This is a genomic window from Streptomyces sp. NPDC002926, from assembly GCF_053591755.1.
Window position 1 is genome coordinate 172,755 of record NZ_JBSFUK010000006.1, and the last position, 57,671, is coordinate 230,425.

The 57,671-nt window shown below is 69.5% G+C and carries 49 protein-coding genes and 1 pseudogene (2 of these 50 cut by a window edge); 38 read left to right on the top strand and 12 right to left on the bottom strand.

Annotation, left to right across the window (positions count from 1 at the left end; all coding sequences use genetic code 11):
* The 5 genes from ACWDZ6_RS14370 to ACWDZ6_RS14390 form a co-directional block, all read right to left on the bottom strand.
* On the bottom strand, positions 1–24 hold the beginning of the coding sequence (locus ACWDZ6_RS14370) for a Wzz/FepE/Etk N-terminal domain-containing protein (protein WP_451503072.1). 1,374 nt of this gene lie to the left of the window's left edge; the window shows 24 of its 1,398 coding nt (coding positions 1–24); it begins with the start codon at positions 22–24; its stop codon lies off the left edge, out of view.
* On the bottom strand, positions 21–1,286 hold the full coding sequence (locus ACWDZ6_RS14375; RefSeq protein WP_451503073.1) for a glycosyltransferase family 4 protein: 1,266 nt from the start codon (positions 1,284–1,286) through the stop codon (positions 21–23). Before ACWDZ6_RS14375 ends, ACWDZ6_RS14370 begins: the two co-directional genes overlap by 4 nt.
* The gene (locus ACWDZ6_RS14380) at positions 1,276–2,592 is read right to left on the bottom strand and encodes a nucleotide sugar dehydrogenase (protein ID WP_451503074.1); all 1,317 of its coding nucleotides are present in this window, start codon (positions 2,590–2,592) and stop codon (positions 1,276–1,278) included. The genes ACWDZ6_RS14375 and ACWDZ6_RS14380 overlap by 11 nt, the downstream gene beginning before the upstream one ends.
* A 73-nt stretch (positions 2,593–2,665) precedes the next feature.
* Positions 2,666–4,144: a sugar transferase gene (locus ACWDZ6_RS14385; RefSeq protein ID WP_451503075.1), complete on the bottom strand. Its 1,479-nt coding sequence runs from the start codon at positions 4,142–4,144 to the stop codon at positions 2,666–2,668.
* 823 nt (positions 4,145–4,967) lie between these two features.
* A complete protein-coding gene (locus ACWDZ6_RS14390) occupies positions 4,968–5,942 on the bottom strand; it encodes a helix-turn-helix transcriptional regulator (protein ID WP_451503076.1) in 975 nt (324 codons plus the stop codon).
* Positions 5,943–6,110: 168 nt separating this feature from the next.
* Between ACWDZ6_RS14390 and ACWDZ6_RS14395 the strand changes: the two genes are divergently transcribed.
* Both ACWDZ6_RS14395 and ACWDZ6_RS14400 read left to right on the top strand, forming a co-directional pair.
* Positions 6,111–7,400 carry an ATP-grasp domain-containing protein gene (locus tag ACWDZ6_RS14395; RefSeq protein ID WP_451503077.1) on the top strand — a complete coding sequence of 430 codons (1,290 nt, stop codon included), beginning with the start codon at positions 6,111–6,113 and terminating at the stop codon, positions 7,398–7,400.
* Positions 7,397–8,641: an MDR family MFS transporter gene (locus ACWDZ6_RS14400; protein WP_451503078.1), complete on the top strand. Its 1,245-nt coding sequence runs from the start codon at positions 7,397–7,399 to the stop codon at positions 8,639–8,641. The genes ACWDZ6_RS14395 and ACWDZ6_RS14400 overlap by 4 nt, the downstream gene beginning before the upstream one ends.
* A 353-nt stretch (positions 8,642–8,994) precedes the next feature.
* Here the strand turns inward: ACWDZ6_RS14400 and ACWDZ6_RS14405 are convergent, their stop codons facing one another.
* The 6 genes from ACWDZ6_RS14405 to ACWDZ6_RS14430 all read right to left on the bottom strand — a co-directional run bounded on the left by ACWDZ6_RS14405 (position 8,995) and on the right by ACWDZ6_RS14430 (position 15,604).
* Positions 8,995–10,104, bottom strand: a complete 1,110-nt coding sequence (locus tag ACWDZ6_RS14405) for an ABC transporter ATP-binding protein (RefSeq protein WP_451503079.1) — start codon at positions 10,102–10,104, stop codon at positions 8,995–8,997.
* Entirely contained in the window at positions 10,076–11,164 is a 1,089-nt protein-coding gene (locus ACWDZ6_RS14410; protein WP_451503080.1) for an ABC transporter ATP-binding protein, read from the bottom strand. Before ACWDZ6_RS14410 ends, ACWDZ6_RS14405 begins: the two co-directional genes overlap by 29 nt.
* A complete protein-coding gene (locus ACWDZ6_RS14415) occupies positions 11,161–12,006 on the bottom strand; it encodes a carbohydrate ABC transporter permease (protein ID WP_366730366.1) in 846 nt (281 codons plus the stop codon). The genes ACWDZ6_RS14410 and ACWDZ6_RS14415 overlap by 4 nt, the downstream gene beginning before the upstream one ends.
* The gene (locus ACWDZ6_RS14420) at positions 12,003–12,881 is read right to left on the bottom strand and encodes a carbohydrate ABC transporter permease (protein ID WP_351447149.1); all 879 of its coding nucleotides are present in this window, start codon (positions 12,879–12,881) and stop codon (positions 12,003–12,005) included. The genes ACWDZ6_RS14415 and ACWDZ6_RS14420 overlap by 4 nt, the downstream gene beginning before the upstream one ends.
* A gap of 81 nt (positions 12,882–12,962) precedes the next feature.
* The gene (locus ACWDZ6_RS14425) at positions 12,963–14,561 is read right to left on the bottom strand and encodes an extracellular solute-binding protein (protein WP_451503081.1); all 1,599 of its coding nucleotides are present in this window, start codon (positions 14,559–14,561) and stop codon (positions 12,963–12,965) included.
* 17 nt (positions 14,562–14,578) lie between these two features.
* Positions 14,579–15,604, bottom strand: a complete 1,026-nt coding sequence (locus ACWDZ6_RS14430; RefSeq protein ID WP_451503082.1) for an NAD(P)-dependent alcohol dehydrogenase — start codon at positions 15,602–15,604, stop codon at positions 14,579–14,581.
* A 180-nt stretch (positions 15,605–15,784) separates the two neighbouring features.
* Between ACWDZ6_RS14430 and ACWDZ6_RS14435 the strand changes: the two genes are divergently transcribed.
* The 35 genes and pseudogenes from ACWDZ6_RS14435 (at position 15,785) to ACWDZ6_RS14605 (ending at position 55,577) form a co-directional block, all read left to right on the top strand.
* Positions 15,785–17,569: a sigma-54-dependent Fis family transcriptional regulator gene (locus ACWDZ6_RS14435; protein ID WP_451503083.1), complete on the top strand. Its 1,785-nt coding sequence runs from the start codon at positions 15,785–15,787 to the stop codon at positions 17,567–17,569.
* A gap of 473 nt (positions 17,570–18,042) precedes the next feature.
* Entirely contained in the window at positions 18,043–18,942 is a 900-nt protein-coding gene (locus ACWDZ6_RS14440) for a hypothetical protein (protein ID WP_451503084.1), read from the top strand.
* A 498-nt stretch (positions 18,943–19,440) separates the two neighbouring features.
* Positions 19,441–19,740, top strand: coding sequence for an aromatic-ring hydroxylase C-terminal domain-containing protein (locus ACWDZ6_RS14445; RefSeq protein ID WP_451503085.1), 300 nt, complete (start codon positions 19,441–19,443; stop codon positions 19,738–19,740).
* Between the two features lie 10 nt (positions 19,741–19,750).
* Entirely contained in the window at positions 19,751–20,077 is a 327-nt protein-coding gene (locus ACWDZ6_RS14450; protein WP_451503086.1) for a TcmI family type II polyketide cyclase, read from the top strand.
* A complete protein-coding gene (locus ACWDZ6_RS14455) occupies positions 20,074–21,354 on the top strand; it encodes a beta-ketoacyl-[acyl-carrier-protein] synthase family protein (protein WP_451503087.1) in 1,281 nt (426 codons plus the stop codon). Before ACWDZ6_RS14450 ends, ACWDZ6_RS14455 begins: the two co-directional genes overlap by 4 nt.
* Positions 21,351–22,574: a ketosynthase chain-length factor gene (locus ACWDZ6_RS14460; protein WP_451503088.1), complete on the top strand. Its 1,224-nt coding sequence runs from the start codon at positions 21,351–21,353 to the stop codon at positions 22,572–22,574. Before ACWDZ6_RS14455 ends, ACWDZ6_RS14460 begins: the two co-directional genes overlap by 4 nt.
* Positions 22,575–22,623: 49 nt before the next feature.
* Complete coding sequence (locus tag ACWDZ6_RS14465; protein ID WP_451503089.1) at positions 22,624–22,893, top strand: acyl carrier protein; 270 nt, start codon at positions 22,624–22,626, stop codon at positions 22,891–22,893.
* Positions 22,894–23,040: 147 nt separating this feature from the next.
* On the top strand, positions 23,041–23,826 hold the full coding sequence (gene fabG, locus ACWDZ6_RS14470; RefSeq protein ID WP_451503090.1) for a 3-oxoacyl-ACP reductase FabG: 786 nt from the start codon (positions 23,041–23,043) through the stop codon (positions 23,824–23,826).
* A gap of 21 nt (positions 23,827–23,847) precedes the next feature.
* The gene (locus tag ACWDZ6_RS14475; RefSeq protein ID WP_451503091.1) at positions 23,848–24,783 is read left to right on the top strand and encodes an aromatase/cyclase; all 936 of its coding nucleotides are present in this window, start codon (positions 23,848–23,850) and stop codon (positions 24,781–24,783) included.
* A pseudogene (locus ACWDZ6_RS14480) lies at positions 24,726–26,360 on the top strand (FAD-dependent monooxygenase); the annotation flags it as partial. The gene ACWDZ6_RS14475 and the pseudogene ACWDZ6_RS14480, both read left to right, overlap by 58 nt.
* Positions 26,361–26,751: 391 nt before the next feature.
* Positions 26,752–28,248: an FAD-dependent monooxygenase gene (locus ACWDZ6_RS14485; RefSeq protein WP_451503092.1), complete on the top strand. Its 1,497-nt coding sequence runs from the start codon at positions 26,752–26,754 to the stop codon at positions 28,246–28,248.
* 18 nt (positions 28,249–28,266) lie between these two features.
* Positions 28,267–28,779, top strand: coding sequence for a nuclear transport factor 2 family protein (locus ACWDZ6_RS14490; protein ID WP_451503093.1), 513 nt, complete (start codon positions 28,267–28,269; stop codon positions 28,777–28,779).
* An 11-nt stretch (positions 28,780–28,790) separates the two neighbouring features.
* Entirely contained in the window at positions 28,791–30,062 is a 1,272-nt protein-coding gene (locus ACWDZ6_RS14495) for a nucleotide disphospho-sugar-binding domain-containing protein (RefSeq protein ID WP_451503094.1), read from the top strand.
* Between the two features lie 7 nt (positions 30,063–30,069).
* Positions 30,070–30,645, top strand: coding sequence for a dTDP-4-dehydrorhamnose 3,5-epimerase family protein (locus tag ACWDZ6_RS14500; protein WP_451503095.1), 576 nt, complete (start codon positions 30,070–30,072; stop codon positions 30,643–30,645).
* Positions 30,646–30,814: 169 nt separating this feature from the next.
* Positions 30,815–32,404: an MFS transporter gene (locus ACWDZ6_RS14505; protein WP_451503096.1), complete on the top strand. Its 1,590-nt coding sequence runs from the start codon at positions 30,815–30,817 to the stop codon at positions 32,402–32,404.
* A gap of 1 nt (position 32,405) precedes the next feature.
* A complete protein-coding gene (locus ACWDZ6_RS14510) occupies positions 32,406–34,178 on the top strand; it encodes an FAD-binding oxidoreductase (RefSeq protein ID WP_451503097.1) in 1,773 nt (590 codons plus the stop codon).
* A 17-nt stretch (positions 34,179–34,195) separates the two neighbouring features.
* Complete coding sequence (locus tag ACWDZ6_RS14515) at positions 34,196–35,320, top strand: acyl-CoA dehydrogenase family protein (protein WP_451503098.1); 1,125 nt, start codon at positions 34,196–34,198, stop codon at positions 35,318–35,320.
* A gap of 11 nt (positions 35,321–35,331) precedes the next feature.
* Complete coding sequence (locus tag ACWDZ6_RS14520; RefSeq protein ID WP_451503099.1) at positions 35,332–36,162, top strand: NAD(P)H-binding protein; 831 nt, start codon at positions 35,332–35,334, stop codon at positions 36,160–36,162.
* Positions 36,159–36,983, top strand: coding sequence for an SDR family oxidoreductase (locus ACWDZ6_RS14525; RefSeq protein WP_451503100.1), 825 nt, complete (start codon positions 36,159–36,161; stop codon positions 36,981–36,983). The genes ACWDZ6_RS14520 and ACWDZ6_RS14525 overlap by 4 nt, the downstream gene beginning before the upstream one ends.
* Before the next feature lie 22 nt (positions 36,984–37,005).
* Positions 37,006–37,494 (top strand): flavin reductase family protein, encoded by a 489-nt coding sequence (locus ACWDZ6_RS14530; RefSeq protein WP_451503101.1) that lies wholly within the window; start codon positions 37,006–37,008, stop codon positions 37,492–37,494.
* A 45-nt stretch (positions 37,495–37,539) separates the two neighbouring features.
* Positions 37,540–38,379 carry an SDR family oxidoreductase gene (locus ACWDZ6_RS14535; RefSeq protein WP_451503102.1) on the top strand — a complete coding sequence of 280 codons (840 nt, stop codon included), beginning with the start codon at positions 37,540–37,542 and terminating at the stop codon, positions 38,377–38,379.
* 118 nt (positions 38,380–38,497) lie between these two features.
* Positions 38,498–40,021, top strand: a complete 1,524-nt coding sequence (locus ACWDZ6_RS14540) for an FAD-dependent monooxygenase (RefSeq protein WP_451503103.1) — start codon at positions 38,498–38,500, stop codon at positions 40,019–40,021.
* A gap of 39 nt (positions 40,022–40,060) precedes the next feature.
* Positions 40,061–41,119, top strand: coding sequence for a methyltransferase (locus ACWDZ6_RS14545; RefSeq protein WP_451503104.1), 1,059 nt, complete (start codon positions 40,061–40,063; stop codon positions 41,117–41,119).
* Positions 41,120–41,469: 350 nt separating this feature from the next.
* Positions 41,470–42,516, top strand: a complete 1,047-nt coding sequence (locus tag ACWDZ6_RS14550; RefSeq protein WP_451503105.1) for a methyltransferase — start codon at positions 41,470–41,472, stop codon at positions 42,514–42,516.
* A gap of 259 nt (positions 42,517–42,775) precedes the next feature.
* A complete protein-coding gene (locus ACWDZ6_RS14555) occupies positions 42,776–44,164 on the top strand; it encodes an FAD-binding oxidoreductase (RefSeq protein ID WP_451503106.1) in 1,389 nt (462 codons plus the stop codon).
* A gap of 232 nt (positions 44,165–44,396) precedes the next feature.
* Positions 44,397–45,557 carry an acyltransferase family protein gene (locus tag ACWDZ6_RS14560; protein ID WP_451503107.1) on the top strand — a complete coding sequence of 387 codons (1,161 nt, stop codon included), beginning with the start codon at positions 44,397–44,399 and terminating at the stop codon, positions 45,555–45,557.
* Between the two features lie 92 nt (positions 45,558–45,649).
* Complete coding sequence (locus ACWDZ6_RS14565; protein WP_451503108.1) at positions 45,650–46,717, top strand: glucose-1-phosphate thymidylyltransferase; 1,068 nt, start codon at positions 45,650–45,652, stop codon at positions 46,715–46,717.
* On the top strand, positions 46,714–47,697 hold the full coding sequence (rfbB, locus tag ACWDZ6_RS14570) for a dTDP-glucose 4,6-dehydratase (protein ID WP_451503109.1): 984 nt from the start codon (positions 46,714–46,716) through the stop codon (positions 47,695–47,697). Before ACWDZ6_RS14565 ends, rfbB begins: the two co-directional genes overlap by 4 nt.
* Positions 47,687–48,724 carry an NAD-dependent epimerase/dehydratase family protein gene (locus tag ACWDZ6_RS14575; RefSeq protein WP_451503110.1) on the top strand — a complete coding sequence of 346 codons (1,038 nt, stop codon included), beginning with the start codon at positions 47,687–47,689 and terminating at the stop codon, positions 48,722–48,724. Before rfbB ends, ACWDZ6_RS14575 begins: the two co-directional genes overlap by 11 nt.
* Positions 48,721–50,025 (top strand): lipopolysaccharide biosynthesis protein RfbH, encoded by a 1,305-nt coding sequence (gene rfbH, locus ACWDZ6_RS14580; protein ID WP_451503111.1) that lies wholly within the window; start codon positions 48,721–48,723, stop codon positions 50,023–50,025. The genes ACWDZ6_RS14575 and rfbH overlap by 4 nt, the downstream gene beginning before the upstream one ends.
* Before the next feature lie 42 nt (positions 50,026–50,067).
* The gene (locus ACWDZ6_RS14585) at positions 50,068–50,367 is read left to right on the top strand and encodes a hypothetical protein (protein WP_451503112.1); all 300 of its coding nucleotides are present in this window, start codon (positions 50,068–50,070) and stop codon (positions 50,365–50,367) included.
* Positions 50,368–50,825: 458 nt separating this feature from the next.
* On the top strand, positions 50,826–52,235 hold the full coding sequence (locus tag ACWDZ6_RS14590) for an NDP-hexose 2,3-dehydratase family protein (protein WP_451503113.1): 1,410 nt from the start codon (positions 50,826–50,828) through the stop codon (positions 52,233–52,235).
* Positions 52,232–53,191, top strand: a complete 960-nt coding sequence (locus ACWDZ6_RS14595) for a Gfo/Idh/MocA family protein (protein ID WP_451503145.1) — start codon at positions 52,232–52,234, stop codon at positions 53,189–53,191. Before ACWDZ6_RS14590 ends, ACWDZ6_RS14595 begins: the two co-directional genes overlap by 4 nt.
* Positions 53,188–53,988, top strand: a complete 801-nt coding sequence (locus ACWDZ6_RS14600; RefSeq protein ID WP_451503114.1) for a 4'-phosphopantetheinyl transferase family protein — start codon at positions 53,188–53,190, stop codon at positions 53,986–53,988. Before ACWDZ6_RS14595 ends, ACWDZ6_RS14600 begins: the two co-directional genes overlap by 4 nt.
* A complete protein-coding gene (locus tag ACWDZ6_RS14605) occupies positions 53,985–55,577 on the top strand; it encodes an acyl-CoA carboxylase subunit beta (RefSeq protein WP_451503115.1) in 1,593 nt (530 codons plus the stop codon). The genes ACWDZ6_RS14600 and ACWDZ6_RS14605 overlap by 4 nt, the downstream gene beginning before the upstream one ends.
* Before the next feature lie 435 nt (positions 55,578–56,012).
* Here ACWDZ6_RS14605 and ACWDZ6_RS14610 read toward each other — a convergent pair whose 3' ends face one another.
* Positions 56,013–56,855 (bottom strand): response regulator transcription factor, encoded by an 843-nt coding sequence (locus ACWDZ6_RS14610; protein ID WP_451503116.1) that lies wholly within the window; start codon positions 56,853–56,855, stop codon positions 56,013–56,015.
* 414 nt (positions 56,856–57,269) lie between these two features.
* Between ACWDZ6_RS14610 and ACWDZ6_RS14615 the strand changes: the two genes are divergently transcribed.
* Positions 57,270–57,671: the 5' portion of a transposase gene (locus ACWDZ6_RS14615; RefSeq protein WP_451503146.1), read on the top strand. It continues 225 nt past the right edge of the window; only the first 402 of its 627 coding nucleotides appear in the window; the start codon lies at positions 57,270–57,272; its stop codon lies beyond the right edge, outside the window.

Genomic DNA, 57,671 nt, shown 5'->3' on the forward strand with positions numbered 1-57,671 from the left:
CAGGCGTATCGTGTCATCGCTCAACGGCGCTGCCTCTTCCCTGCCCGGTCCGGGTGGCCCGCCGATACCGGAGCGTGGTCCCGGCAGGCAGCGGCGTAGGCGGCAAGCAGCGATTGCTGGGAGTTCCGCCAGGCGAGCGGCCCGTTGATCCGTTCCTCGCCGATCTTGCCCATGCGGGCCCGCTTCTCCGGGTCGTCCAGGAGCAGCGCGATGAGCTTGGCGAACTCGGCCTCGTCGTTGGCGGGTGCGTAGACGGCGGCGTCGCCGGCGGAGACCCGCGCCTCCCGGAGGTCGAACGAGACGATCGGCCGTCCCATCACCATGTACTCCAGGACCTTGTTCATGGTCGACACGTCGTTGAGCGGATTGTGCGGGTCGGGGGAGAGGCACACGTCCGCGGTGGACAGGTAGCGCGCCAGGTCGGCGTCCGGGATACGCCCGGTGAACTGCACCTGCTCCGAGAGCCCGAGCCGCCGGGACAGCTCGACCATCGCGTCGAAGGTGTCGCCGCCGCCGACGAACACCGCATGCCAGTCGGTCCGCCCGAACTCGTCGCGCAGCTTCGCGAGGGCCCGCAAGGCGTAGTCGACGCCGTCCTGGGGGCCCATGACGCCGAGGTAGCACAGCAGATGAGGCTTGCCGCGCTTCAGCTCCGGCTCGGGCGGTACCGGCTGGAACCGGTTGGTGTCGGGCGCGCTGCGCACCACGAAGACGTCCTGTGGCCGCTGCCCGCCACGGCGCAGCGCGACGTCCCGGTAGCTCTCGTTCGTGGCGAGCACGACGTCCGCGGCCCGGTAGGTCCGCCGTTCCAGCGCGCACACGGCGCGGTAGAGCAGATCCTCGCCGCGGTCGAACCGGGAGAGGTACAGCTCGGGTACCAGGTCGTGCTGGTCGAAGACGAACCGCGCCCCGCGCCGCTTCAGCCACAGCGCCGGCAGGAACAGCAGGTCCGGCGGATTGCAGGCGTGCACCACGTCGACCGGGCCGACCTTGCGGGCCAGCCGGAGCGTGTGCCACAACGCCGATCCGTACTCCCGCAGGTAGCCGGCCGGCCCTCCGGTGGCCGCGCGCAACGGGTAGCGGTGGATGCGCACCCCGTCGATCTCCGCCTCCGGCTCCGTGTCCCGCTTCTCCCCCCGGGGACAGATGACGTGCACCGTCCAGCCCGCGTCGCGCAGTGTCGTGCACTCCTGCCACACCCGCCGGTCGAACGGCACCGACAGGTTCTCCACCAGAATCAGCGCGCGCCGGGCGGGCCCGGCGCCGCTGGTCTTGTCACCAAGCAAGGCCCACGTATCCCGGTTCGGTCCGGCGCGCCTCGGCGTCGGGAAGGTGGACGAGGTCGACGATCACCGTGCCGTCGCCATGGGGCAGCGCCGACAGGACGGCCGGATCCTTGGTCCCGACCAGGCATACCTCGGCATGCTCGAGGACCTCGTCGACGGACTCCGCGAGCAGCTGCGCGAGGTGCGGCAGCCGGGTCTCGATGTACTCGCGGTTCGCGCCGAGCAGCCGGGAGAGGTTCACGTTGGGGTCGTAGATCCGCAGGTCGTACCCCTTGCCGAAGAGCCTCTCCGCCAGCTCGACGAGCGGGCTTTCGCGGAGGTCGTCGGTGCCGGGTTTGAAGGACAGCCCGAACATGCCCACCCGACGCTTGCCGGTGCGCTCGACCAACTCCACCGCGCGCTGCAGATGTTCGGCGTTGGAGGGCAGCACGTGGGCGAGGATGGGCACCGAGACGTCGGCCCGCCGCGCCGCGTGGACCAGGCTGCGCAGGTCCTTGGGCAGGCAGGAGCCACCGAAGGCGAAGCCGGGCCGCAGGTACGCGGGGCTGATGTTCAGCTTGCGGTCGGCCAGGAACACGTCGATCACCTGGTGCGAGTCCACCCCGAGCGCCCGGCACACCGCGCCCAGCTCGTTCGCGAAGCCGATCTTGAGGCCGTGGAACGCGTTGTCCGCGTATTTGATCGCCTCGGCTGTCGGGATGGGCACCCGGAACACCTCGCCGGGCAAGCCGTCGTACAGCGCCGCCACCACGTCGCCGCTTGCCGGGTCGAGCTCGCCGACGACGGTCTTGGGCGGGTCGAAGAAGTCCCGCACGCTCGTGCCCTCGCGCAGGAACTCCGGGTTGACCGCGACCCCGAAGTCCACCCCGGCCGTGCCACCGACGTACTTCTCCAGGATCGGTACGAGCAGGTTCAGGCAGGTGCCCGGGAGCATGGTGCTGCGGAACACGACGGTCTGCCGCCCACCCCGTTCGGCCACCGCGGCACCGATCTCCTCGGTGACCCGCTCCAGATATGTGGTGCACAGGCTGCCGTTGGGCTCCGACGGCGTGCCCACGCAGATCAGCGACACCTCGCTGTCCATGATCGCCTCGCGGACGTCGCCGGTGGCGCGTAACGCTCCGGTCCGCACGACCTCGGCTATGAGCTCGCCGATCCGCTCCTCGACCACCGGGGCTCTGCCGTCGTTGACCAGGTCGACCTTCACCTGGTTCACGTCCACCCCGATGACCTCGTGACCGAGGCTGGCCAGGCACGCGGCCGACACGCAGCCCACGTAGCCGAGCCCGAAAACGCTGACCTTCATGACCCGTTCCTCCCCCCAGGCAGGCCCTCTTGGCCTGCCATCCGCGCGCCGACCGGACGACGCCCCCCGCGCATCAGTAGGCCCCCTGCCCATGGAGCACCGCACGCAGCGTCTTCCACAAGATCACTGTGTCCAGGGCGAGCGACCAGTCCTCCACGTACCGCAGGTCGAGCCGGACCGCCTCGTCCCACGGCAGGTCGCTGCGTCCGCTGATCTGCCACAGCCCGGTGAGCCCGGGCTTGACCAGCAGCCGCCGCCGGATGTCCGGGCCGTACGCGGCGGACTCCTCCGGTAACGGAGGCCGCGGGCCGACGAGCGACATCGATCCGCTGAGTACGTTGAAGAGCTGCGGGAGCTCGTCGATCGAGTACCGGCGCAGCACTGCTCCCACCCGGGTCACCCGCGGATCCCGGCGGAGCTTGAACAGCAGGCCGGCGCCCTCGTTGCGGTCGGCCAGCCCGGCACGTGCCCCGTCAGCCCCGGCGACCATGGTGCGGAACTTGAGAATGGTGAACTCGCGGCAGTCCTTGCCGACTCTGCGCTGGCGGTAGAACGCCCCGCCCCGACTGTCCACCAGCACGAGCAGCCCGACGAGCACCATCAGCGGCGCGAACAGCATCAGCAGGATCGCAGCGCCCATCCGATCGACGACCTCTTTGATCGCCCGGTGACCCCCGGTGAAGGTCGGCATACTGACCCGCAGCAGCGGGATCCCGAGCACCGCGTCGACGTGCAGCCGCGGACCGGCCACCTCCATCAGCACGGGGGCCACGACCATCTCGGCATCACTGCCTTCGAGGTTCCAGGCCAGCCGCTGCAGCCGCTCCGGTGACCAGTGCGGGTCCGGTGTGACCGCGACGACACGGTAGCCGTCGCGGCGGACGTGGCCCGCGACGTCCGACAGTCGGCCGACGACCGGCACTCCGTCCAGTTGGTCACCGTCGAGCCCGAGACCGTCCGTCGTGCACACCGCGTCCACCCGCCAGCCGAGGTGCGGGAACTTGCGGGTCCGGGTGATCAGGTCGCGCACGGTGGCCAGGCTCCCGGCAGCGAGCACCGGTCTCAGGCACTGTCCTTCGTTCCGCTGTTTGTGCAGCCCGAGGCGGAGCAGATACCGCGCGGTCATGGTGACGAGCGCGATCGCGGGGATCGCGACGAATATCCAGAGCTTGATGTTGCGCGAGGTCAGGGCGATCCCGCCGAGCGCCAGTACGACGGTAGCCGTGAACAGTGAGCGTCCGAGCCGGCGGAATTCCTCGGCGCCCTGGCCGAGCACGGCCGGAGCCCACGACCGGCTCACCGCAAGCGCTCCCAGCACCAGCAGCTCGGTGCCGAATGCGAGAATTCCCCACTTCTCGTGCCAGTTGGCCGCGTCTCGGGCCCCGAAGAAGTTGCCGATCGCCGCCACCACCAAGGCGGTGGCCACGGTATCGCTGGTGATCACGGTACGGCGGTACCGCTGCTCCCAGTCGTTCACAGGCCGGCTGATTGCCCCATTCGCCAGACGCCCGCGCGTCGACGGAAAAGGGCCGACTAATCCCCCCTGCCGCACAGAACCCCCCCGGTCCCCAGTGGTACGACGTGTTCGCCCGACACTGTTCCTCCCCCCGGGAGGCCCCCGCCCCCCGCACGCTTCCACCCCTCGGGAGGCCCCTCGCCCCCCGCGCCGCGCTGTTCCTCCCTGCGGGAGGCCCCGCCCCCCGCGCATGACATCCCGGCTACTTCAGCGCTACTTCAACAACCCGCCCTGGCGGCAGCGGACTTGCATGTCCTGTCAGGCTCTCGAGGTGCGCCCGGGAACCCGTCGAAACCTCGGGTGCTCCCCGCACCCGAAGCCCCCCTCTCGGGCTCCAAGAATTGATCACCCCACGTCTGGCACGGGGGACGCGACTGCTGGCTTTCCGTAGTGCCGGACTTATGGATCGCTATTGGTCGCCTCGTGCCCGAGCAGTTGAAGCACGGTCAATCTAGACCAACGGGGCGGATCTGTAGAGGGGATGTGTGTAATTTGTGCTCAAGCTTTGAGGCCGGCCCCACCGACCGGTGCCTTGACGCCATCGCGCTCCAGAGGCGCACGACTTGAGCGTGTCGGTGTTCGGCGGCATGTTCAAGGGCGCAAAACCGCCTCAAGGTCCGGGTGCGGGCCGCGCTGGCGGCCCAGGCGCCGATGCCCGCCCGCGGCACGGCGCTACGGGATCGGCATGTTTCCTGGTGTCCGCCGAAGGGCGGCGTGCTCGGCGGGGTCCTTCGCAAGCGCAAGGCGGGCACCGCTGCACGCGGAGCCTCCAAGACTCTCGGCCGGCGCGCTCGCCGAGCCCCACAACGTCATTGCGGCATAAGGGAGTTGATGCGAAAGCATCGGCGAGAAGGACAGGTCAGTGAGCCGGATCGGGTGACCGGGCGGCCGCCTGCCCGAGGCGGTCGGCCAGCCGGCGGGCGGCATGCCGCAGTTCGACAGGGCCGATGATGCGGAACGGCGCCTCGATCGCCGTGAGTCGTCGGACGTACCAGTCGGGGTCGTCGGTGGATCCGAGGAGGCGGGTACGGTCCGGGGCGAGGGGCTCCAGTCGGCCGAGGCTGCGCGGGATCCACTCGGCGGCGGCCGCCGCGGGCGCCTCGATGACGACCTCTGCCTGGTGCTTCCAGTCTTCGGAGAGGTGCTCTTCGAGGGTGCTTACGGGGTCGAGGTCGAGCGGCGGGGTGAAGGTGTCCGCCTGGACGTCGACGGTGAGCACCCGGTCGATACGCAGGAGGCGCCGGGCGTCGACCGTGTGCGACCAGCACAGCAGGAACCAGCGGCCGTGGTGGACGACGACCGCCCACGGGTCGACCTCCATGGCGCGGTCGCGGCCGGGGCCCGGACGGTAGGCGAGGCGCAGCCGTTGCCGTGCGGCACTGGCCTGGACGAGGAGTGCCGTCGTCTCCGGGTCCGGGGTCGAGGCGTCGCGGTCGCGGGGCAGGGCGCGGATCTGCCGAACGGCGTCGGCGGGGCCGGCGACCGGCGCCGGCAGCACTCGGACGATCTTCGCGAGTGCGCTGCCCGCCGGGTCGTCCGGGTCGCCGGCCGCATGGTGCCCTTCCAGTACGGCCATGACGAGGCCGAGCGCCTCGGAGTCGGTGAACATCAGCGGCGGCAACCGGTGCCCGCGTCCGACGCGGTAGCCGCCGTACGGGCCGCGGGTCGCGTCGATCGGCACGTCGGCCTCGCGCAGGATGCCGACGTACCGGCGGACCGCCCGTTCGGAGACCGCCAGCCTGCGGGCCAGCCGCTCCGCGGTGATCCCCGGGCTGTTCTGGATCAGTTCAAGGGTGAGGAGCGCGCGGGCGGTGGGGCTCGCGTCGTCGTGCACGGCCGGCCTCCCCTTATTTCCGGAAGTAAATCGTCCTGAATGCAGGCTAGCGTCGGATCCGTGAGCCGCCGACCGCATCGATTCGGATGTGGACAGACATGAGGCCGCTGAGCCTCCGTGCGGCGCACCGCGCGGCGGTGGCGAACTGATCCGCCTGGAGGGGTCACGTTGACCGACCATGTCGTACCCACTGGCCAATGGTCCTCGGCGGTCGCCACAGGACGGCCTCGCGTCCTGGTGATCGGAGGCAAGGTCGAGCATGTGCGCAAGGCCTGGGAGCTCGGCCTGGACGTGGTTCACGCCCAGTTCCCCGACGAGTACGACCGCGGCCACTGGCCCTATGTCGATCAGGCGTTGCTGCTCGACTACGGCGACATCGACCAACTCCTGCCGCTGGTCCGGGTGTTGCACGAGGCGTACCCGTTCCAGGCGGCCGTATCGCTGTTCGAGCTTGGGCTGCTGCCGACGGCGCGGGTCAACGAGGCGCTCGGTCTCGGCGGCGAGTCCGTCGTCACCGTGGAACTGCTGCTGGACAAGTGGCGGATGCGCCGGCACCTGGCCGCGAAGGGCATCAGCCCGGTGGCCTCCGCGGTCGGCCGCTGCGCGCAGGACGTTCGGGAGTTCGTATCGGCGCACGGGCTCCCGATCATCGTCAAGCCGGTCCGCGAATCGGGCAGCCTGGGGGTGTTCTGCGTCCGCGACCGAGCCGACGTGGACATCGTCGCCGAACGGTTCCGATCCCTTGACGACGGGCCTTGGGCCGCCAGGGACCTGTCCTGTGCCGGTTCCTTCGACGAGTTCCTCATGGAGGAGTTCCTGGACGGCCCGGAGATCAGCGTGGAGACCCTGACCTTCGACGGCCGGCATGTGGTCGTCGCGGTGACCGACAAGGAGTGCGTCGGTTCCGGTTTCGTAGAGATCGGACATTCGCAGCCCAGCGGCTGCTCGGCCGAGACGCTGCGCGAGGTCACGCGGTTGGTGACGGACTTCCTCGACGCGGTTGGGCTGCGCAACGGTCCAGGGCACACCGAGGTCAAACTGACCTCGCGCGGCCCGCGGATCATCGAGTCGCACAACCGCATCGGCGGTGACCGGATCAACGAACTGGCCGGGATCGCCTACGGCGTCGACATGGAGCGCTACGCGCTGGGCGCCAGGTTCGGCATGGTGGAGCCGCTGACCATGTCGCCCGAGCCTCGGGGCGGAGCGGCCGTCCGGTTCCTCACGCCGGAGCCCGGACGGGTCCTGGAGGTGACCGGCGTCGACGCCGTGCGCGCGGACCCGGCGTTCGTCGACCTCCAGTTGGAGGTACGGCCGGGCGACGAGGTACCACCGCTGACCTGGAACGAGGACAAGGTCGGTCACGTCATCGCCCGCGGCGCCACCGCCACCGAAGCGATCGCCCACGGCAGGCGGCTGGCCGCGGCGATACACGTGCGCACCGAGCCCGTCGCGTGAGCACCGCGCCGCCGGACCAGTCGAAGCTCGACCAGCCGCGATTCCGCGACGCGCTGCGCGGCCTGCCCGGCCGGGTGTGGATCATCAGTCTCGGCATCCTGGTCAACCAGGTCGGCAACTTCCTGCCCGTGTTCATCGTGCTCTACCTGACCGAGCGCGGCTACTCCGCCGGTGCCGCGGGGTTGGTGCTGGGCGTGTCCGGGGTGGGCAAGGTGCTCGGCAACGCCGTCGGCGGTCACCTCGCCGACAAGATCGGCCGGCGATGGACCATCGTGCTGTCCGCGGTGACCACCGCCGGGCTGACGGCGGTCGTGCCGTCCCTCGGGCCGCTCCCGCTCATCGTCGCGGTGGTCGGTCTCATCGGCGTGACGTCGCAGATCTACCGGCCGGCCGCCGCCGCCGTGCTGCTCGACGCCGTGGATACCAACCAGCAACGGCTGGCCGCCTTCGGGGTGTTCCGGTTCGCGATGAACCTCGGCGCCGCCCTGGGCGGCGTCATCGGCGGTGTGCTGGCCAGCACCTCCTACACGGAGCTCTTCCTGGGCAATGCCGCCGCGTGCCTGCTGTTCGGCGTGGTCGTGGCGATGCTGCTGCGGGATGCGCCCCAGCCGCGGTCCGGCCAGGACGACACGGACACAAAGGCGGACCGGGCGGTGGGATACCGGCAGGCGCTCGCCGACCGCACCCTCGTGCGATTCCTGCTCATGACCGTGGTCGCCGAGTTCGTCTACATCCAGTCCACCGTCGGCCTGCCCCTGCACGTCAGCGACGTGGGTCTGAGCGAACGCGACTTCGGTCTCCTCATCGGGTTCAACGGTCTGCTGGTGTTGGCCCTTGAGCTGCCCATCACCGGCGCGGTCTCCCGGTACCGGCCGGAGTACGTACTGGCCATCGGCAACCTGATCACCGGTGTCGGTCTCGCGCTGACCGGGTTCACGGCCAGCATGGTCCTGCTGGCGGCGACGGTGCTGATATGGACGCTCGGCGAGATGATGACCAGCTCAGTCGCCATGGCCTACCTGGGAAGTCTGACTCCGCCGCACATGGTCGGGCGCTACCAGGGGTTGTACGGCGCCGCGTACACGACCGGTACGGGCGCCGGACCGCTCATCGGCGGCGCCGTGTATGCGATCGGCCCATGGGCGCTGTGGGCCCTGATCGGCGCGGCCGGGCTGCTGGCCGCCCGGCTCTGTCTGCCGCGCCGCCGCGCGGCGTCCACAGTGGGCGAAACGGATTCCTGACCTGGGGTGGAGGCTCAAGCAGGCGGGCGGCAATCCGGCGGCAACCGGCGCGCCGAGTGGGACGTCGACTGCCGCTTCGGATCCCCGAATCCCAGAACACTGCTGAGAAGCGGCGGACGGCCCGGCCGGCGCACCATGAAGGCATGGACGGCGCCGCCTGATCCGTGCCGCAGTCCGCCGACCATTGGTGCGGTTCGGAAAGACCTCCGCAAGTCCGGTCGTTCGCGCGTGTACGACCGGCCCGGCGGTCCGCTGCGGATGATGCCGACCACGCCGGTGTGAGAGCCGGCAGCGACAGCGGGGCGTGCTGTTTCCCCCCACTGCAACTGGCCTCCCGTCGGCAACCGCCCGCTCTACGACTGGAGAACCAGGTGACCGTCCGAATAGGGGAGCGCCTTCGCGCGCGGTAGATGCACCAGGAATTCCTCGATCGCAGGAACCCCGTCCTCCCGCGGCACCTTCGCCTTCATGGGCTGGCCGGCCACGTCGATCTCGAGCACGCGCTGAGGGCCGTGATCCTGGACGCCGCGAAGCCTGGCGGCAAAGGTGTTCGGCCCGGGTTCCGTGACGACCTTGACGTACTCGGGCCGGATTCCCACCTGGACCGCGCCGGTGCTCCCCGGGATGTCCCACGCCACGGCCAGGGTCCGGCCTCCGAGGGTGAACTCCTGGTGCGCCCGGTCCAGGGTGAGGAAGTTCATGGCCGGTGAGCCGATGAAGTAGCCGACGTATGTTGATGAGGGTGCCTCGAAGAGCTGCTCCGGAGTGCCCTGCTGCATGGCCTGGCCGTCCCTCATGACCAGCACTTCCTGCGCAATGCTCATGGCTTCGTACTGGTCGTGGGTAACGTAGATGACCGTGGGCTGGAACTGCTCGGTGATCTCACGGATCTTCCGCCTCAACGAGTGCTTCAGCTGCGGATCGATGACGGTCAGGGGCTCGTCCATCAGCACGGCCGCCACGTCGTCACGGACAAGGCCGCGGCCGAGCGAGATCAGCTGCTTGTCGTCCGCGGTGAGCCGCCGGGCGGGCTGCCCCAGCCGGTCGTCCAGGTCCAGCGCCTCGGCCACCTGATGGACCTTGGCATCGATCCTCGCCTTGGCCCACCGGCGGCACTGCAGTGGGAAGGCGAGGTTCTCGTACACCGTCATCGAGTGGTAGATGACGGGGAACTGGAAGACCTGGGCGATGTTGCGCGCCTTCGTCGGCAGAGCCGTGACGTCGACGCCGTCGAACAGGACCTGGCCCTGCGACGGTTTGACCAGCCCGGACAGGATGTTCAGCAGCGTCGTCTTGCCGCAGCCCGACGGCCCCACCAGTGCGTACGTCTTGCTGGCCTCGAAGGTCAGCCTCAGTGGCCTGAGGGCCCACTGCTTCTCTTCGGCGCCGGGCGTGTAGCTGTGCCCGACGTCGACAATGTCCAACTGCGCCATCTCAACGCCCTCCCACTGAAACAAGATCATACGAAGGTGTCCGCACGAGCGAGCCCTTCTCGTCGAAGGCGTACAGCCGCTCGGGGCGTAGCCGGAGTTTCACAAGGTCGCCGAGAGCGACGTCATGGATGCCCTCGATCTGTATGACGAACGGAGTCTTGCCGACAGCCGCGTGAACGAAGGTCTCGGAGCCGGAGATCTCCACGAAGGTGACCGCGCCCTCGACACCGGCGGAGGCCAGGCTGACATCCGTTGCCCGCAGGCCGAACTGGTAGGCGCCGTCGGGCAGGTCGGCGAGATGCGCGGATACGTGCGTGGCCTGGAAGCCGGCCACCGTGACCTGACCGCCCTCGATCCGGCCGGGGAAAATGTTCATGGGCGGGTCGTTGATGATGGATGCAACGGTGGTCGTCGCCGGGCGCTCGAAGACCTCCTGCGGGGGGCCGACCTGGAGGATCCGCCCCTCGTGCATGACCAGCACCACGTCACCGAGCATCATCGCCTCGGCGGGCTCGGTCGTCGTATAGACCACTATCGTGTCGCCCTGGTCCGAGAAGAGGGTCTTGAACTCTTCGCGCAGCTGTTCGCGCAGTTTGTAGTCGAGGTTGGCCAGTGGCTCGTCGAGCAGGAGAATTCCCGTGCCGCGTGCGAGGGCGCGCGCCACGGCGACGCGCTGCTGCTGTCCGCCGGAGAGCTGCGACGGCTTGCGCCGCTCGAAGCCGGTCAGGCCGACAAGCGCCAGGCTTTTGCCGACCCGTCGTTGGATCTCGTCCCGTGACAGCCCCTGGCGCCGGAGCGGGAAGGCCACGTTGCCGAACACGCTGAGATGTGGGTAGTTGATGAACTGCTGGTAGACCATGGCGGTGTCGCGCCGCCAGACCGGCGTTCTCAGGAGGTCGGCTCCGTCCCTGGTCAGGGAGCCGGAGTCCACCACCTGCAGGCCGGCCAGGGCCCGCAGCAGCGTCGTCTTTCCCGCCATGGTCCGGCCGATGACAGTGTGGAGCCGTCCCGGTTCGAAGATTGCGGTCACGCTCTTGAGATGGTCGACGCCATCGACGGTCAGGCTCAGATCAGTGGCACTCAGGGTCATCGGACTGCTCCCGACAGGTTGCCTTTTGACAGATAGCGCTCCACCCAGATGGCGAGCAGGACCAGCGGCGCCACACCGAAAAGGGCAGCCGCGGACAGGGTCCACCAGGGCGGGATGGAGGAGTTGAGGGCGACGACCGCCTGGGGCAGGGTCTGGACCTCGGTGAAGGTCAGCCTGAAGGCGAAGAAGAAGTCGTTCCAGCCGAACACCGCGCAGAACATCGCGGCCACGGTCAGCCCGGGCAGGGAGTTCGGCAGGATCGCCCGGACGAAGGTCTGCAACGGCCCGCATCCGTCGAGCATGGCCATCTCGTCGATCTCACGCGGAATGCCGTTGAAGAAGTCCACCATCACCCACACCGCGATCGGCAGCAGCAGGGCGACCGTCACGATGACCAGTCCCGCGATGCTGTCCAGGAGGCCCGCCCACTGCAGCAGGTAGAAGAATGGGATCACCAGGACGACGGGCGGCATGATCCGTTGTGACACGAAGAAGAAGACGATGTCGCTGTTCTTGATGAAGCCGATCCTGAACCGGTAGCGGGACAACGCGTAGGCGGCCAGGGATCCGAGAACGAGGCTGATGGCCGAGGCGGCGATGGTGACGATGGCACTGTTGAGGAAGGGCTGGATCACATCGATGCCACCGGCTCCGCCGAAGATGTTGCGCCAGCCGGTGGCGGTGGGCTGGTACTGGATCCAGGGAAGGTATGTGGCGCCGCCCTGCACTGCGTTGGCGTCCTTGAAACTGGTCGTCATGGCCCAGAAGAACGGTCCCGCGACGAAGCAGGCCCACAGGGCGATCACGGTGTACTTGAATACGGGGTAAAGGCGCGGCCTCATGAGTGCCCCTTCAGCTTGAGGGCCCTGGTGAGCAAGGCGGCTACCACGGTGAGCGTGACGATCATCAGGACCAGGTAGGTCAGGGACATCGCCCCGCTGTAGCCGGTCTGCTGATCCCGCAGTCCCTGGATGTAGAGGTAGTAGCCCGGAGTCTCCGTGGAGGAGCCCGGTCCACCGGAGGTCAGCACGTAGACGCTGTCGGAGAGCTTCGAGGCCTCGATCAGCCGGATGATGACCGCCGCGACCGACACCGGCGCCATGAGCGGGAAGGTGACCTTCCAAAAGGTGCGCCACACGTCGGCGCCGTCGATCGCGGCGGCCATGAACGGTTCCTTGGGAAGGCTCAGCAGGCCGGCCAGCAGCAGCAGGAACATGAACGGGGTCCACTGCCAGACCTCGACGGTCATCAGCGCGACCAGCGCCGGCCCGGACTCGGTGAGCCAGGCGACCTTGGTCAGGCCCAGCATCCCGAGTAGATCGTTCAGCGGCCCCAGCGACTCGTGGAAGATCATCTGCCAGATGGCGGCCATCACGACGGGAGTGGTCATCATGGGGACGAGGAACAGCACCCGCCAGAACCTGCGGCCGCGTACGTCGCGCCAGACGAGCAGGGCCATGCCGAATCCGATGACGTACTGGATCAGAACGGTGCCGCCCGCCAGCAGGATCAGGCGCATGATCGCGGACCAGAAGCGGCTGTCGTGCAGCATCGTGGCGTAGTTGGCCCCTGCGATGAAGTCCATCCGAGGGCTGCTGACGTTCCAGCCGGAGAAGCTGACGCGGATGGTGAACAGAAGAGGGAAGATGATGATCAGTAGGAGTGTGAGCAGTCCTGGGAGCAGGAACATGCTCTTGTGCCGGCGCAGGCCGTACATGGTGCTCCTTGTGGAAAGGGGCGGTCGCCCCCGGGTGGCCGGCCGGAGCCGGCCGGTCACCCGGGGCGTCCTGTGGTCGGGTCAGCGGTAGTCCTCGAGTGCGACCACGTTGCGATAGGCGTCGTGGACCGTGTCCTTGCCGATCTGCTCGGTGATCTTGGCCCACTCCCGGGCCGCCTCGTCCAGTGCCTGCTGCGGCGCCTTCTGCCCCGCCAAAGCCGCGGCGACGCCGTTGGCCAGCGCGGACATGTACTGGTTGACACCGGGGACACGCAGGTCGAAGACGCGGTTGGTGCTCTTTTCCATGCCGGAGAGCGTCTGCACGTACGACTTCGCTACGTCCTTGTCCCAGCCCTGCTTCTCCCAGAACGCCGCATCGAAGTGGGCGTTGCGGTAGGGATTGACGCCGAAGCGGCCGATGGTCAGGTCGAGGGCGGTATTGGCCTCGTTGCTGAAGAAGCACAGATAGTCGAAGGCCATCTTCTGGTGGGCCGAGGCCTTGGACACCGCCGAGGTCCACCCCCAGGTGAAGTAGGGAGCCTGGTTCGGCTTCTTGTCCCACGCCTTTGTGGTGCGGTTGTAGACCTCGGTGGAACCGGGCAGCGGCGCCGCTTCGATCTTGTTGCGTATCTTGCTGTCCGGTTGCTGGGCCTGGATGAACGCGTCGTCCCATGAGTAGGACATCAGTGTCTGGCCGCCCCCGAAGGAGAAGATCTCGTCGCCCAGACCGAAGTTGGCGCCACCCGGTGCCCAGGTCGACTTGGCTTTCACCATGTCGTCGAGAGCGCGTACGAAGCCGGGGGTGTTGATCAGAGGCTTCATGGTGTCCAGGTCGAAGAAGAGGCCCCCCTTGACGTTCGGGTTCTTCACATAGGGCGCCGCACGGCTGATGAAGGCGGAGAACGTCAGGTCGTCACGCTTGGTGACCTCGGCACTGCCGAAGTTGGGCTTGCCGTCATCGTCGACGTCCTTGCCGCTGAAGAACGCGGCGACCTCCTGGTATTCGGCCCAGGTTGTGGGCGTGCGCAGGTCCTTGCCCGTGGCCGCCTTGTACGCCGCCTGGCGCTTCGGGTCCTTCAGTACGTCCGTGCGGACCTTGAGGTAATGCCGGTCACCGTCCACGGGGTACTGCACGACCTGCCCGTTCCAGGTGGCCACGTCCATATAGGCCTTCGTGACGTCCTTCATGCCGGGGGTGTCCAGGTACTCCTGCGGCACCGGGGCCAGATACGGGGCCATGTCGCCTATCCACAAGGAGGGGTAGAACATGACGTCGTACGCCGGCTGATTCGCTTGCAGGGGCGTGAGGATCTTCTGGTGCAGCTCCCCGAACGGGACGTTGACCACCTCCACCTTCGCCCCGGTGATCTCCTCGAACTGTCTGGCGTGCAGCTTGGTCGGCTCGCCGATGACGGGGACGGCATGGCTGATGATCTTCAGCGTCTGCCCGGAGTAGTCCTTACGGCTGATCGACTCGTAACTGCAGGAACCCGGTACGTCCTTGACCTTCGTGGCCGGGTAGTCCTCGCCGTACTTTCTGTAGCTGATGTCCGAACCCTGCTTGAACAGCGCCGGCTTGTCGGGCTTGCTCTCCGCCTTGTCCTGGCCGGTACATCCTGTGGCGGTGAGGGCCACGACGGCCGCGGCGGCGATCATGCCCTTGTACGAGTTGTTGCGCATGGGTCTGCTCCTTCGACTCACGGGATCAAGATCGCTCGGCCGCGGACGGCACCGGCGGACAAGTCGTCGAGGGCGTCACGGAAGGACGCCAGGGGGTACCGCTGGGTGTGCAGGCTGACCTTGCCCTGGGCTGCCAGGACCATCAGCTCGGAGAGGTCGTTGTAGGACCCCACGAGGTTGCCGATGAAGTTGATCTCGGTGGAGATGACGTCGATCGTCGGAACGTCGAGACGGCCGCCGTAGCCGATGACGTAGTAGTTGCCGTTGCGGCGCAGACAGGCCACGCCGGTCTCGACGGCACCGCCCTCGCCCACGAAGTCCAGAACCGCCTCGGCCCCGTGCCCGCCGGTGAGTTCCAGGACGCGTCCGCTCTCACTCCCGTCCGCGACCAGCGTGTGTTCGGCGCCCAGTTCCTTGGCGAGGGCAAGAGCGTCCGGGCTTCGGTCGATCACGATCATCTCGACCGGCGACAGGGCCCGGAGCACTTGGATGCCGATGTGCCCGAGACCTCCGGCGCCGATCACCACGGCCCGATCGCCCGGTCGCAGGACCCGGGCCGCCTTGGCGACAGCGTGGTACGCCGTGAGCCCGGCATCGGCCAGGGCGGCAACCGAGGCCGGCTCAAGGGACGGATCGAGTGCCACCACTGAGCGGGCGGTGGTCTTCAGGTACTCCGCATAGCCCCCGTCGGTGTCGATGCCGGGGAAGGCCGAGTTCATACAGTGCACGTCGTCGCCGGCCCGGCAGGCACGGCACAGACCGCAGGTCACGAGCGGGTGCAGGATGACCGGGTCGCCGACCTTGACGTTGGTGACAGCCTGTCCCACCTCCTGCACCCAGCCGGCATTCTCATGACCGATGGTGTAGGGCAGGACAACCCCGCTCTTGTCGCTCCACTGTCCTTCGAGAATGTGCAGATCGGTGCGGCAGACCCCCGCGCCCCCGACTTTCACGATCACATCCAGCGGACCGGTTATCTGCGGGTCCGGCACATCCACGAGCACTGGCGGCTCGTCGTACTCGATGACCTGCACGGCTTTCATGGCGCTCCCTGCGAATCGGCGGGGTGGATGGTGCGCCGATTACACAGCCCGCCGTGCGCAGGCCGATGTCTCAGAAGCGGTCCGCGGATGTATCAATGTGATACAGGCCATAGGCGCGGCGTCATCGAGCTGCTCCAATCACTCCACCGAGGGATGACGCGTGCGATACGGGAGTGTTAAATGCCCCGACATCAACCTGGCAGCTCTCTGACAGCAGCCAGAGAGCTTTACCAGGAGATCACCAAGGATCCGAGCGCCCGCCCGCTCGTGGTCGCCTCCTGGCAGCGCTCGATCGAGTACCAGGTGAAGTCGGGCTGCATCGACGCTCCCTACCTCGAGAACCCCAATCTGGACAGCCCGCTCGCCAAAGCGGCGCTACCGATCCTGAACGCGCTGCACGAGCAACTGGCCGACGACCCGGTGTCCACGATGGTCACCGACCGCAACGGCGTGGTGCTGTCCCGCATGGTCTCCCACCAGGCTCTGACGACGCGGCTGAACCGAGTGCAGCTGGCCCCGGGCCACGTGTTCGCCGAGCGCTACGTGGGCACCAACGGCATCGGGACCGCACTGGCCAGCGGCCGCCCGGTCATGATCGCCGGAAGTCAGCACTACGTCGAGGCGCTGCGGGACTTCTACTGCGCGGCCGTGCCGATCCTGCATCCCACCCGGCGCACCCTGCTGGGAGCCTTCAATCTGACCACGGCCCGTCAGGGCTCGGCCGGCATGCTCATGGCCCTGGCCCGCTCTGTCGCGGGCCAGATCGAAAGTGAGATCGCCGCGATCAGCTCGCGACGGGAACGGGCCCTGTTCCAGGACTACATGGACGCGTGCTCCTCGGTGCGTCCCGGACCTGTTCTGGCCATCAGTCGCGATGTCGTCATGATGAACGAGCTGCTGAGATCGGCCGTTACAGGGACGGATCACTACGCGCTGCTCGACCACGCACGTGAGATCGCCGACGACCTCCGGTACGAAGGTACCCGGAGCATCGCACTCCCCTCCGGACGCATCGCCGAGCTCCGGGTGAGCCGTAGCCGACGCGAGGACAGCGACGCGGGCACCATCTTCCGGGTCCGGGTCATCGGGCGTCCCCAGTCCGGACCGGTCGCTTCCGCTGGATCCACACGATCGGGCCTGGGCCTGGTGGGCTCCTCCCCGCGATGGCTGAGCGCGGTCGCCGAAACCGAAGCGGCGTTCGTCGCCGGGTCGTGGCTTCATCTTGTGGGAGAGGCCGGGGCCGGGAAGCGGACGCTGATCGAAGCCCTCCACCGAGCCAGAGGTGCCGGGCGCCGGCTGGAGAGGGTGGAAGCGCCGCTGTCGGAGTCGACGCACGCCACCGAGCAATGGCTGCGCAACGTCCGCGAGCTGCTGGCCGAGCCGTCGAACGTGGTCGTCCTGGGCGATGTCCACCTTCTTGCCGCCCACGTGCGCCAGGAGCTGCGAAGCCTCCTGACACACCTGGACACGACCGCCACCGGGCAACTGATCATGACCAGCCAGCCGTCCATGGTCACGACCGACGACGTGCTCGACCGTCTGTGCGACGCCTCGGTAGAGGTGCCGCCCCTCCGTCATCGCTACGGAGACATCGAGCACCTGGTCCGGTTCTTCCTGCTCAAATACAGGCCGAGCGGAGAGAGCAGCTGCTCCCCGGATGCGCTGACGATGCTGCAGCGCTGCCCCTGGCCGGAGAATGTCCGGCAGCTCGAGTCGGTGATCCGCGGCCTGGCGCGGCGGCAGTCCGTCCGGATCCTGCGAGTGGAGGATCTCCCGCCGGAGTGCCGGGTGTCCTCGCACAAAGTCCTGACCACCATCGAAGCGCTGGAACGGGACGCCATTCTCCGCGGGCTGATGGACCGCAGCTCCAACGTCCAGCGCACCGCACAGGATCTCGGCATCTCCCGCGCCACCATGTACCGCAAGATGCGCCGTTACGGGATCGTCCCGTCGAGCCTCACCTAGGACTCCCGCAGGCCTTCCCCAGTGGCGTACACATTCAGCACCGTCACCTCCTGTGTGCGGGGCGCCCGTCGACTCGGAGATCGGCCTGAACCAGCCGCTGTGGGCGAGAGGGTGGTCCAGTCATGGGGAAGCGCGCTCCGAACCGGTCCCGCAGACGGGCCGGCTGATGAAGACCGGCCGTTACCCGATGTACGAGCGCGACCTTCGGAGAGGCCGCCCGCAAGGACGATCCGCAATGGCGGTTCGAAATTGGCCCGAACTCGGTCCTTGACGGTATCGTCGCTCGGCTGAAAATCGATCACGCACCGTCCGAAATGTGACGGACGTCGATCGGTTCCAGCCGATCGACATATACAGGACAGCTCCATCAGGTAAATGAAAGGCCCGCTACAGAGGTTTGACATAGAGCGGGCCTTTCCTTGCCCGTCGTTGAATCCGCGAAATATATTCGCCCCACTTGAGACGGGGGCAACATGACACGCGAATTCAATGACACGACACGAGCGCCCTACGCGGTGGCGGATCTCGCTGAATGCGAGGGCATCGCATGCCGCGGCAAAAGTGAGGCAGCGGAGCGTCCCCGAGACCTCACCGTGGCCGGAACCCGGCTCTGCTCGGCCTGCGTCCTCCACCTGACCAGCGGTCTGACGCGGCTGCCCCGCCTGTACGACGAGTGCGGACTGCTCCTCGGGGGCACCGACCGGCCGCGCGAACGTACGTCCGGCGGCGGCTCGTCGCCCGGGCTCCCCTTCAACACCGCGGCGGCCGAGGCCCGCTCCGTGATCCTCGGCGTACTGCGTTCCTGGGCCGGGCTGGTCGTCGGGGAGCGGGTCGTCGCCGCGCCCCGGGACACGGTGGCCGGCGTCGTCGAGTTCCTGATCCGGCACGCCGGATGGCTGGCCGCCCACGAAGCCGCGGGTGAGCTGTCCGAGGAGGTGGCGCGAGCGGTACGCCGGGCGCGGTATGTGATCGACCCGTCCCCCGGCCGAGGCATGCAGGTCGGGACGTGCGTCGTGGCGGACTGCGAGGGCGGGCTGACGGCCGTGGTGCGCGCCGACCGGGCCGATCCGCCGGTCGAGATCAGCTGCGCCGCGGTTCCCTCGCACCGCTGGTCCGCGCAGGAGTGGATGGCGCTGAGCCGCGGCGCGTCGGCGGACCGGACGAAGCGGCCGGCCGGCCCGGCGCTCCCGGCGCCGACGGTGCGGTGGCTGAGCGCCCGGGACATCTCCCTGCTCTGGGGGATCCCCTCCGGCAGCGTGTACCGCCATGCCAGCGAACAGCGGTGGCGGCGGCGCAGCGGCAAGGGCCGCACCTTCTACCACGAGGAGGATGTCCTGCGGTCTCTCGGAGCGCGCACCGGTGGTCGCTCCTGACGGATCGGTCCTCCAGGAACGAGCGGGCACGGCCTCAGCGCCGTGCCCGCCCTCGTTTTCCGGCGGATTTGCGAGCGCGTGCGAAACCGCGTCGCATCCGCACCCTGGCCAGGTGAAACCGCGTTGCCGCGCAGGGGGACTTAACAATTCTCTGACTCGGTCCTGTCGCTGCTTTGAGAAAGCGGCATTGACATTCTCTGGTTCTTCGAAGAAGCTGATCACTAACTTCCTCAGCACTGTGTCGATTCACCGGCTGGGATAATCGACTGCCGTTTGGGGGATATCCCTCATCCGGCCCGAAGTGAAATCGCCTTTCTCGCGCGGCGCACCGATGGGATATTTCGGTGCGCCGCTTCGGTGTACCCATCTCATTTCGACGTCTCCCCGAGGGCCCAGCCATGGACGCATCAGTCATCGTCGCCGGAGCGGGTCCCGCCGGTCTCGTGCTCGACCAGCGCGGACTGCCGCACCGCTTGGGTGACATCGGCGCCGGAGTTGGTGACCGGCAGCCGTAGGACCAGCCGCACCCAGGAACTGCACGCAGGGAGGGGCGTTCTGCTCGACCTGGAGGACAACGCCGTCCTCCGCGGCCGGGCGTCTGGCCGGTCCGACCGTGTGGACATCGTGACCGCGGCTCCCCACGCGCTCCAGCCCGGCAGCCCGCGCACCGGCACGCCCGCTGTCCTCCTCGTACGCCCCGACGGGCACATGGCCCGGGCCGCGCCCGGCAGCCACCACGACCTGCCCATGGCGCTCGAACACCGCTTCGACCCCTCCCGAATCCGACCATCCCGATAAGGAGATGTGGATGCACAGCACGTTGATCGTGGCCCGGATGGAACCCCACTCGGCCGCGGAGGTCGCGAGCCTCTTCGGCGCGTTCGACGACACGGAGATGCCGCATCGGATGGGAACCAGGCGCCGAGAGCTCTTCTCGTACCGTGGCTTGTACTTCCACCTGCAGGACTTCGACGGCGAAGACGGTGGCGAGCGCATCGAGGAGGCGAAGACCGACTCCCGGTTCGTCACCATCAGCGACGACCTGAAACCGTTCATCACCGCCTACGACCCGGCCGCCTGGCGCTCTCCCGCCGACGCCATGGCGGAGCGCTTCTACCACTGGACCGCACAGTGAGCGCGGCGCATGGCCGGCGGGTCGTCATCACCGGAATCGGCGTCACCGCGCCCGGTGGTGTGGGCGTCAAGAACTTCTGGAGTCTGCTGACCGACGGCCGCACCGCCACCCGCCGCATCAGTTTCTTCGACCCGACCCCGTTCCGCTCGCAGGTCGCTGCGGAGGTCGACTTCGACGCCGAACTCCTCGGGCTGAACCCCCAGCAGATCCGGCGGATGGACCGGGCCGCGCAGTTCGCCGTGGTGACGGCACGCGAGGCGGTGGCGGACAGCGGACTGGACCTCACCGCCCTCGATCCGCACCGCACCGGCGTGACAATCGGCAGCGCGGTCGGCGCCACCATGGGGCTGGACGAGGAGTACCGCACCGTCAGCGACAGCGGCCGGCTCGAACTCGTCGACCACACCTACGCCGTCCCGCACCTCTACAACTATCTGGTGCCCAGCTCCTTCGCCGCCGAGGTGGCGTGGGCCGTGGGTGCCGAGGGCCCCGCCACGGTGGTCTCCACCGGCTGCACCTCCGGGCTGGACGCGGTGGGCTACGCCACCGAGCTGATCCGTGAGGGCTCGGCCGACGTCATGGTGGCCGGCGCGTCGGACGCCCCCATCTCACCGATCACGGTGGCGTGTTTCGACGCGATCAAGGCGACCACGTCGCGCAACGACGATCCGGAGCACGCCTCCCGTCCCTTCGACCGCACCCGCAACGGATTCGTGCTGGGCGAGGGAGCGGCCGTCTTCGTCCTGGAGGAACTGGACAGTGCCAGACGCCGCGGCGCGCATGTCTACGCGGAGGTCGCCGGCTACGCCACGCGCAGCAACGCCTTCCACATGACGGGCCTGCGCCCCGACGGACGGGAAATGGCCGAGTCGATCCGGGTCGCCCTGAACGAGGCCCGGCTCAATCCGGACGACGTCGACTACGTCAACGCGCACGGCTCGGGCACCAAACAGAACGACCGGCACGAGACCGCCGCCTTCAAACGCAGCCTGGGCGAGCACGCCTACCAGGTGCCCGTCAGCTCGATCAAGTCGATGGTCGGTCACTCGCTGGGCGCCATCGGTTCGATCGAGATCGCGGCCAGCGCGCTCGCGATGGAGCACGGTGTCGTGCCGCCGACCGCCAACCTGCACACGCCCGACCCCGAGTGCGACCTGGACTACGTGCCGTTGACGGCACGTGACTGGCGGACCGACGCCGTGCTCTCGGTGGGCAGCGGCTTCGGCGGATTCCAGAGCGCGATGGTGCTGGCCCGTCCCGAAAGGAGCGCGGCATGAGCGGCGCCGCCGTCAGAACCGTGGTCACCGGTCTGGGCGTGGCCGCCCCCAACGGCTGCGGCACGGACACGTACTGGGCGGCGGCCCGCAAGGGAATCAGCGGCATCGGCCGTATCTCGCGGTTCGACCCCGCGCAGTACCCGGCCCGGCTGGCGGGGGAGATCAACGACTTCGTCGCCGAGGACCATCTGCCGGGGCGGCTGCTGCCACAGACCGACCGGATGACCCGGATCGCTCTGGCGAGCGCCGACTGGGCGCTCGCCGACGCGGGTGTCGACCCGCGGGAACTGCCCGAGTACGGCATGGGCGTGATCACGGCCAGCTCGTCGGGCGGTTTCGAGTTCGGCCAGCGGGAGCTGCAGGCGCTGTGGAGCAAGGGCAGCCGTTACGTGAGCGCCTACCAGTCCTTCGCCTGGTTCTACGCGGTCAACAGCGGCCAGATCTCCATCCGCAACGGCATGCGCGGCCCGAGCGGTGTGATCGTCAGCGACCAGGCGGGCGGGCTCGACGCGATCGCCCAGGCCCGGCGTCAGATCCGCAAGGGCACCGGGCTGGTGATGTCAGGGGCCGTCGACGCCTCGATCTGCCCGTGGGGCTGGGTCGCCCAGATGGCAGGCGGCCGGCTGAGCACGAGTGAGGACCCGGAGCGGGCGTATCTGCCCTTCGACGCCGCCGCACGAGGACATGTGCCGGGGGAGGGCGGGGCGCTGCTGGTACTCGAGGATCTGGAGAGCGCCCGTGCCCGAGGGGCCGGGGTGGTCTACGGAGAGATCGCCGGATACGGCTCCACCCTGGACCCCCGGCCGGGCAGCGGCCGTCCCCCCGGGCTGGCCAGGGCGATCGAACTGGCGCTGGCCGACGCGGGCGTCGCCCCGGAGGAGATCGACGTGGTGTTCGCCGACGCGGCCGCGATCCCCGAACTGGACCGTGTCGAGGCCGAGGCGATCTCCCGGGTGTTCGGTCCGCGGGCCGTGCCGGTCACCGCGCCCAAGACCATGACCGGACGCCTCTACTCGGGCGCGGCACCGCTGGACGTGGCCGCCGCGTTCCTCGCCATGCGCGACGGAGTGATCCCGCCCTCCATCGGCGTCACCCCCGACCCCGAGTACGACCTGGACCTGGTCGTCGAAGAGGAGCGCACCGCGACGGTCCGCTCCGCCCTGGTGGTTGCCCGCGGCCACGGCGGCTTCAACTCCGCGCTGGTGGCACGCGCCGTCTAGCCCGGCCCCCGCAGTGACCGCACCAACCGAGATGAAAGGACAGCCATTCATGTCTGCCCACGAGTTCACCGTCGACGACCTGAAGCGCATCCTGCGCGAGGGTGCCGGCGCGGACGAAGGCGTCGACCTCGACGGAGACATCCTCGACACCGACTTCGAGTCGCTCGGCTACGAGTCGTTGGCCATGCTGGAGACCGGCAGTCGCATCGAACGCGAGTTCGGCATGACCCTGGATGACGACACGCTGACCGATGCCAGGACGCCACGCGCCCTGATCGAGGCCGTCAACGGCGTGCTGGTGCCGTCCGGCGTCGCCTGACCCCCCACACCGCGCCGCCGGTCCCCGCCGGTCAACCGTCGATGCCCCGGCGGGGCCGGCGGTGCGCCCACTCCACTTCACGCCCCCGCACGGCCGCGCCACGGCCGACGTGCCCGGCCTCGCCCACCGACGCAGTCAGGAGACAGCATGACGGAGCAGAAACCGAAGGTCGCCATCGTCACCGGCGCCACCAGCGGCATCGGCCTGGAGGCAGCCAGGCTGCTGGCCCGCCAGGACCACAGCGTCTTCCTCTGTGCCCGCACGGAGGACAGCGTGACCCGTACCGTCAAGGAACTCGTCGACGAGGGACTCGACGTCGACGGCGCCCCCTGCGACGTCCGCTCCGCGGCGGACATCCACCGCTTCGTGCAGCAGGCCGTCGACCGCTTCGGCCCGATCGACGTGCTGGTCAACAACGCCGGCCGGTCCGGTGGCGGCGTCACCGCCGACATCGCCGACGAGCTCTGGTTCGACGTCATCAACACCAACCTCAACAGCGTGTTCCTGATGACCCGTGAGGTGCTCAACACCGGCGGCATGCGGCACAAGAACCGCGGCCGGATCATCAACATCGCCTCCACCGCCGGAAAACAGGGCGTGGTGCTCGGTGCCCCGTACTCCGCCTCCAAGCACGGCGTCGTCGGCCTCACCAAGGCACTCGGCAACGAACTGGGCCCGACGGGCATCACCGTGAACGCCGTCTGCCCCGGCTATGTCGAGACCCCGATGGCGCAACGCGTCCGTCAGGGCTACGCGGCCGCCTACGACACGAGCGAGGAGGCCATCCTCCAGAAGTTCGAGGCGAAGATCCCGCTGGGCCGTTACTCCACCCCCGAGGAGGTCGCGGGCCTGGTCGGCTACCTGGCCTCCGACACCGCCGCCTCCATCACCGCACAGGCACTGAACGTCTGCGGCGGCCTGGGCAACTTCTGACATTCGCGGAGAAGAGGACCGATGACCAACCGCCTGGTCGAGCACGAGATCACCGTCGACGCCCCGGCCGCCGCCGTCTACCGGCTGATTGCCGAGGTGGAGAACTGGCCCCGGATCTTCCCGCCCACCATCTACGTCGACCACGTGGAGCGAGGCGTCGACGAGGAGCGCATACGGATCTGGGCCACCGCCAACGGCGAGGCCAAGAACTGGACTTCACACCGCACCCTGGACCCGCGAAAGCTGCGGATCACCTTCCGGCAGGAGATCTCCAGCCCGCCGGTCGCCGCCATGGGCGGCACCTGGATCGTCGAACCGCTGTCCGACTCCGCTTCCCGGGTGCGGCTGCTGCACGACTACCGGGCGGTCGACGACAACCCCGAGAGCCTGAAATGGATCGACGAGGCCGTCGACCGCAACTCCCGCACCGAACTCGCCTCCCTGAAACAGAACGTCGAACTGGCCCACGCCTCCGAGGAGATCACCTTCTCCTTCGAGGACACCGTCCGGATACAGGGCCGGGCCAAGGACGTCTACGACTTCGTCAACGAGGCGGGGCTGTGGGCCGAGCGGCTCCCGCACGTGGCGAGCGTCCGCCTGGAGGAGGACATTCCGGGGCTGCAGACCCTGGAGATGGACACCCGCGCGCAGGACGGTTCCACGCACACCACCAAGTCGTACCGGGTGACCTTCCCGCACCACAGGATCGCGTACAAGCAGGTCACCCTGCCCGCCCTGATGACACTGCACACCGGCTACTGGACCTTCACGGAGAACGAGCGGGGCGTCGCTGCTTCTTCGCAGCACACCGTGGTCCTCAACACCGACAACATCGCCCGGGTGCTCGGCCCCGAGGCGAGCGTCGCGGATGCCCGGGAGTACGTCCGCAACGCGCTGAGCACCAACAGCCGCGCCACTCTCGGCCATGCGAAGGACTACGCGGAGAAGAAGCGCTGACCATGGCCGCGCACTCTGTGGACACCGACGTGATCGTCGTGGGTGCCGGGCCGGTCGGTCTGATGCTCGCCGGGGAACTGCGGACCGGCGGGGCGCGGGTGACTGTACTGGAGCGGTTGGCCGAACCCACCGCCGAGTCCCGCGCGTCGACCCTGCACGCCCGCACCATGGAGATCTTCGATCAGCGAGGGCTGCTTGACTCGTTGGGGTCGGTGCCCAACGACATGGTCGGGCACTTCGGTGGCATCCGCCTGGACTTCAGTGGGCTGGACACCCGGTACCGGGGCCAGTGGAAGGTGCCGCAGGCCCGCACCGAGCAACTGCTGGGCACCTGGGCGGTCGGTCTCGGCGCGGCCGTCAGGCGCGGTCACGAGCTCGTGGGCCTGCGGCAGACCGAGTCGGGGGTGGAAGCCGAGGTGGTGGGCCCCGGGGGCAGGGTCCGGATCCGGGCCGCCTACCTGGTGGGATGCGATGGTGAAAGCAGCGCTGTACGGCGGCTGGCGGGCTTCGCTTTCCCCGGCACGGACGCGACGCGGGAGCTGCTCCGCGCCGACGTGGCCGGTATCGATGTGCCCAACCGCCGGTTCGAACGCCACGAGCGCGGCCTGGCCATCGCCCACCGCCGGCCCGATGGGGTCACCCGGGTCATGGTGCATGAGTTCGGCGCGGCCGCCGCGGCACGTGCCGGGGAGCCGGCGTTCGCGGAGGTCGCCGCCGCGTGGGCGAGGGTCACCGGGGAGGACATCGGCGCGGGCAGGCCGATCTGGGTGAACGCGTTCGGGAACGCCCGTAGGCTGGCCGAGCGGTACCGCAGCGGCCGGGTGCTGCTCGCCGGGGACGCCGCCCACGTGCAGATGCCGGTCGGGGGCCAGGCCCTCAACCTGGGCCTGCAGGACGCCGTGAATCTGGGCTGGAAGCTTGCGGCGCAGGTGCGTGACTGGGCGCCGGTGGGCCTGCTCGACACCTACCACGAAGAGCGGCACGCCGTTGGCCGCCGTGTGCTGGCCAACATCGAGGCGCAGGCCACGTTGCTGCTGGGCGGCGCGGAGGTGGAGCCGCTGCGCGCGACCGTGGCCGAACTGCTCGGCCACGACGAGGTGGTCGGGCATCTGGCCGGCATGATCAGCGGTCTGGACGTCCGTTACCCCGACGGAAGCGACGCCCCGCTGCTCGGCGGCCGGGTGCCGCACTGGGAGCTGACCGCCGAGACCGGCCCGTCCAGTACCGCGAAGCTGCTCCGCACCGGCCGCGGGGTGCTGCTGGACTTCGCCGCCGGCCTGCCGTCGGGCGCGGTTGCCGGCTGGGCGGACCGGGTCCGCATGGTATCGGCCGCGACGCCGCACGGCCCTGGGACCGGGTACCCACTCGGGCCCGGCGGCACGGCCGTCCGTGCGGTCCTGCTCCGCCCCGACGGTCACGTCGCATGGGTCGACGACTGTACGACACCTCTCCGCGCCGCGCTGCACCGATGGTTCGGCGCCCCGGACGCGGACCGGGAGAGAACGCCCGCCATGACCGGGACCGCAGGGAAACGAGCCGACCCGCCGGCGCGTGTGCACGGGGGTACCTCCGGATGATCCGTGTGGTGACGGGGCGCCCGACGGCCGAGGAGCGGCCGTCGTGATCATGGTGCTGCCGGCGCGCCAGGAGGCCGGCTCTCCCGCGCCCGGCCGCGCGCGCCGGGCCACCGCGGGCCGGCGGCGCCTCGAGCGGGCCCCGGGGTACCCGTCGCCCCGCAGTCGGCAGTCGCCCGCAGATGCGTGAAGGTGCCCGGCGCAGGCGCCGCTGTTCGCCATCGAGGGTGGCGACACCCCGCACACGGTCGTCGGCGGCAACGTGCCGAAGTCCCATTCCGTTTCCCGGGCCGACCTTGCCCACGCCGTCCTGGCGATGTTGGACGACCCGGCGACGGTGCGGCAGCCGGTGGGCGTCGCACGCTGAGCCCAGAATCTGAACAGGAGACCATTGATGGATGCTCCATTCGACGCCGAGGTCATCGTCGTCGGCGGCGGGCCGACCGGGCTCATGCTCGCAGGAGAGCTGCGCCTGGCCGGGGTCGAGGTGGTCGTGCTGGACCGGCTGACCGAACCGACCACCGAATCGCGCGGGTTGGGCTTCACTCCGAGGACCATGGAGGTGTTCGCTCAACGCGGCCTGGTGGACAGGTTCGACCTGCTGGACCCCCCGCTCCAGACCACCACCCGCGGGCACTTCGGCGGGCTGCCGCTGGACTTCGGAGTGTTTCGCGATGCCCATCCGGCCGTCGTGAACCTTCCGCAGGTCCACACCGAGACGATGCTGCGCGGCTGGGTCGCGGAGCTCGGCTGCGACCTGCGCCGCGGCCACGCGGTCGTCGGCCTGGCCGACACCGGCGACGCCGTGGAGGTCCAGGTCGAAGGGCCTGACGGGCCGCTGCTGCTGCGCGCGCGGTACCTGGTCGGGTGCGACGGCGGCCGCAGCACGGTCCGCGGGCTGGCCGGTTTCGATTTCCCCGGCACCCCCGCCACCCTCGAGCTGTTCCTCGCCGACGTCCGAGGTTGCGACATCCGGCCACGCTTCATCGGTGAGTGGCTGCCCGGCGGGGTCGCGATGTCGGCCCCCATCGGTGACGGGGTGGACCGGGTCGTGGTGTGCGAACGGGACACGCCCCCGCAACGGCGCACCGAGCCGCCGACGTTCGGCGAGGTCGCCGCCGGCTGGCAGCGGCTCACAGGAGAGGACATCAGCCACGGCGAGGCGCTGTGGGTGAGCGCCTTCGGCGACGCCACGCGACTCGCGACCGAGTACCGCAAGGGGCGGGTGCTGCTCGCGGGAGACGCCGCGCACGTCCACCTCCCGGCGGGCGGGCTCGGTATGAACACCGGCATCCAGGACGCCTTCAACCTCGGCTGGAAGCTCGCCGCCGTGGTGCGTGGTCAGGCCCCGGACACCCTGCTCGACACCTACCACGACGAACGGCACGCGGTGGGCAGGCGGCTGCTCAACAACACCCGCGCCCAAGGGCTGCTCTTCCTGGGCGGCACCGAGATGCAGCCGCTCCGCGACGTGCTGGGCGAGCTCACCGACCACGAGGTCGTGCACCGGTACCTGGCCGGCATGGTCAGCGGGCTGGAGATCCGCTACCCGACGGGCCCTGGCGACCACCCGCTGCTCGGGCTGCGCATGCCCGACCTCGAGCTCGCGGGCGAGGCCGGGACGACCACGGTCTTCCCGCTGCTGCGCGGGGCTCGCGGCCTCGTGCTCGACCTCGCCGACGACGAGTCCGTACGGCAGTCCGCGCGGCCGTGGGCCGACCGGGTGGACGTGGTGACCGCCAAGCCGGCCGCCGATTCCGCGGTCCCGCGGGTGGACGCCGTGCTGGTGCGGCCCGACGGGCACGTGGCTTGGGCCGCGCCCGGCGGGCAGGAGGAGCTGGCCGACGCGCTGGGCCGTTGGTTCGGCCCCCCTGCCACCCCTGTGGTCTGAGAGCAACGGAGGATGCACATGCCACAACAAGCGGGCCCACTGCGCCGGCTCGCCGACCGGATGGATGTCCAGGACCTGGTCGACCGCTATGTGGTCGGTCTGGACGAGACGGAGTTCGACGACGCCTGGGCGCGGTCGATCTTCACCGAGGACGGCAGGTTCCAGTTCTCGATGGGCGGTCACGACGGAGTGGCCGGCATGGCCGAGTACACCGCCGCGATGGTGGGCAAGTGGCGACGGACCCACCACGTGGCCGCCGGACACCTCGTCGAGATCGACGGGGACCGGGCGCGGGTGAGGGGAAACCTGATCGCCACCCACCTGCACCCCCCGGAGGCGGCACCGGAGAAGCCGCCCGGGCAGTCAGGGGCGCACGAGACGCCCGGGGCACCCGAGCTCTTCCAAGTCGGGGACCGCTTCGAGGGCGAGGCGGTGCGGACCGACGCCGGCTGGCGCTTTGCGCGGCTCGCGTTCGAGGTCGTCTGGACCCGCGGCACGCCGCCGGGGCGCGTTGACATCCACGACAGCTAAAGGGCATTCACATGCGGATTCTCATCGCGGTCGCACCACTGACCGCTCACCTGTACCCCAGCATCCCGCTGGCGTGGGCGCTGCAGAGCGCCGGACATGAAGTGCGGGTGGCCAGCAACACCGGTCTGGTCGAGCAGATCACCGCGGCCGGTCTCACGGCGGTCGGGCTCGGCGAACTCGCCTCGCCGCCCCCGCCGATCACCGATGAGGAGCTGGACCGCTTCAGCGACGCGCTCGGGTTCGAGGCCGGCTCCGACTTCGACCAGCTCTGGCGGGCGACCCGCTACTACATGGTGGCCGCGTGCAAGCGGTACCACCCGGACGAGGAGGGACGGCAGGAGCTCGCCGACAACCTGGTCGAGGTCGCCCGGAACTGGCAACCGGACCTGGTGATCTGGGATCCGGCATGTCCGGTGGGGTCGGTCGCGGCCCGCGAGTGCGGGGCCGCGTCCGCTCGGATGATGTGGGGCCCTGACTACTTCGGCTGGGTCCGTAGGCGCTTGGTCGAACGCATGAATGACCCGGCGTCCCCGGTGAGTGCGGACACGGATCCCCTGGCCGCGACCCTGGCGCCGGTGTTCGGGCGGTTCGGCCATGACTTCTCCGATGAGTTGCTGTTCGGCGACTTCACTGTGGACCCGATCCCCTCGCAGCTGCCCAGGCCCGAAGGGCTGCGCCGGGTCCCGATGCGCTGGGTGCCGTACACCGGGGCGGCCCCGGTGCCGCAGTGGTTGTCGCAGCCACCGTCACGGCCGCGCGTGTGCCTGTCGCTGGGCGTCACCGGGCGCACGGTCCACGATGGCCCGGACGCGCGGGTCATGGCCGCCTTCGAGGCGGTGGCCGATATGGAGATCGAGGTGGTCGCCACGGTCAACGCCGATCAGTTGGGGGAAGGCGCGCGCGTCCCCGACAACGTGCGGATATTCGACTACATCCCGCTCACTCAGGTAATGCCGACATGCTCGGCGGTCATCCACCACGGTGGCTTCGGCACGTTCTTCGCGGCGGCCGCGCACCGGGTGCCCCAGATGATCGTCATGGAGGAGTTGGGCAGCGCGCTGAACAGCACCCGCTATCTGGAGGCCAGGGGCGCAGGCGTGGTCCTCCCCAGCGACGGCCTGACCGCGGCGCAGGTGCGCGGCGAGCTCTCCAGGATGCTGACCGAGCCGTCGTTCCAGCGGGGGGCCGGCGCCGTGTACGCGGACATGACCGCCGCCCCCGGCCCCAGCGAGATCGTGCCGGTGCTGGAGCGGATGGCCGCGCAGTACCGTACCCGGGACTGAGCCGGACATGGACGTTGTCGAGACCCAAGTGCCAGGCGCGTTCGTGTTCACCCCGAAGCAGATCTCCGATGAGCGGGGTGCGTTCTTCGAAGCGTTCCGCCGCGACCAGGTCGAAGAGGTCACCGGGCGTCCGTTCCGGCCCGAACAGATCAACTACTCGGTGTCCCGGCGGAACACTCTGCGCGGTATCCACGGGGTGGCCGTACCGCCGGGGCAGACCAAGTACGTCACCTGTGTGCGCGGGGCGCTTCGCGACATCGTCGTCGACCTGCGGGTGGGTTCGCCCACCTTCGGTGCGCACCACGTGACCCTGCTGGACGCCGAGTCCGGGCGGTGCGTGTACGTCCCGGAGGGGGTCGGGCACGGATTCCTGTCGCTCACCGACGACGCCTGCATCTGCTACGTGGTCTCCACGCCGTACGTGCCCGGCACGCAGATCGACATCAACCCGCTCGACCCCGACCTGGCGCTCCCGTGGGGGTTCAGCGAGCCTCCGCTGATGTCGGAGAAGGACGCGAAGGCACCCGGGGCGCATGCGGCGCTCGCCTCGGGGTTGCTCGCGAACTGGCATGACGTTCGCTGATCCTGCCGGACGGGCGGGGCGCATGGGCAGGCCGCTTGACGGGGCCGCCGCCGAACCGCTGGTGAACGGCGCGGTGCTGTCGGCGTATCAGGTGCGGGGCAACGCGGGCCGCATCACCGCGGACCGGGCCTTCACCCCTCGTCGTCCACAGACAACGCAAGGAGATCCTTTGAGTACCGACGTCGGTACGACGGCAGCACCCCGGGCGACCCGTAGAGAATGGCTGGGGCTGGCGGTCCTCGCGCTTCCCACCGTGCTGATCGCCATGGACCTGACCGTGCTGCATCTGGCCCTGCCCACTCTCACCGCCGACCTGCGGCCCGGCAACACCGAGTTGCTGTGGATCGTGGACATCTACGGATTCCTCATCGCCGGCTTCCTCATCCCCATGGGCGCGATCGGGGACAGGATCGGCCGCCGGCGGCTGCTGCTGATCGGCGCGGTCGCGTTCGGAGCGGCATCGGTGGTCTCGGCTTTCTCGGTCAACCCGGCGATGCTCATCGCCGCCCGGGCGCTGCTGGGCATCGCGGGCTCCACCCTGATGCCCTCCACCCTCTCCCTGATCCGGATCATGTTCCGGGACCCCAAGCAGCAGGGCACCGCAATCGGAGCCTGGTCCGGCTTCTTCGGCCTCGGCACGGTGATCGGACCGCTGGTCGGCGGCACGTTCCTGGAGTGGTTCTGGTGGGGCTCGGTCTTTCTGATCGGTGTTCCCGTGATGGTGCTGCTGATCATCCTCGGTCCGGTCCTGTTGCCCGAGTACCGGGACCGCTCGGTCGTACGTCCGGACCTCATCAGCGCGATCATGTCCGTCGTCGGCATGCTCGCCCTGATCTTCGGTATCAAGCGGATCGCCCAGGACGGCGCGGGCCTTGAGCCGGGCATCGCCATCGTCGTCGGCCTGGCGGTGGCGGCGCTCTTCCTCTCTCGCCAGCGCCGGCTCGAGCAGCCGCTGGTCGACCTCTCGCTGTTCCGCAACAAACTGTTCGGCACCGCCCTGGGCATGGTGGTGCTCGCTACGCTGCTCGCCGCCGGGTCACAGTTCCTTGTCCTGCGGTATCTGCAGCTTGTGCGGGGTCTGCCCCCGGTCCGGGCCGGGCTGTGGTCGCTGCCGATCACACTCGGAGTCATCATCGGCTCCTTCGGGGGTCCGGCGCTCGCCGGACGTATGAAGCTGAGCACCCTGATATCCGGGGGCCTGGTGGTCTCCGCGCTCGGCATGCTGCTGCTGACCCGCGTCAGCGGCCCCTCCGACCTGTTCCTTGCGGTTGCCGGGACGGCCGTCATCGGTCTCGGGCTCGGCCCGCTGACCGTGCTGGGCACCGGACTGATCGTGGGAGCCGCCCCGCCCGAGCGGGCCGGTGCCGCGTCCGGGATCAGCGCGACGGGCTCCGAGCTCGGCAGCGCACTGGGGATCGCGGTGATCGGCAGCGTCGGCTTCGCGGTGTACCGGGCCAACCTGGCCGACAACCTCCCCGAGGGGCTGCCCGCCCCCGTCGGCAAGGCGGCCGAGGACACCCTCGCCGCCGCGGTGGACGTCGCCCACACGCTGCCGGCCGCCGACGGCTCCCGGCTGTTGTCGGTGGCCCGTGAGGCATTCGTGCACGGCCTGCAGACGACCGCGACCGTCGGTGCGGTGCTCGCCCTACTGCTGGCCGTAGCGGCCGCGACCCTGCTGCGGAACACCCGGATGCCGGGCCCTCCGCCGCTCGCGGAAGCGGACGATGCGGCGAAGTCCTCAGAGAAGACGGACAACTGACGTGCTGGATACGAACTTTGCGGCCGACGCGGTCCAGACCCCCGTGGGGGTCTGGACCGGCCTGGTGCGCCACGACGGTCAGACCGACCCCTACACCATCTCCTTCGCGCCGGACGGAACGATCGCGCTGCGAACTCCTGTCACCGTGGGCACCGGGACCTGGGCCGCCGGGGAGGCGGGGCGATTCACCTACGAACTCACCGAGACCTTCACCCCGGCGAGCGGCCAGGCGGGGCGGCTCCAGGCCCACGTCGAGGCCCACGTCGAGGGGGCCACGCACAGGGGAGTCGGCACCGCCCGCATCTACACCCCCGACGGCGTGATGGTGCACAGCACCACGGCCGAGTCCACCGGCGAACGAGTCGGTGACGTACCAGCCGCCTGGCACGACGTCGTGAGCCTGGGCGCGCCGATCCGCGGACGCACGCTCCACCGCGGGGACGACGGATTCGAGGAGGCGAGCTCCGGCTGGCTGCTCACCGTCGAGCACCGTCCTGACGCGGTCGTGGTCGTCGCGGACGCCGACGACGTGGCCGCCGCCGTCCGGTTCGCCGCCACGACGAACCGGCCGATCGCGGTGGAGTCGACCGGGCACGGCAAGTCGGTGGCGGCCGACGGTGCGGTGTTCGTCTCGACCAGGGAGCTGCGGGAGCTGTCGGTCGATCCGGGGGCTCGAACCGCCCGGATCGGGGCGGGGCTGAGTTGGGGCGCGGTGCTCGCCGCCGCCGCCGAGCACGGTCTCGCGCCGCTGTGCGGCTCCTCCGAGCAGGTCGGGGTGATGGGCTACCTGACCGGCGGCGGACTGCCGCTGACCTGCCGCACATACGGCTTCGCCGCAGACCATGTCCGCTCACTCGAACTGGTCACGGCCGACGGCCGCATCCGCACCGTCTCGCCGACCCGGGAACCCGACCTGTTCTGGGCGGTGCGGGGCGGCAACAGCAACTTCGGCGTGGTGACCGAGGCCGAGATCGACCTGGTGCCGCTGTGGAGCGTCTACGCCGGCGAGCTCTATTACCCGGGTGAGGACCCCGCGCACGCGGCGCAGATGGTGCGGTCCTATCTGGCCTGGGTCAAGGAGCAGCCGGACGAGATGTCGTCCTCGGTGACACTGCTGCGGCTCCCGGACGTGCCAGAGCTGCCCGATGAGTTCCGTGGCCGGTCATTCGTGCAGGTGCACATCGTCTACACCGGCGACGAAGCGCAAGGCGCCCGCCTGGTGGAACCGCTGCGCGCGCTCAACCCCGAGACGGACACCTGCGCCACGATGCCGTACCGGCGGATCACCGAGATCCACCACGACCCGAAGAACCCGGTCAGGGTGCACTTTCGCAGCGCGCTGCTGTACGAGCCGGACGACGTGGCGGTCGAGACGCTGGTCTCGTTCATCGATCCGGCGGCGGCGCCCGGAGGACCGTTCCCCGGCATTGAGCTGCGCCACCTGGGCGGGGCGCTGAGTCGTCCGCCCACCCGTGCGCACGCGGTGGGCACCAGGGACGCGGCGTTCCACTTGTGGCTGCGGATGCCGGCCCCGGCCGAGGAGGCGGGCGCGGTGCGCCGGGCCGCGGACGAGGTACTGGAACGGCTGCGGCCCTGGGACACCGGCGCCCTGCTGCCGGGGTTCCTTTTCGACCACGACTCCGACCCCGAGCGGGTCCGGCGGGCCTACGCAGAGCCGGACTACCGGCGGCTGACCGAGCTGAAGGCCGAGTACGACCCGCTCAACCTGTTCCGCGTCAACCACAACATCCCGCCCGTCCTCGACGGTGCGTGAAGGGAGCAACAACCGACATGTCACTCTCAACAGAGACACAGGCGGCGATGGTCGAGCTCGCCAAGCTGGCCGGGGCGCAGGCCGCGCAGGCCGACGTCGAGCGCAGGGTGAGCCCGGACGTGATACGCGCGACGGTGGACGCCGGGTTCGCCCGGTGGCGGGTGCCGACCCGTTGGGGAGGGGCCGAGCGCAGCCACACGGAGCTGACCGCCGCGGTGGCGCAGCTGGGTGAGGAGTGCCCCTCGACGGCGTGGCTCGCCTCCGTCGCCGCCTATTCCGCCCGGTACGTGTGCTGTATGCCGGAGCAGGGCCAGGCCGACATCTGGGCGGACGGTCCCGACACGACGGCGGCGATCGTCTTCAAGCCGATGGGCACGGCAGTCGCGGTGGACGGCGGGTTCCGGCTCTCCGGGTCCTGGACCTATGTCAGCGGCGTCGAGCACTTCGACTGGGCGCTGTTGACCGGCCCCGCCCCCGGCCCGCAGTCCGGCGGGCAGCCGATGAGGCTCTTCGCGGTACCGCGACGGGACTACACCTTCGAAGACACCTGGGCCTCCCTCGGCATGCGGGGCACCGGTAGCCACACGGTCGTCCTGGACGACGTGTTCGTGCCCGAGCACCGTACCTGCCTGCGCGAGGACGCGATGCGGGGCGCGATGGTGGGCCTGCCGGGTCACACCCAGCTGTCGAATCCCGCCGTGAGCGGGCTGATGTTCGTCGCTCCCGTACTGGGTGCCGCGCGTGCCGCGCTCGCCATCGCGGAGCAGCTCGTGGCGGTCGCCCCGACCGGCCCCCGGGCCGCTGCCGGCCAGCCCTACCAGGTGGACTTCGCCAGGGCCGCCGGAGAGATCGACGCGGCCCAACTGCTGCTGGAGCGGGCCGCCGCCGTCGCGGACGGCGATGCCGTACCGCCGAAGCTCGCGCAGCGCAACCGCAGGGACTGCGCGCTGGCGCTGGAGATGCTGGTCGCCGCGACCGATCGGTTGCTGAGGATCGGCGGCACCAGGGCCCAGGAGGACGGGCACCCGCTGGGGCGGTACTGGCGGGACGTGCGCTCGGTCGCCAGCCACGCGGTCATGCAGTTCGAGCCCGCGGCGCTCGCCTACACCCTGGGTCTCCAGGGTCTCGTCGGGCCGTCCTGAAGGAGACAGTAATGATCTTGATAACCGGAGCCACCGGGCACGTCGGCAGGCCACTCGTGGACGAGCTGCTCGCGGCCGGCCGAAAGGTGCGGGCACTCAGCCGCGACCCGGCCAGGGCCGACCTGCCCGCCGGGGTCGAGGTGGCCGCCACCGCCGATCTGCCACTCGACGGCATCACCTCGGTCTTCTTCGTCACGGCCGCCTTCCCGGAAGGCTCCGCAGAGCCGATCGCCCGGATGAAGGCGGCGGGGGTCCGCCGCATCGTCGCCCTGTCGTCCTACTCGGTCCTCGACGACGACCCCAAGAACATGATCGGCGTGAAGCACCGGGATCTCGAGCGCCAGATCGAGGAGACCGGTGCGGAATGGACGTTCCTGCGGCCTGCTGGAGGGTTCGCGGCGACCGCCCTGGAGTGGGCCGAGGGGATCAGGACCGACGGCGTCGCCTGTTCGCCCTTCGGGGATGCGCGGACCGCCCCGGTTCATGAGCGTGACATCGCGGCGGTGGCCGCCCGCGCACTGCTGACCGACGACCTCGTGGGGGAAACGCCGCTGTTCAGCGGGCCGGAGTCGCTCAGCTACGCCGACCGGGCACGGATCATCGGCGAAGTGACCGGCGAGCCGGTCCGCTTTGCGGAGCTCACACACGACGAGGCGCGACAGGAGTGGCTCCGGGCCGGTGTCCCCCCGCACGCCGTGGAGGCACGGCTGAGGATGTTCGCGACCCTGGTCGGTCGCCCGCACGAGATCTCTCCGGTCGACTCCTTCCTGGGCAGGCCAGGCCTGACCTTCGCCCAGTGGGTGGCCGACCACACCAACGCATTCCGAAAGGTGACGTCATGATTCTGATATCCGGTGCCACGGGCAACGTCGGCGGCGAGCTGCTGCGGCAACTGCGTGCGGAGGGGGTCGCCGTTCGGGCGCTCACCCGGGACCCGGCGCGGGCCGGCTTCCCGGCCGATGTGGACGTGGCCGAGGGAGACTTCGCCACACCGCAGTCTCTGGCCAAGGCCCTCTCCGGGGTGGAGGCCCTCTTCCTCATGATGTCCGGGAACGAGGCCGCGGTGGTTGAGGAGGCGGCCCGCGCCGGGGTGCGGCGGATCGTGCTGCTGTCCACCATGGCCGTGGAGACCCGCCCGGACTCCTTCATCGGCAAGGTGCACCAGGAGGCCGAGAGCGCCGTGGAGAAGTCCGGGCTGGAGTGGACGTTCCTGCGTCCGGGCCAGTTCGCCTCCAACACCCGGTCCTGGGCAGCCCAGCTCGCGACGGGCGACGTGGTGCGCACCCCGTACGCGCAGGTGGCCCTGCCCGCTATCCACACCGGTGACATCGCGGCCGTCGCCCGCACCGCGCTCACCCAGGACGGGCACGCCGGCGCGGCCTACGCGCTCACCGGCCCCGCACCGATAACGCCCGTCGAGCAGGTGGCGGCGATCGGTGAGGCGATCGGCCGGAAGCTGCGGCACGAGGAGATCACTCCGGAGCGGGCCCAGGAGGCGATGGCCGCGCACATGCCGGCCGAGATCGTGGCCGCCACCCTGGAGTTCCTCGGCAGCCCCACCGTGGCGGAGACCCAGGCCCTGCCCACCGTCGAAACGGTGACCGGGAAGCCGGCGAGGACGTTCGCGGAGTGGGCGCGCGACAACGCCGACAGTTTTCGCTGACACCCGGGAAAGGGACGCGACCGTGCTGACCCAGCGCAGTTTCCGCGACGTACTGGGATGTTTCAGCACCGGAGTGGTGCTGGTGACCGCGGAGTCGGACGGCGGGCCGGTCGGCATGGCGGTGAACTCCTTCACCTCCGTGTCACTCGATCCGCCTCTGATCGCCTTCTGCGCCGCGCTGACCTCGACCACGTGGCCGGCCATCCGGGCCACGGGCGGTTTCGCCGTCTCGATCCTCAGCGATACGCACGAGGAGATCTGCCGGACCTTCTCGGCACCCGACGCGGACCGGTTCGCCGGCCGGGACTGGGCCCGGACCCCCGCCGGACGCCCCGTGACAGCGGACGGACTCGGCTGGCTGGACTGCCGGATCAGGACGGTTCAGGTCGCGGGGGACCACCACCTGGTGATCGCCGAAGCGGAGGACTGGTCCCTGGGGGCCGACGCGAGGCCGTTGATCTTCCAGGGCGGCCGCTTCGCCGGCCTGAGGGAGCGGTCACGTGCGGAATGACGTTGCCGAGGCTGATCCAGAGAGGTCGGAGATGGGGAGGGGTCCGTGTTTCTGGTGACCGGAGCGACCGGGAACGTCGGTCGTCATGTCGTTCATCAACTGCTCGCCGCGGGAGAGTCCGTACGCGCGCTGACCCGTGGCCCGGAGGGAGCCCGCCTGCCGGCGGGGGCCGAGGTGGTCGGTGGCGACCTCACCCGGCCGGAGACGGTGGAGCCCGCGCTGGAGGGCGTCTCCGCGCTGTTCCTGTTCCCCTCGCCGGGCACGGCGGGGCCGATCCTCCGGGCCGCAGGGGAACGCGGGGTACGCAGGGTCGTCATGCTCTCGTCGTCGTCCGTCGAGTACACCACCGACGGCGCCGACAACGCGATCGTGGCGTACCACAGGGAGATCGAGCACGAGGTCGAGACGTCCGGGCTGGAGTGGACCCTCGTCCGGCCCTGCGGGTTCGCCGTCAACACCCTGCAGTGGGCACCGCAGATCCGCGCCTGTGGTGTGGTGCGCGGGCCGTACGCGGAGGCCGAGATGGCGCTCATCGACGAGCGTGACATCGCGGACGTCGCCACCCGCGTGCTGCGAACGGACGGGCACGTGGGCGCGAAGTACGTGCTGACCGGGCCGGAGCCGCTCACCCACACCGAGCAGGCCCGGCGGATCGGTGTGGCCGTCGGACGTCCGGTGCGGTACGAGGAGGTGCCGCCGGCCGTCGCGCGCGAGCAGATGATCCGGAACCGGGTCCCGGCCGATCTCGCGGACATGACCCTCAGGTTCCAGGCGGGGCGCGCCGGTGTGCCGGCGGAGATCTCACCGACGGTCGAGGAGGTCACCGGCCGCCCCGCACGCACGTTTGACCAGTGGGCCGCCGATCACGCGGCCGACTTCCGGTAGGGACGACGGGGGGCCGTCAGGCGTCGGCGGCCTCCCGCCTGCCCCGCACCGATTGCCGTCGAGCCGTAAACAACATCGTCCCTATGCAGTTCTGTGGCGGAACAAGAGAGGAGTCCTCATGGCAGATGTGCTAATCGCCGGCGCCGGCCCGGTCGGGCTGATGCTCGCCTGCGAGCTGCGGCTAGCCGGAGTGGACGTGCTGGTGCTGGAACGGCTCGCGGAGCGAAACGGTGAGTCACGAGCCGGCGGCCTCCACGCTCGGAGCGTGGAGCTCCTCGACCAGCGCGGGATCGCGGACCGGTTCCTCGCCGCCGGCAGGACGGGGCCGCTCGCGCACTTCTCCTTCATACCTCTGGACATCGGGGACCTCCCGACGAGACATCCGTACGCGCTCGCCATCCACCAGTCACGGGTCGAGCGGCTCCTGGAGGAGCGTGCGATCGAGCTGGGCGTACGGCTGCGCCGGTCCGCCGAGGTAATCGGTCTGCGCCAGGACGGGACCGGGGTCGAGGTGCAGATCGCCGGGGTCCAGGGCACCGAGCGGCTGCGAGCCGGCTACCTGGTGGGCTGTGACGGCGGCCGCAGCGCCGTACGCAAGCTGGCCGGCATCGGCTACCCCGGCACACCGGCCACGGTGACCGCGCTGATGGGCGACGTCAAGCTCACCGACCCACCCCCCGGGATCATCTTCGGCTCCGAGAGCCGACGGGAGCACGGGTCCTTCATGATCTTCGACTCCGACCGACCCGATACGCACCGGGTGATCACTATGGAGTTCGACAAGGTCACGGATCGAGACGCCCCCGTGACCCTGGAGGCGCTCCGCCGGGCATGTATCAAGATCGCCGGTACCGACTTCGGCATGCACAGCCCACACTGGCTCAGCAGCTTCAGCGACGCCGCCCGGCAGGCCGACAGGTACCGCGAAGGACGGGTCCTGCTGGCCGGGGACGCCGCACACATCCATTTCCCCTCCAGCGGACAGGGAATGAACCTGGGGCTCCAGGACGCCGTCAACCTGGGCTGGAAGCTCGCCGCGGTCGCGCACGGGCAGGCCCCCGAGGAGCTGCTGGACAGCTACCACGCCGAACGGCACCCAGCCACCGAGCGCATGCTCGGCAGCATCCGGGCACAGACCGCCCTCTGGCGCCCAGGCGCTCAGACCGACGCGCTCCGCGAAGTGTTCGGTGCCCTTGTCGAGTTCGAGGACGCCAATCGGTATCTGGGCGGCGTTTGCACCCAGCTCGACATCCGCTACCCGGTGGGCGACGGACATCCGGCCCTCGGCCGCCGGGTGCCCGACCTCGACATCAAGACACCCTCTGGGCAGATACGCGCCTTCGAGCTGCTGCACGCCGCACGACCTGTGCTGCTCGACTTCACCCGCCGACCCGACCTGCGTGCCGCCCTCGAAGGCTGGACGGACCGGGTGGACCTCGTCGAGGCAGAGTGCCAGGACGATCACTGGACGTATCCGGTGATCGGCGACGTTCCGGCCCCCGCGGCGGTGCTGATCCGCCCCGACGGCCATGTCGCCTGGGCCGCGCCCACCGTCCCCGCCGGCCCGGCCACTCCGGAAACCACCACAGCGGCCCTCACGTCCGCGCTCATCAGGTGGTTCGGCCCTGCTCAGGGCCGCTGACCCTTTTTCAGAAATTGCCCATGTCGATCGGAGAATTGCATGTCGAAGGATGAACTGACGCCCCCCGCCGAAGTCGCTGAACTCCCCCCGGAGTTCGCTGCGTTGATGCGGCTCGCCGACCTGGTGACCCCCATGGCGCTGCGGGTGGCCGCGAACCTGCGGCTGGTCGACCACATGCAGAACGGCGTCCATGACCTCGAGTCGCTCGCGAAGGTGACCGATTCCCATCAGGAGACGCTGGGGAGGGTGATCCGGCACCTGGTCGCCATCGATGTGCTGGCGGAGCCCACGCCGGGCAACTACGCGCCCACCGCCCTCGGCGAGCTGCTGGCCCACGGTCACCCGGCGACCCAGGTGGGGTGGTTGGACCCGACTCACATGATCGGGCGGGCGGACCTTGCGCTTATCCACCTCTTCGAAGCCGTCCGCGACGGCGGCTCCATCTACAAGAAGCACTACGGCAAGGAATTCTGGGACGACGTCTCGGGTGACGCGGTCCTCGGCGCCACCTTCTACGACCTGATGGCCCACGGCCAGAAGCGCATCTTCAGCGAGGCGGTGGAACGACACGACTGGACCGGTGTACGCCACATCCTCGATGTGGGCGGCGCCGACGGCGACCTGATCGCCACCGTGCTGGGGAAGGAGGCCGGGATCAGCGCCACCCTGCTGGAACTCGCCGGCCCGGCGGCCAGGGCGCGAGAGAAGTTCGAGGCAGCCGGACTGGCCGGCGAGGTCGACGTGGTCGACGGCAGCTTCTTCGATCCGCTGCCGGTGACGTCCGACCTGATCACGGTGTCGTTCGTGCTGCACAACTGGTCGGACGACGACGCCGTACGGATTCTGCGCAACTGTGTGAAGGCGCTGGAGCCGGGCGGCTCCCTGCTGCTCATCGAGTGCGCCGACCAGTCGCCTTCCAAGCCGGATCCGGGTTTCACGAGCGGCGACATCCGGATGATGGCCTACTTCGGGGGGCGCGAACGCACGCACGCCCAGTGGCAGGAGCTTGCGGCTGCCGCGGGCCTGAGGATCGACTCGGCGTCCGATGCCCTCGCCTACGGCGCACGCGTGCTCACCCTCGTGAAGGCGTCTGCCTGACGGTCTCGCCGTACACCGCGGCCGGGTCGGGGGTCCGGGGGTCTCACCGGACCCCCGGACCCCCTTTCTCTGGGCCGGTATTTTCCGTGAATTCCAGGTGGCGCGGTGGATTAATAACCCTCTGGCATCGGCATAGGGAGCTCGACACCTTGGCCGAATTTGATCGGGTTTTTCATCTCGGGTTTGACAGTGGAAAGGCTCGGGTGTACCAGCCCGGGCGTCTATGAGAAACATCGGGCCGACTCCACCCGGAGATCGGTCCCACGCATATTCAGCACGTAGGTCACCTAATTTGCGGGGGCGGCCCTGGTGGTCGGATCGCGCACCGGCGGAGCGGAAGGGGAACCACTGTGGCGCACGACGAGGGCCAGGCGGCAACGATGGAGGACCGCGGATACGTCGTTCAACTCATGTTCGGGACCCTGGCGGCGCACACCGTGCGTGCGGCCGTCGACCTGAGGATCGTCGAGCTGATGGGCGACAAGGAGAGGCTCGCCACCGACGTGGCGGAGGAAGCCGGCACGGCCGAGCAGCCCACACTTCGGCTGCTCCGCGCCCTGGCCGGCCTGCGTCTCCTCGAGGAGTCCGCGCCGGGCGCCTTCTCGGTGACGTCCGCGGGCGCCCTCCTCGACCCGGGGCGCCCCGGCTCCATGGCTTCGCTGGTCACCTCCTCCGGGTTCATGGAGCGCCTCATGCAGCCCGGCTGGGAGCACCTGACCGACAGCCTCCGTACCGGGGACACCTCGTTCGAGAAGGCCTTCGGCAAGGACTTCTTCAGCTATCTCAAGGACCACCCGGAGCGCTCCGCGGGCTTCAACGAGGCGATGAGCCAGGCGACTCGGGCCACCGCGGCGGTGCTGCCGGGCGCCTTCGACTTCGGCCGCTTCACCACGGTCGCCGACATCGGAGGCGGCGACGGCACCCTGCTCGCCGGCGTCCTGCGGGAGAACACCTCCCTCACCGGCATCCTCTACGACACCGAGGAGGGCCTGGCCCAGGCTCCGGAGACCATGCGGCGCGACGGCCTCACGGACCGCTGTTCCCTGGCGCCGGGGGACTTCTTCACGTCCGTTCCCGAAGGCGCCGACGTCTACCTGATCAAGAGCATCCTGCACGACTGGTCGGACGACCGGTGCGTCACGATCCTCAGCCACGTCCGCGAGGTGCTTCCGGCGGACGGACGCGTCCTGATCGTGGAACCCGTCCTGTCCGAGGTGGTGGACCCCCATGCCGTGGGGCTCTACCTCGGCGACATCAACATGCTGGTGAACTGGGGCGGCAGGGAGCGCACCCGCGCCGAGTTCGACGAGGTGTGCCACCGGGCGGGCCTCGAGGTCGTATCCGTGGGCCAGCTCGGGGGGCCCGGGTTCTGCCTCATCGAGGCCAGGGCAATCTGAATAGGGCATACATCGAAGAGCTTCGTGTCGCAGCGCGGGAGCCTCGTACTGAAATAGTGCCTCCGTCGCGTGTGAAATCCGCCGCGACAGCACGTTTCCGCATGCTGGGAATGGGCAACTCGATGCCGCTCGAGTTTAATCGGGACTTTCCTCCGGGGTTTGACAGGGAAAAGACTCGGGTGGCAGGGTCGGAGCGTCTACAGAATCTCGTGGACCGGAGACACAAATCAACCAGCGACGGATATTAAGGAGTCACTCTGTGACAGCACCTCTCGGCCGCATTCCCCTATCTGTCGGGGAACTCACCGATGAGCAGTACGGACAGGTCATCAGGCCTGGTGGTGCCGAGTACGAAGCGGCGCGCAGCGTGTACGCGGGCGACATCGACCGCAGGCCCGCCGTCATCGTGCGCCCCAAGAACGCCACACAGGTGGCGAGCGTCGTGGCGCTGGCGCGAGAGACCGGGCTCGAGTTGGCCATCCGCAGCGGTGGACACAGCCCGGCCGGGCACAGTGTCTGTGAGGGCGGCATCGTCCTGGACCTGTCCAACATGAGGGCGCTGGAGATCGACGTCGAGGCCCGTACCGCCTGGGCCGAGACCGGCATCACCGCCGGCGAGTACGCCGAAGCCGCCGCGGAGCACGGGCTCGCGACCGGATTCGGCGACGGCCGCCTCGTCGGGGTCGGGGGCATCACCCTGGGTGGCGGCATCGGTTACCTGACCCGCAAGCACGGAATGACCATCGACGATCTGTTGGCCGCGGAAATCGTCACGGCCGAAGGCGAACTGCTGGTGGTGGACGAGCACGACCACCCCGACCTGTTCTGGGCCATCCGTGGCGGTGGCGGCAACTTCGGGGTGGTGACCCGCTTCAAGTTCCGGTTGCACGAGCTCGACGGCGTGTACGGCGGCATGATGGTGACCCCCGTGACCCCCGAGATCCTCGAGGCCTTCGTCGCCGAGGCGGTGGCCGCCCCCGAGGAGCTCTCCACGATCATCAACGTGTGGACGGCACCCCCCTTCCCGTTCGTGCCCGCGGAGTACCACGGCAAGCCGATCATTCTGGCGATGCTGTGCTACGCCGGCCCCGCGGAGAAGGGCGAGAAGGTCATCGGCCGGTTCCGGGCGATCGTCCCGCCGCTGGCCGACATGGTGCAGGCCATGCCGTACACAGGGATGTTCCCCCCGGCGGACCCCCTGGAGCACCCCATCTCCGTCTCGCGCAACATGTTCATCGACCAGGTCGACCGCGAGACCGCCGAGCTCATCCTGGAGCGCGTCACCGCCTCGAGTGCGATGGTCGCCGGGGCGCAACTGCGAGTGCTCGGCGGAGCCATGGCGCGGGTCCCGAACGACGCCACGGCCTTCGCTCACCGACAGAGCAAGATCATGGCCCACCTGTCCGCCATCTACGCCGACGCGGCCGAGGCCGACGTCCACGCCACCTGGGTCGATGAGTTCATGACCGCCATGCGGCAGTCCGACTCCGGCGCCTACGTCAACTTCATCATGGACGTGACGCAGGAGCAGATCCGGAACGCGGTCTTCCCCGGGGCCACAGGGGAACGGCTCGCCCAGGTCAAGTCGAAGTACGACCCGGCCAACCTGTTCCGGTCCAATCACAACATCACGCCCGCGATGTCGTGAGAATCCAAACCAGTTGACCTCCGGGGCGATGCTCCGGGTGGTCGCGTGAAGGGGACGCCGTTCCACGGCGTCCCCTTTTCGGTGTCCCCAGCTCGCCCCAGCCCCCCTCGCTCGGAGAAAAGTTCATGACACAGGAATCGACGACCGTGGTGCTCGATGACGGCGGCCCGGCCACCGTGCTCGGCCACGAGAGCCTCGCGACCGTGGCGGCCGTGATGACGAGGAGAAAGCTGTGACTTCCCTCGACAGAGCGGAGATACGCAAGCGGGCGGCAGCCCCCCAGGAGGGGGCGCCGCCCGCCCACTTCGGCCGTGCCAGGCTCGACTCGCTGACCGGACTGCGCTTGTTCGCGGCGCTCGCGGTCTTCGTCAGCCACGCCTCGAGCCCTGTCTTTCCCACCTTCGCCGACCAGCGGACCAACGCGAGCTTCAATGCCGCGGCCGGTGCGCTGGCGGGCCTCGGAGTGGGCTTCTTCTTCATCCTCAGTGGCTTCGTCCTCGCCTGGTCCGCACGTTCCACCGACCGCACCGGCGGCTTCTACCGCCGCAGGTTCGTCAAGGTTCTGCCGCTGTACTACGTAGTCGGCGTCGCGGCGACGGTGCTGCTGTGGGACGTGGGTGTCCGGTGGCAGGACCTGCTCGCCTACGGCAGCCTCGTCCAGGTGTGGGTACCGAACCCGCAGGTCAACTTCAGTGTCCTTGCGCCGGGTTGGTCCCTCGCCGTGGAGGCAGTGTTCTACCTGGTGTTTCCCCTCGTCATCCGGTGGTTCCGCGGCATGGGCCGCCGTGCGGCCTGGACGGGCCTGGCCCTCTGCGTGGCGGGCGCCTTCCTCATACCGATCCTCGCGGACGTCCTGCCCGCCGGGAAGCTCGTGGGCGAGCAGAACGCGGCCGGCTTCGAGATGTGGTTCGCCTACGTCTTCCCGCTCGGCCGCCTCTGCGATTTCTTCGCCGGGGTGTTCGCCGCGCTCCTGGTGACCTCCGGCCGCTTCCCGCGTGTGAGCCTGCCGTGGGTACTGGTCTCGTTCGTGCCCTGCTACCTCGTGGCGAGCTACAGCCCGTTGCTGTTCGGCTGGCGGGCACCCCTCTTCATCTCCTGTGTGCTGCTCGTCGTCGCCGCCGCACAGCGGGACATCGCACGGCACCCGACGTTCCTGTCGTCGAGAACGATGGTGCTGCTCGGCAATGCGTCGTTCGCTTTCTACCTCTGCCACTACCTGGTGCTCTACACCCTCAACATCAAGGTGCTGCACGGCCCGTTCGACTCAGTGGCCATGGTGATCGCCTATCTCGCATCGGCACTTGTCGTCTCCGTCGCCCTGGCATGGCTGCTGTACCGGTACGTGGAGATGCCGATCGTCCGACGCTTCGGTACGGCCCAAGAGCGGCTCTGACTCAGCGAGGTCACACGTCACGCTCAGGCCCGGGAGGTGGTCACCGCGTTCGAAGGGACCGGCATGAACACACGAACCGAAAGGACCTCTCGATGAAGGCTCTGGTGCTTGCAGGCGGGTCCGGTACCCGCCTGCGGCCTTTCAGTTACTCGATGCCCAAGCAGCTCATCCCCATCGCGAACACGCCCGTCCTGGTGCACGTACTGCAGGGCGTCCGGGATCTGGGGGTGACCGAGGTCGGCGTCATCGTCGGCAACCGCGGGCCCGAGATCGAGGCCGTGCTCGGCGACGGCTCCCGGTTCGGTCTGCGGATCACCTACATTCCCCAGGACGCGCCACGCGGACTGGCCCACACCGTCTCCATCGCCCGCGACTTCCTCGGCGACGACGACTTCGTGATGTACCTGGGTGACAACATGCTGCCCGACGGAGTCGCCGGCATCGCCGAGGAGTTCACCACGCACCGCCCGGCCGCCCAGGTCGTCGTGTACAAGGTGGCGGACCCCCGCTCCTTCGGGGTCGCCGAACTCGGTCCTGACGGCGAGGTGCTGCGCCTGGTGGAGAAGCCGCAGGAGCCGCGCAGCGACCTGGCGCTGATCGGTGTGTACTTCCTCACGCCCGCCATCCACGAGGCGGTGGAGGCCATCGGGCCCAGCGCCCGCGGCGAGCTGGAGATAACCGACGCCATCCAGTGGCTGCTCTCCTCCGGCGCGGACGTCCGGGCCAGCCGGTACGACGGCTACTGGAAAGACACCGGGAAGGTCGAGGACGTCCTGGAGTGCAACAGCCATCTCCTCGACGGCCTGAGCCGGCGCGTCGACGGTCACGTCGACGCCGGCAGTGTCCTCGTCGGCCAGGTCGTGGTCGAGGCCGGGGCGCGCATCCTGCGGTCCCGGGTCGAGGGCCCGGCGATCATCGGCACCGGCACCGTCGTGGAGGGGAGCCATGTGGGCCCGTACACCTCGATCGGGCGGGACTGCCTGGTGACCAACAGCCGGCTGGAGAGCTCCATAGCCCTGGACGAAGCATCGGTCACCGGCGTCCATGGCCTGCGCCACTCGCTGATCGGGCGCGCCGCCTCCGTCGGCACCACCGGCCGCGGCGCGGACCATCACTGCCTGGTCGTCGGAGACCACACCCGAGTGGATGTGGCGGCATGAGGATCCTGGTCACCGGAGCGGCCGGTTTCATCGGCTCCAACTTCGTCCGCAAACTGCTGGCCGACGAGTACACCGGCTGGGCGGGCGCCCAGGTCACCGCCCTGGACAAGCTCACCTACGCGGGCAACCTGGACAACCTGCCCGCTTCGCAGGAGCGGCTGGTGTTCGTCCGCGGCGACGTCTGCGACCGCGACCTGATGCGCGAACTGGTACCGGGCCACGACGCCGTGGTCCACTTCGCGGCCGAGTCCCACGTCGACCGCTCCTTGGAGGGCGCCGGTGAATTCTTCCGCACGAACGTCCTGGGCACCCAGACCCTGCTGGACGCCGTGCTGGAGAGCGACGTGGAACGGGTCGTGCACGTCTCCACGGACGAGGTGTACGGCTCGATCGAGGAGGGGTCCTGGACCGAGGAGTGGCCGCTGGCGCCCAACTCCCCGTACGCCGCATCGAAGGCCGGCTCGGACCTGGTCGCCCGGACGTACTGGCGCACACACGGCGTGGACCTGTCCATCACGCGCTGCTCCAACAACTACGGGCCGTACCAGCACCCCGAGAAGGTCATTCCCCTGTTCGTCACGAATCTGCTGGAGGGCCGCCGGGTCCCGCTGTACGGCGACGGGCGCAACGTCCGCGAGTGGCTGCACGTGGACGACCACTGCCGCGGCATCCACCTGGTGCTCAACCACGGGAAGCCCGGCGAGATCTACAACATCGGCGGCGGCAACGAGTACACGAACCTCGCCCTCACCGAGAAGCTGCTCGAACTGACCGGCGCGGGTGAGGAGATGATCCGCCGGGTCCCGGACCGCAAGGCGCACGACCTGCGGTACTCGATCGACGAGTCCAAGATCCGTGAGCGGCTCGGCTACGCCCCGCTGACCGGCTTCGAGGAGGGCCTGGCCGAGACGGTCGCCTGGTACCGGGACAACCCCGGCTGGTGGAAGGCCGTCAAGCACGGGGCGAGCCGTGCGGCCTGACGCGCGCCCGGTGGCCGGGCTCTCGGTCGTCGTCCTGGGCGGCACCGGATTCCTGGGCCGCCACATCGGCGAGGCCTTCGCCGCGCTCGGCGCCCGGGTCCACCCGGTGTCGCGCACCGGTGGGTACGACCCCGTGCAGGACCGTACGCCGGTACGCCTGGATCTGCTCGCTGCGTCGCCGGAGGAGATCGCCGGGCTCCTCGACTCGACCGGCGCCGACGTGGTGGTCAACGCGGCCGGCCGGGCCTGGCGGGCAGACGAGGAACAGATGGCCGCAGGCAACGCCGAACTGGTCGAGCGCCTCGTCGCGGCGCTCGCCGGGCCGTCCGGCCCGCCGGTACGGCTGGTCCAGCTCGGCAGCGTCCACGAGTACGGGGCCGGCGCACCGGACGCCGCCACCGGCGAGGACCACGTGCCGGCCCCGGTCACCGCGTACGGACGCACCAAGCTCCTGGGCACACGGGCCGTCCTGCGCGCCGCGTCCGAGCGGGGCGTCGACGGCGTGGTGCTCCGGCTCGCCAACGTGATCGGGGCCGGAGTGCCGGAGGGCAGTCTCTTCGGCCGGGTCGCGGCCCATCTCGGTGAGGCCGCGCGGGCCGTCGCGCGCGGCGAGAAGGCCGCGGAGCTGCGGCTCCCGCCGCTGCGAGCGGCCCGCGACCTGGTGGACGCGGGCGACGTCGTCACCGCGGTGCTGGCCGCGGCCACGGCACCGGGAGCGGCCGTCACGGGCCGGCTGATCAATGTGGGCCGCGGCGAGGCGGTCCCGATGCGCGGGCTGATCCACCGGATGGTCTCGCTCAGCGGTCTGGAGGTCCCGGTCGTCGAGGACGCCGAAGGCCCGCCCTCGCGCACCGACGTCGCGTGGCAACGGCTGGACATCGCGTGCGCCGAGCGGCTGCTGGGCTGGCGGCCGCGCCGGCACCTCGACGACTCCCTGCGCGATCTGCTCGCGCCCGTACTGCCGCCGGGGCACCCACCGCTCGGCGTCACGGCCAACGCACCGGACATGGAAGAGGAATCACCGTGAGCGACCGCAAGGAACTGGTACTCGAAGAGGTCCGCAAGTACCACCAGGAGGTCTCCCCACAACGGGAGTTCGTCCCCGGTACGACGGAGATCTGGCCGTCCGGCGCGGTGCTGGACGAGGCGGACCGGACGGCCCTGGTGGAGGCCGCGCTGGAGATGCGCATCGCCGCCGGGCGGAGCTCCCGCACGTTCGAGTCGGCCTTCGCCCGCCGGCTGGGGCGCCGCAAGGCCCACCTCACCAACTCCGGTTCGTCGGCGAACCTGCTGGCAGTGTCGGCGCTGACCTCGCACGTCCTGGAGGACAGTCGGCTGAAGCCGGGCGACGAGGTGATCACCGTCGCGGCGGGCTTCCCGACAACCGTCAACCCGATCCTGCAGAACGGCCTCGTCCCGGTCTTCGTGGACGTGGACCTCACCACCTACAACGCGACAGCCGACCGGGTGGCGGCCGCGATCGGCCCGAGGACACGGGCCATCATCATCGCGCACGCGCTGGGCAACCCGTTCCCCGTCACCGAGATCGCCCAACTCGCCGAGGAACACGACCTGTTCCTGATCGAGGACAACTGCGACGCGGTCGGCTCGCTGTACGACGGGAAGCTCACCGGCTCCTTCGGCGACATGACCACCGTCAGCTTCTATCCGGCGCACCACCTCACCATGGGTGAGGGCGGCTGCGTGCTGACCTCGAACCTGGGCCTCGCCCGGATCGTGGAGTCGCTGCGGGACTGGGGCCGGGACTGCTGGTGCGAGCCCGGCGAGAACGACAAGTGCCTCAAGCGCTTCAGGTATCAGATGGGCACCCTGCCCGCCGGATACGACCACAAGTACATCTTCTCCCACGTCGGTTACAACCTGAAGGCGACCGACATCCAGGCGGCCCTGGGGCTGACCCAGCTTGCCAAGCTTGACGACTTCATCGACGCCAGGAAGCGCAACTGGCGGCGGCTGCGGGACGGCCTGGACGGCGTACCGGGTCTGCTGCTCCCGGAGGCCACCCCCCGCTCCGACCCGAGCTGGTTCGGCTTCGTGCTCACGGTGGACCCCGAAGCGCCGTTCAGCCGCGCCGAGCTGGTGGCCTTCCTGGAGGACCGGAAGATCGGCACCCGCCGGCTGTTCGGCGGCAACCTGACCCGGCACCCGGCCTACATCGGTGGGCCGCACCGGATCGTGGGCGACCTGACGAACAGCGACATCATCACCGACCACACCTTCTGGATCGGGGTCTATCCGGCGCTCACCGACGAGATGCTGGACTACGTCACCGCCTCGATCAAGGAGTTCGTGGCCGCGCGCGGCTGAGTCTGCCGGCCACTTTCCTCCCAGAGATCGGGACGACGACGTATGGACATTGCGGGAACCGGGTTCCTGGCGCGGAACCTGCGCCCGCCGGTCGGCCGGTATCCGGACACCGTGGCCCTCGCGGCAGGGGTTTCCCGGGCGAGTGGCACCTCCGACGCGTACGTCACGCGTGAGGCGGCGCCGCCGCGCGAGGTCGCGAAGCGGTGCGTGGCGGGCGGGCAGCGGCTGCTGTTCCTCCCGACCGCTGCCGCCGGCATGTACGGGCCGCCCGAGGGGCTCCGGCAGGGGAGACACCCCGGTGACGCCATGCACACCGTACGGCGCACACAAGCCGGCTCTTGAGGAGGTACTCCGCGACTCCGGGGCCGACCACCTGACTCTGCGGCTCGGGCATCCCGTCCGGCCCGGCCACCCGAGCACCAGCTTCTGCCGACGCTGGCGCGGGAGCCCAAGGGGGCCGCCCGCGACCTCATCGACGACAAGGACGTGGTCACCGTCATCGACCGGCTGCTCGCCCTCGGCCTGCGGTCCGGGACGGTCAACGTGGCGTCGGGTTTGCCGTCCCGGTGGAGGACATCATCGACCACCTGCGGCAAGGACTCGGTCTTCGGGGCCCGCTTCGAGTACCAGGGCGCCGGTGGTCAGCACCTCATCTCCATCGAGAAGCCGCGTGCCCTCGTGCCGCAGGTGGCGAGTCCGGGCTTCCGGCCCGACCACCACCGGCGGATACCCCGCCGACTTCACCCACGCCGTCGTGTCCGACCCCCGCGGTCCGGCGCACGGCCCCAGGGAGCCCTCTGATGCTTTCTCCGTCCCTTCGATCTCCGCTCCAGGCGCGCGCGGACGCGCGTCTGCCGTCCCGCATCGCGCTGTCCGCGGCGGCCGCGGAAGGCGTCCAGCTGCGCACCGGGGACTTCGCCGCCTGGCTGGCCGAACGCGGCCGGGTCAATGAGTTCCGCGTGGACCGCATACCGTTCGCGGAGCTGGACGGCTGGTCGTTCGACGAGCGCACCGGCAATCTCGCGCACCGCAGCGGCCGCTTCTTCACCGTCGAGGGGCTGCACGTCACGGAGGAGGACGGTCCCTACGGGGACGGTCCGTACGCCGACTGGTACCAGCCCATCATCAAGCAGCCCGAGGTGGGCATCCTGGGCATCCTCGTCAGGGAGTTCGACGGGGTGCCGCACTTCCTGATGCAGGCGAAGATGGAGCCGGGCAACCCGAACCTGCTCCAGCTCTCGCCCACGGTCCAGGCCACCCGCAGCAACTACACCAAGGTCCACAAGGGCGCGGACGTCAAGTACATCGAGTACTTCGTCGGTCCGCGCCGCGGGCGTGTCATCGCGGATGTCATGCAGTCCGAACACGGCTCGTGGTTCTACCGGAAGTCCAACCGCAACATGCTCGTGGAAGCGACCGGTGACGTGCCGCTGCTGGACGACTTCTGCTGGCTCACCCTCGGCCAGATCAGCGAACTGCTGCACCGGGACAACGTCGTCAACATGGACTCGCGCACCGTGCTGTCCTGCCTGCCCCACCCGGACACCGGAGCGGGAGCGCTGCTCAGCGACATCGAGCTGTTCTCCTGGATCACCGGGGAACGCGCCCGGCACGATGTGCGGGCCGAGCGTGTCCCGCTCGCGAGCGTTCCCCGGTGGAAGCGCGGCGAGAGCGCCATCGAGCACGAGGACGGCCGCTATTTCCGGGTGGTGGCGGTGTCCGTGCGGGCGGGCAACCGCGAGGTCACGGGGTGGACCCAGCCCCTCTTCGAACCGGTGGGCCAGGGTGTCACCGCCTTTCTCACACGTGAGTTCGAGGGCGTGCCCCACGTCCTGGTGCACGCCCGTGTCGAGGGCGGCTTCCTCGACACCATCGAGCTGGGCCCCACCGTGCAGTGCACCCCGGACAACTACGCCCACCTCGACGCGCGGGACCGGCCGCGCTTCCTCGACACGGTGCTGCGTGCGCGCGGAGACCGTATTCGCTACGAGGCCGTTCACTCGGAGGAGGGCGGGCGCTTTCTCAACGCCGAGAGCCGCTGGCTGATCGTGGACGCGGGCGAGGCCGAGGCACCGCAGGACCCGCCGCCCGGCTACGCCTGGGTCACCCCGGCACAGCTCACTTCCCTGGTCCGGCACGGCCACTACGTCAACGTCCAGGGGCGCACCCTGCTGGCGTGCCTCAACGCGACGGCGGTGACTGCCCGATGAGCGAACCGGTACGCATCGGGGTGATCGGCTGCGCGGACATCGCGGTGCGCCGGATGCTCCCCGGCTTCGAGGCCGATGCGGACACCGAGGTCGTCGCGGTCGCCAGCCGCTCCCTGGAGAAGGCGGAACGGGTCGCGGAGCGCTTCGGCGGCCGCGCGGTGCGGGGCTACGCCCAGCTGCTGGACCTCAAGGAGGTGGATGCCGTCTATGTGCCGCTGCCCGCTTCGCTGCACGACCGATGGGTCGAGGCCGCTCTCGACGCCGGCAAGCACGTGCTCGCGGAGAAACCCCTGACGACGAACGCCACCCGCACCGGGCAACTCCTCGACCTGGCCCGGGACCGAGGGCTGGCGCTGATGGAGAACGTCATGTTCGTCCACCACCCGCGGCACGAAGCGGTGCGGCGCCTGGTGACCGACGGCGCGATCGGCGAACTCCGGGCGCTGCACGCGGCGTTCACCATCCCGGCCCCGGCGGACACGGACATCCGCCACCGGCCCGAGCTCGGCGGCGGCGCGCTGGCGGACGTCGGCCTCTACCCCCTGCGCGCGGCCCTGCACTTCCTCGGCCCCGGACTGGAGGTCGTCGGGGCCGAGCTCACGCGGGGGCGCGGTCGCGAGGTCGAGACCTCGGGCGCCGCCCTCCTGCGCACACGCGAGGGGAGTACGGCACAGATCACCTTCGGTATCGAGCACGCGTACCTCTCCCGGTACGAGCTGTGGGGCAGTGCGGGCCGGATCACGGCGGACCGTGCGTTCACCCCGCCGGCGGACTTCGTCCCGGTGATCGAACTGCACCGGGGCGGGGACCATGAGGAGATCCGGCTGGCACCCCACGACCAGGTGGCCGCCACGATCGCCGCCTTCGTCGCCTCCGCGCGCGCCGGCGCCGCTCCGGCCGAGGAGACGCTGCGCCAGGCCCGCCTGCTGGACGACGTACGAAACCGGGCCGCATGACCGCCCCGAGGCCACCGCTCGGGGCCGAGCCGCGGCTGCGGCTGGGGAGGCTGGACCTCTGGCTGCTGCCCGCGCCCGAGACGGCCGGCCTGCACGGCCCACTCGCGCTGCACGAGCTGGACGAAGCCGAGCGCGGTCGCGCGGACGCGTTCCGGCGGCCCGCCGACCGCGAGCGGTACGTGGTCGCCCACATCGCGCTGCGGCGGCTGCTGGCGGCGTACTTGAGTAAGGCGCCGCAGGACATCGCCTTCTCACGGGCGGAATGTCCTCGGTGCGGCGGCCCGCACGGGCGCCCGGTGCTGGTCGACTCGGCTGCGCACTTCTCGCTGTCGCACAGCCGGGGCGCCGTCCTCATCGGCGTGGCCCGCTCACCGGTCGGCGTCGATGTGGAGCGGCTACCGCGACCGGAGCGTGTCGATGTGTGCGCCTCGGCACTCCACCCGAGCGAGCGGCTCGAGCTGGAGGGGCATGCGCCAGGGGACCGCCCGGCTGTGTTCGCCCGGCTGTGGGCCCGCAAGGAGGCGTACCTCAAGGGGACCGGCATCGGGGTCGGCGGCTGGATGTCGGACGTGTACCTCGGAGACGAAGGGCCGCACACCCCGTCACGGCCCGCCGACTGGACCGTCGTGGATGTGCCCTGCGGCAGGGACCACGCCGCCGCGGCCGCGATCAGGGGACGCGCGCCGCGGCAGGTCGTACGTCGGCTGCCGCCCCAGGCGGTGCTCGTCGGTGGACGCCTCCGGGCGCTGCCGAGGCAGGCGCGACCCAAGAGCCCGACACCGGAGGAAGAACGATGACCGTCCTGGACGACCACCCATGGGAGAGGCACCAACTCGGCAACATGCGCGGGCGAGTGGCGGAACTTCAGGAGATTCGTGCCCAGGCGTTGGCCGGCCCCGGCGAGAAGGCGACCGAGGCGCAGCACGCCAAGGGCAAGCTGACCTCCCGGGAGCGCATCGAGCTGCTGCTGGACCCGGGTTCCTTCAACGAGGTCGGGCAGCTGCGCCGGCACCGGGCCACCGGATTCGGCCTGGAGGCGAAGAAGCCGTACACCGACGGTGTCGTCACCGGCTGGGGCACGGTGGAGGGCCGTACGGTCTTCGTCTACGCCCATGACTTCCGCATCTTCGGAGGGGCGCTGGGCGAGGCCCACGCCACGAAGATCCACAAGATCATGGACATGGCCGTCGCGGCCGGGGCCCCGCTGGTGTCGCTGAACGACGGTGCGGGCGCCCGTATCCAGGAGGGCGTCTCCGCGCTGGCCGGTTACGGCGGCATCTTCCAGCGCAACACGAGGGCGAGCGGGGTGATCCCGCAGATCTCGGTGATGCTGGGCCCTTGCGCGGGCGGCGCCGCCTACAGCCCCGCCCTCACGGACTTCGTCTTCATGGTGCGCGAGACGTCCCAGATGTTCATCACCGGCCCGGACGTCGTCAAGGCGGTCACCGGCGAGGAGATCACCCAGAACGGCCTCGGCGGCGCGGACGTGCACGCCGAGACGAGCGGTGTGGCCCACTTCGCGTACGACGACGAGGCGACGTGCATCGCCGAGGTGCGCTACCTCCTGTCGATGCTCCCGCAGAACAACCGCGAGCTGCCTCCGACGGCCGTCTCGGGCGACCCGGCCCACCGCCGGAGCAGCGCGCTCCTGGACCTGGTCCCGGCCGACGGCAACCGCCCCTACGACATGGCCAAGGTCATCGAGGAACTCGTCGACGAGGGCGACTACCTGGAGGTCCACGAGCGCTGGGCCCGCAACATCATCTGCGGCCTGGCGCGCCTGGACGGTGAGGTGGTGGGCATCGTCGCCAACCAGCCGCAGACCCTCGCGGGGGTGCTCGACATCGAGGCCTCCGAGAAGGCGGCGCGTTTCGTGCAGATGTGCGACGCCTTCAGCATCCCGATCGTCACCATCCTGGACGTCCCCGGCTTCCTGCCCGGTGTCGACCAGGAGCACGGCGGAATCATCCGCCACGGCGCGAAGCTGTTGTACGCCTACTGCAACGCGACCGTCCCCCGGATCTCCCTGATCCTGCGCAAGGCGTACGGCGGTGCCTACATCGTCATGGACAGCCAGTCCATCGGCGCGGACCTCACCTACGCGTGGCCGACCAACGAGATCGCCGTCATGGGCGCCGAAGGTGCCGCCAACGTCATCTTCCGGCGGCAGATCGCCGACGCCGAGGACCCCGAGGCGATGCGCGCCCGCATGGTCAAGGAGTACAAGGCCGAGCTGATGCACCCGTACTACGCGGCCGAACGCGGCCTTGTCGACGACGTCATCGACCCGGCCGAGACGCGCGAGGTGCTCATCAGGTCCCTGGCGATGCTCCGCACCAAGCACGCCGACCTGCCCTCCCGCAAGCACGGCAACCCGCCGTTGTGACCGCCGCCGGGTCACCGCCGTCCGGGGATCGTCATCGACCCTCGGAGCAGACAGATGCGCGTAAGGAAGGCCGCGCACCGGGACGTTGATCTGGTCGCGACGCTCGATCCTGGGGTAGCTGTCGGCCCCACGCCACTGCATTGACGGTCGGTCCCTGGGTCTACCGGGGCTGCTGGAGGTGGTGGCACTCCTGGAATGGCTCACGGCCGGGCGATCGGGCCGCTGAGGGCCGCATGCGCGCGTCGTCGGCCGCGTCGTCCGGGACCCACGACCGGGGCCCAGGGGCTGTGCCGGTCCGGAAACCGCGATCGCCGTTGATCGACGGGTCCCGGATCCTCTGTCACAGGGCCTGCGACGTGCCGGAGTTCCTGGAGGAGTCCCCGGGAGAGGATTCAGCAGTCGGGGCAACAGCCGTGCGGCTGCCGCCGATAAAAATCAGGAAGGTCCGAAACGGAATCCGACACCGCGCACCGTGGTGATCCACCGGCTGGAACCGAGTTTACTGCGCAGGCTGCTGACGTGCGTATCTATGGTCCGGCCGGGTTTCGCTCGGGGGTCGCTCCACACCTGGGTCATGATCTGTCTGCGCGAAAAGACACTGCCCGGCCGTGAGGCGAGCAGATAGAGCAGATCGAATTCCTTTCGGGTCACCTCTATGTGCCGGCCGTCGAGTTGGATTTCCCGGGCGCGGTGATCGATGTGCAGCGAGCCGACCGCGATGACGTCCTTGGGAACGAACGGCTGCAGCCGGACCCTGCGCATCACGGCTTCTATTCGAGCGGTCAATTCGGTCAGACTGCATGGCTTGACGACATAGTCGTCCGCTCCCGCACGCAGACTGAGAACCCTGTCGAGTTCCGTGTCGCGGGCCGTGACGACGATGATGGCGACGTCACAGACGGCCCGAATACTGCGGCACAGTTCCACACCGTCCAGGTCCGGCAGATCCAGGTCGACGAGGAGCAGGTCGGCCTTCCGATACTGCTGGAGCGCCTCGGCGCCGGTCCGGACCTGCTCCGCCGTGTATCCATGTCGGCGCAGTCCCAGAATGAGCAGGTCGGCGTCCTGGGATTCGCTCTCCACGGCGAGTACGCGTATGGCCTTGCGGTCCGTCCGCTCCCGCGGTCGAGTGGATGCGGCTTCGGTGAACAATTGATGCGGAATACGTGGCGCGACCGTTTTTGTGGACTGGTATTTCATACCGAGATAGCCTCCACTTTTGTCCAATAGAACGGAGTTTGAGTAAGCATCTCCATACGCGCGCAGGAGGGCGCGCATCGCCGGCATCCGACTGAAGTCGGATGCTTGGCGAACGGCGAAGGAAAGGGATCCGGTGCTGCATCGGAATGAAGCGAAAGTCGATGCGTACCGGGGCCATTGGATAACTGGCCCACGCCCATCCTCGACTTTCGCGGTTTCGTTGGTCCCGCGGCGGAGCTCGGCAGCCGTGTCGTCAGCGAAGGACGGCTCGGCTTTGGTGACGTGCCACGGTGATCGGTGACAGAGCTCGGCCAAGTCGACGGGGTGGTGCCCGTGCAGCGCGTGCCAAAGGACGGTGAACGTGTGGCGGAACAGGGTGAACGGCCCACTCGACGGCGCGGGCGGTGCGGAACTGGGCCTGGCCCGTGCCGAGGTACTCGCGGGCCTCGGCGAAGGTGCACTCGATGACCCAGGGCAGTACGCCGTCATGAACTGCTCCATGCCGGGCGGGAGTTCGTCCGCGCACTGCTGCCCGAGTCTCTACGCAGGCGGAAGCGGGTGGACGACCACCGGGTCCGCGATGGGATCGTCTGGAAGTTCCGCACTGGCACGGCCTGGCGGGACGTGCCCCAGCGGTACGGGCCATGGACCACTTTGCACCCGATTCCACCGACGGGCCACGGAGGGCACCTTGGAGGGAACGCTCCGCGCGGCCCGGGCGAGGGCAGATGCAGCCGATGCAGCCGGCGACATCGACTGGCTGATATCCGTCCCCTCCACCATCGTTCGGGCCCACCAGCACGTTGGCCGGGGCGCGAAGAGAGGGAGTCGCAGCCCAGGCCTGGGACGATTCCGCGACGGACCGCCCAGTGCCTGCGCACCGGCGTATATGCA

Coding starts and splice junctions, on each gene's coding strand:
- ACWDZ6_RS14380 (WP_451503074.1), bottom strand. CDS start 2,592: ATGAAGGTCAGCGTTTTCGGGCTCGGCTACGTGGGCTGCGTGTCGGCC.
- ACWDZ6_RS14405 (WP_451503079.1), bottom strand. CDS start 10,104: ATGATCTTGTTTCAGTGGGAGGGCGTTGAGATGGCGCAGTTGGACATT.
- ACWDZ6_RS14410 (WP_451503080.1), bottom strand. CDS start 11,164: ATGACCCTGAGTGCCACTGATCTGAGCCTGACCGTCGATGGCGTCGAC.
- ACWDZ6_RS14415 (WP_366730366.1), bottom strand. CDS start 12,006: ATGAGGCCGCGCCTTTACCCCGTATTCAAGTACACCGTGATCGCCCTG.
- ACWDZ6_RS14420 (WP_351447149.1), bottom strand. CDS start 12,881: ATGTACGGCCTGCGCCGGCACAAGAGCATGTTCCTGCTCCCAGGACTG.
- ACWDZ6_RS14425 (WP_451503081.1), bottom strand. CDS start 14,561: ATGCGCAACAACTCGTACAAGGGCATGATCGCCGCCGCGGCCGTCGTG.
- ACWDZ6_RS14430 (WP_451503082.1), bottom strand. CDS start 15,604: ATGAAAGCCGTGCAGGTCATCGAGTACGACGAGCCGCCAGTGCTCGTG.
- ACWDZ6_RS14435 (WP_451503083.1), top strand. CDS start 15,785: ATGCCCCGACATCAACCTGGCAGCTCTCTGACAGCAGCCAGAGAGCTT.
- ACWDZ6_RS14440 (WP_451503084.1), top strand. CDS start 18,043: ATGACACGCGAATTCAATGACACGACACGAGCGCCCTACGCGGTGGCG.
- ACWDZ6_RS14450 (WP_451503086.1), top strand. CDS start 19,751: ATGCACAGCACGTTGATCGTGGCCCGGATGGAACCCCACTCGGCCGCG.
- ACWDZ6_RS14460 (WP_451503088.1), top strand. CDS start 21,351: ATGAGCGGCGCCGCCGTCAGAACCGTGGTCACCGGTCTGGGCGTGGCC.
- ACWDZ6_RS14465 (WP_451503089.1), top strand. CDS start 22,624: ATGTCTGCCCACGAGTTCACCGTCGACGACCTGAAGCGCATCCTGCGC.
- fabG (WP_451503090.1), top strand. CDS start 23,041: ATGACGGAGCAGAAACCGAAGGTCGCCATCGTCACCGGCGCCACCAGC.
- ACWDZ6_RS14475 (WP_451503091.1), top strand. CDS start 23,848: ATGACCAACCGCCTGGTCGAGCACGAGATCACCGTCGACGCCCCGGCC.
- ACWDZ6_RS14485 (WP_451503092.1), top strand. CDS start 26,752: ATGGATGCTCCATTCGACGCCGAGGTCATCGTCGTCGGCGGCGGGCCG.
- ACWDZ6_RS14490 (WP_451503093.1), top strand. CDS start 28,267: ATGCCACAACAAGCGGGCCCACTGCGCCGGCTCGCCGACCGGATGGAT.
- ACWDZ6_RS14495 (WP_451503094.1), top strand. CDS start 28,791: ATGCGGATTCTCATCGCGGTCGCACCACTGACCGCTCACCTGTACCCC.
- ACWDZ6_RS14500 (WP_451503095.1), top strand. CDS start 30,070: ATGGACGTTGTCGAGACCCAAGTGCCAGGCGCGTTCGTGTTCACCCCG.
- ACWDZ6_RS14515 (WP_451503098.1), top strand. CDS start 34,196: ATGTCACTCTCAACAGAGACACAGGCGGCGATGGTCGAGCTCGCCAAG.
- ACWDZ6_RS14520 (WP_451503099.1), top strand. CDS start 35,332: ATGATCTTGATAACCGGAGCCACCGGGCACGTCGGCAGGCCACTCGTG.
- ACWDZ6_RS14525 (WP_451503100.1), top strand. CDS start 36,159: ATGATTCTGATATCCGGTGCCACGGGCAACGTCGGCGGCGAGCTGCTG.
- ACWDZ6_RS14540 (WP_451503103.1), top strand. CDS start 38,498: ATGGCAGATGTGCTAATCGCCGGCGCCGGCCCGGTCGGGCTGATGCTC.
- ACWDZ6_RS14545 (WP_451503104.1), top strand. CDS start 40,061: ATGTCGAAGGATGAACTGACGCCCCCCGCCGAAGTCGCTGAACTCCCC.
- ACWDZ6_RS14565 (WP_451503108.1), top strand. CDS start 45,650: ATGAAGGCTCTGGTGCTTGCAGGCGGGTCCGGTACCCGCCTGCGGCCT.
- rfbB (WP_451503109.1), top strand. CDS start 46,714: ATGAGGATCCTGGTCACCGGAGCGGCCGGTTTCATCGGCTCCAACTTC.
- ACWDZ6_RS14585 (WP_451503112.1), top strand. CDS start 50,068: ATGGACATTGCGGGAACCGGGTTCCTGGCGCGGAACCTGCGCCCGCCG.
- ACWDZ6_RS14590 (WP_451503113.1), top strand. CDS start 50,826: ATGCTTTCTCCGTCCCTTCGATCTCCGCTCCAGGCGCGCGCGGACGCG.
- ACWDZ6_RS14595 (WP_451503145.1), top strand. CDS start 52,232: ATGAGCGAACCGGTACGCATCGGGGTGATCGGCTGCGCGGACATCGCG.
- ACWDZ6_RS14600 (WP_451503114.1), top strand. CDS start 53,188: ATGACCGCCCCGAGGCCACCGCTCGGGGCCGAGCCGCGGCTGCGGCTG.
- ACWDZ6_RS14605 (WP_451503115.1), top strand. CDS start 53,985: ATGACCGTCCTGGACGACCACCCATGGGAGAGGCACCAACTCGGCAAC.
- ACWDZ6_RS14610 (WP_451503116.1), bottom strand. CDS start 56,855: ATGCGCGCCCTCCTGCGCGCGTATGGAGATGCTTACTCAAACTCCGTT.